The organism is Bacillus cereus group sp. BfR-BA-01408 (assembly GCF_022663305.1).
Taxonomy (GTDB): domain Bacteria; phylum Bacillota; class Bacilli; order Bacillales; family Bacillaceae_G; genus Bacillus_A; species Bacillus_A pacificus.
Window position 1 is genome coordinate 1 of sequence record NZ_JAKUFF010000043.1, and the last position, 40424, is coordinate 40424.

Consider the following 40424-nt stretch of genomic DNA (forward strand, 5'->3'; position numbering starts at 1 on the left):
CTGTCCTCGATTTTTTTCTCATCTTGCTTCATGTTTTCTAACTGTTCTTTTAGTTCTGCATCTAACTCTGCATATGAAAGCCAGCGACTAAATTCTTGTTTCCAGTTCATATAATTATCCTCCAATTTCAAACTAAAAAGGTATGCTTTAATACACATACCTTAAAAATAGTAACTTAATTTTTCATATTAAAATTTAGATTTATTATTTCTCATACCCATTAGGTTTCTTCTGATGCCAATTCCAAGCATGCTCAATGATTGTCTTCACATTTACATACTGTGGATCCCAACCTAACTTCTCTTTCGCTTTCTGAGAAGAAGCAACTAAACGTGCTGGATCTCCCGCACGACGCGGCGCTACTTCAGCAGGGATTTCATGATTTGTAACTTCACGAACTGCATCAACGATTTCTTTTACACTGAAACCATTACCATTTCCTAAGTTATAGAAATCACTTTCTCCGCCGTTTTGTAAATCTTTAAGCCCTAAGAAATGAGCTGCCACTAAATCTTCAACATGAATATAATCACGGATACAAGTACCATCTGGTGTATTATAGTCATCACCAAACATCATAATCTTCTCACGTTGACCTAACGCCACTTGCAGCACAAGAGGAATTAAATGCGTCTCTGGACGGTGATCTTCCCCAATAATACCATTTGGAGTTGCACCAGCCACGTTAAAGTATCTGAAAATCTTATAACGTAAATTAGAAGCTTGGCTATACCAATGAAGCATCTTCTCGATTGCTAACTTCGTCTCTCCATACGTATTCGTTGGATTTGTCATCGTTTCCTCAGTAATAAGGTCTACATCTACCTCACCATACGTTGCCGCAGTAGAAGAGAAAATAAACTTATCTACCTTAAACTCATCCATTACCTCTAATAAACAAAGTGCACCATACACATTGTTATTATAATATTGAAGAGGCTTCTCCATACTAACTCCAACTAAAGAATCAGCCGCGAAATGCATAACCGCCTCAATATTTTCTTGTGTAAACACATCTCTTAAAAACGCTTTATCACGAAGGTCGCCATTATAAAACTTCGCACCTTCCGTAATTGCATCCTCATGACCCGTTTGTAAGTTATCTACTACTACTACAGATAAACCTTCGTCTACTAATTTTTTCACAGCGTGAGAACCGATATAACCAGCTCCGCCGCAGATTAGAATCGAACTCATAGTTCTCCTCCTACATATATTAAGATTTCTTATTCACTCTCTTATTATAAAAGGTATACGATTGCTCGTATACCTTTTGTGTACCTTTATTACTTAGCAACGAAATAATCCGTTACATATTGTGTCCAAACTTCGTGGCCTTTAGCACTTGGGAAACCGAATTCTTCTGTTAAATATGGCAAGATAGCCTTCGTTGATGCATCAGGCCATGCTCCCCAATGATCCACATATGTATAACCATTTTGCGTCGCAAATTGCTTTAACGCCTCAATTGCCTTCGGATAATTCTTCGCACCATACACTGGGTTTGATGGTTGAATCATAATTGTAGCATCTTTTGCACTAGTAGAAAGTGCTTGTACAAATTTTTGCGTACTTGCTACAGAGTTTCCATTACCAGTTTTACCATTGTCAGTGATAAATGGTGGTTCGAATAAAATCACATCTGGCTTTTCTTTCGCAATCTCTTTATCACGTTTATTTGCAATTAACTCGTCTGTGCTTTCGCCCTTATATTCCTTTACCGTCACATTCCATAAACCTTTACCGTAAGCAGTTTCTAAATTAGCCGTTAACTTAGCTGCCCAAGCATCTTTTGCAGATGAAGAAGCTTCATCACCAACAATAACAAGGTTGACTGCCTTTTTATCCTCAGCAGCTTTCTTTAACTTCTCTTTCACTTCATCTGGTAAATTCTTCGCATATGCTTCATTAAAAGATGACTTTGCATCTTGTTTTTTCTCTGATTTCTTCGCTCCACTATCTTTTACGTCAGCTTTTGTTTTCGTTACTTCACTCGTCTGCCCTGTTGCATTCGCAATCTTCTTATTCCAATATAATTTACCGCTCACAACCGAAGCGACAAACAATACAAAAATAACTAGGACAAGTACTGCTTTCTTATTCATCGATTCACCTCATCTATTATTCTCACAACATATAATACTAATATAAATTCATGCAAAAATAAACCCAACTCCTACCAAAGGAGTTGGGTTATTACATATTACTTAGTCACTTCAAGATGCGCTCTTAACTTATTTGTAATATCTTGTTTCGCTGCATCCGGAACATAGTAATACCAAATACCATCAGCAGCTTTGTGTCCATCACCTGGAATTTGGATTTCTTCACTATTTTGCATACAATCTTTATAGTTCTTTTGAATATCAAACATTTGATCCTGAGTTAAACTTGTTTTAACGTTTTTCTCAATTGCTTTTAATACATCACCGTAACTTGCTAGAGAAGATACGCTTGCACCTTTTTTAATTACAGCTTGGATAACTTGACGTTGGCGCATTTGACGACCGAAGTCACCGCGTGGGTCTTCGTAACGCATACGGGAATATCTTAAGGCTTCTGTACCATTAAGATGTATATTTCCTTTAGCGAATTGTGATCCTTCATATTTAAATTCTAAATCATTATTAACATCTACTCCACCAACTGCATCAACAACATCTTTAAAGCCAGCCATGTTCACTTCAATATAATGATCAACTGGTATATCAAGGAAATTCTCTACTGTTTTTATAGACATATCAATCCCACCAAAAGCATACGCATGATTAATCTTATCCTTTTTACCTTTACCTACAATTTCTGTATAAGAATCACGTGGAATACTAGTGATTTTCATAGATTTTTTTTGTGGATTTAGTGTAAATAACATCATTGAATCTGAACGCCCTGTCTCTTCCGCTCTTTGATCCACACCCATTAATAAAATAGATATTGGCTTATTATCTGCAACATCTACTTTTTTATCGCGTTTTTCAGACTTATCACGATCCAGTGGTTTATGCACTGCATCTAATGTATTTGAAACATTAGAATACACATAGTATGCATATGCCCCTCCTGCAATTACCAGAAAACCTATTATACCTAAAATCCAAAATAAAATTTTCTTTTTCATATTTTCACCTTCTTTATCAATATTTATAAATAACACAATGATTTTGCACTACCTCATTATATTACCTTAAGAATGACTAAAAATAAAAGAGAATTTATCATTCTACAAATGAGATACAATAGCAGTAATATTTCCTTTTATAATAAAGTTTTCAATTGTTATTGGTAAAATAAAGTGATCACCCTTTTTAATAGAAAACTCTCCATCAATAGTAACCAGTATGCCTTCTCCTTCAATTATACTCACTAATTGAAAGATTTCCCTTTTCTGAAATGATGCTTCCTCTTCGATTTCCCATTTATATACCGAAAAATATTCCTCATGTACATAATTTGTAATTAATGCACCATTTCTCTCAATACTTTCTGGCCGAACTTGATAATCTTCATGTGGAATACTTGTAACCTGAACAGCTTTATCTAAGTGCAATTCCCGCTTTTTACCATTCATATCTATTCGATCATAGTCGTATACCCTATATGTAGTATCCGAGCTTTGCTGTGTTTCTAATACTACTGTCCCCTCGCACAAAGCATGAATAGTTCCACTTGGTACATAAAAGAAATCCCCTGGTTTAATAGAAACTTTACGAAGTAAATCCTCCCAATTTCCATCGTTAACCATCTCTTCAAATTCAGAATTTGTATAAGCATTATGGCCATATATTAATTGAGCATCTTCTTTACAATCAATAATGTACCAACATTCTGTTTTCCCAAGCTCTCCATTCTCATAAACTTTTGCAAACTCATCATTTGGATGTACTTGTACAGACAAATCTTTATTAGCATCTAATATTTTTGTTAATAATGGAAATTTATCTGATGGGCATACTCCAAATAAGTGCTTCTCATCCCTCCATAATTGTTCAAGAGTTTTCCCTTCATATGGTCCTTCTCTCACAACACTCATCCCATTCGGGTGAGCTGAAATCCCCCAGCATTCTCCAATTGATTCACAGGATAAATCATATCCAAATTTCTGTAGTGATTTACCTCCCCAAATTCTTTCTTGAAGAACAGGTTGTAAAAATAACGGTGATTTCATTCTTGTATAAAACCTTCTTTCCTACTAAAAATTACGATATAACAGATTCAAAAATGTGAGATACAACAGTATGAACCTCATTTTGATATGTAGAATTCTTGGTACCCATATACCTTCCAATATCTATACTCTGCAACTCTCCCCAAGTAATTAAGTTACATAGATTATTATCTTTTAAAAATCGGATTGTGTTTTGGTCCTCACTCATACCTTCTCTATCAATGATTAATAAAGGTTTATTTTGAAGAATTGCTTCACTAACAGTACCCCAACCTGCTTTTGAAATAACACAATCGGCAGTTGCTATATAATTTTGTGATTCCGTATAGTTCTTTGGAATTTTGTGCACATTAATATGAACAATGTTCATATTATGAGACACGATAAAAACATATCTTTCATCATCCCAAAGTGGAAATGTAGTTATATCTCCTATATCAATTTTCATTCCTAATGGTATAAATATAATTTGTTTTTCACCTGTCGGATTTAGTTTCTTCCTTAGTTGCTTTACTTCTAAGGGATTAATTATTCTACTATAAAAATGAAAAGAAGATGTATTTAACCTTGCCAAATTTTCTTCGTTGCTTCCTGCTAATGTATAAAAATAATCCATTTTTTTATACATATCCTTAAATACTTGAAGCGAATCATCCGAAATAATGTTTTTATAAGCTGTATACCACGTAAAATTAGAAATTCCTATAGATGGTACTCCTAATTCATCTGCTATTTCAAAAGCAATTGGTGAAATGTCGGAAATAATACAATCCACAGAAAAAGTACTTAAAAAATTAATTTCATTATTAATCTTCTGAGTTAACTTCACACAAAATTCTTCATACGACTGTTCCAATTTCTCTTTATCTAAATCTAACGAATGCTCCTTTAGAATAAAGCCAACATCAGTCTCCACATCGTGAAAGATGACCCTATCTCCATATCCATTTAATGATGTACGAATAAATTGCAACGCAAATGAGTTACAAACAATAATACGTACATCTTTTCTTACACTCAACATTCCCCTAATAAGTGCAATACATCTTGTCGCATGTCCAAATCCGTATTCTGAAACATAAAATACAAAAGTCTTCATAAATTTACCCTCAAAAAGTAACAGCTAGAATATACTAGCTGTTACATAATTACTTGCGCTTGTGATTGATGATAGTTTTTTAAAATATCGTTCCATTTTGTATACAAGCGAACGAAATCTGTGTCTACTACTTCTTTCCCCGTTTGTACTTCAATAAATTCTAATTCACTTAATGCACGAATAGCGTGCTTTTTACCGGCTGGGATATGTACAATATCACCAGCTTTTACACGACGAATATGATCTTCTAAAATAAGCTCTCCTTCACCACGAATAATTGTCCACACTTCATTCCGCAGGTTATGGTAATGATAAGTAGAATTTTGATTTTCTTCTATACAAATTCTTTTTGTTACCATTTCTTCATTTTCATATTTTGCGTAATCTAACACTTTCGACCATCCCCAAATGCGCTCTTCATACATAGGTGGCTGATCAAATGAACCAATTAAATCTTTAATTTTTGGACTAGAAGCCTTATCTGAGACTAAAATACCATCTGGACTCGCTGCAACAACAACATCAGAAAGTCCAACAACTGTTACTGGAACCTCTAATTCATTGACTAAGTGCGTATTTTGAGAATCTTCACTAATTACACCTTTACCAATTTGGGTTGTAGCCATTTCTTCCGTTAATGTATTCCATGTCCCTAAGTCTTTCCAATACCCACTGTAAGGTAAGGCAACAATATAATTTGCCTTTTCTACAACTTCATAATCAAAACTAATTTTTGGTAAATCACTATAATGTTTAGATAAATCATGGTATAAGATTGGAAGATCCTTTTCTTCCAAAATATTAATTAGATAACGTAGTTTGAAGGCAAATACACCGCAGTTCCATAAAGCTTTTTGTTTGATTAGTGTTACTGCCTTTTCTTCACTCGGTTTTTCTGTAAAACGCGCTACATTCAAATGTTCATATGCTGTCACTTCTTCAGTTGGTACAATATAACCATACTTAGAAGATGGATATGTCGGTTCAACTCCCATAAGCGCTAAATCAGCATCTGAATTTTGTAATGCTACCTCTAAGTCTTTTACTCTTTCAAAAAAGCTATCTTCAACATACGGGTCTACAGGTAATACAATAACCGTTTCATCTAAATTAGTATGTTGTTCAGAAAATAGAAATGCACTAGCGAGGGCAATTGCCGGGAATGTATCTCTACGCTCTGGTTCAACAATTAACGGGACATTCATCCCTAACTGATTATGAATCATCTCTGTTTGCGTTTTTGATGTAGCAATAACTGCCGATTCATTTAAACCAACCGATTTTAATTGTCCCCATACACGTTGCACCATTGACTGACGCATACCCTCTTCATTTTCTAAGACTTTTAGAAATTGCTTCGAACGAGTGTCATTGGATAGGGGCCATAAGCGTTTTCCAGAGCCACCTGATAAAAGAATTAATTTCATTAATAATGACCTCCCAAAATGTAAAAAGGACTATCTAACATAGTCCTTTTTATAGAGATTGTAAAACTTTATTGTATTTTTGAATTGAAGTTTCTTTTTTTAGATTCTGTTCTAAATAATCTCTTCCTCTTATACCCATTTCTTTTCTTTCTGGGTCTTTCATATTATAAAAATGCTTAATTGCTTCTGTAATTCCATTGTAATCTTGGGGTTCCACTACAACACCACAGTCACTGTTTGTTATTAATATTTCTGCTTCACTTTCCCTCTCTAGTACACCGAGAATTGGCTTTCCTGCAGCCATAACTCCATAAATTTTACTAGGAACTGAAACACCCTTAATGCCTTTTTGATTAACAACTAGATGTATATCTGCAACATTTAAAGAGTATTTTATAAACTCTTTAGGCTGATATGGAAGGAATAGAACATTCTCTATTCCATTTTCCATCACAAAGCTTTTCATATTTTCCTTCATAGCTCCTTCGCCAATAAATAAAAATACTAAATCCTTGTAATGGCTAAATTCCTTAGTTATTTTAATTATGTTTTCTAAATCATAAAATAACCCTATATTTCCTGAGTACATAACTATAAATTTATTATCTAACTTATTTTCTTTAATAAACTGAGCTACTATAGGATTATCTTTATTTACTGGAACGATTTCACCTTCGTTGGTCCAGTTATTAATAACAGAATGATTTGGAACTTTTTTGCTATCAAATCGTTTTTCTAAAGTTTTTGCCATATCATTCCCTACAACTATAACATGATCAGAATAACTACAATTTATATTATCTATTTTTCTAGCAATATTAAAAATAAATTTTTTATTAGTATAACTTACAGCCTCAGCTTGTTCAGGATTAAAGTCCTGGATATTATATACATGTTTTGATCTTTTAAAGAATTTCCCTATAGTACCAACTAACCCACCTAGGACCGGTGGTTGTGAAATGGTATAGATTATATCAACATTTCTTTGTTTTAATAATGCTGTAGTAGCTAATGTGAAGTAAGATAAAATATATTTCACCCTACTTATTTTTGATTTTTTATCCACTTTTGGGACGCGGACACGGACAATATTTATATTCTCTAATTTATCTTCTTCGAAGATTTTTTTAGTGTTTATATCCTCTCCAGCGTATCCTGGTTGAGCCGCAATTACTGTAATATCAAACTTATCTTGTAACTCTAAACAAAGTTCTGTCATTAATTGTCCTGTTGATGCAAAATCTGGATAAAAGTAGTTAATAACAAATACAATTTTCTTTTTCATACTCCAATTCCCTCTTAATTCCTATCAAGTATTTGTATAATCTTACCTATATATTGTTTCATTGTATATTCCCTTTGAAATCTTGATCTACTATTACTGGCGTATCTATCTAATAAATCCTTATCATTTATGAGTTTTAAAATGCTCTGTTTTATTGATTCTACATTTCCTTGCTCAATAATAATCCCATTATCTTCTACTAAATCAGGAATCGCTCCTCTGTTTGTTGAAATAATTGGTAATCCTGCTGCCATCCCTTCAATTATTGATATCGGTTGTCCCTCAATAGGATAATTAGATGGTAGTATCATTACATGTGATTTGAGTAACAATTCTTTTTTCTCTTGTCCTGTCACAATACCCTTATATGTAATAAGGGTATTCAAATTTTTTTCTTCTATACATCTCCAAATCTCATTAAATTCTTCTTGATTATGAATGCCACCAGCTAAGTCAAGCTTTAATTTATATCCCTCTTTAGTCAAATCCATAACAGCCTTAATTAACTCAATATACCCTTTTTCTTTCATAAGATTGCTCAAATATACAATTCTAAAATAATCATATTTTTGATAGGTACTCTTATCTTCCTCTCTTATGAAATTCTCATCTATTCCATTAGGAACTATTTCGACACTCTTTACTAATCCTCTATAATTAGTAATAAGTGATTTTTCTAAAACAATTCCCACATCAACATTTCCAAGCACCTTTTTAGCAAACCTAAATTCCCTATTAGATAAATTATCTAACACATGTCCTAAATTATTTCCGTGTAAGTGTGTAATTGTTTTTTGGCAAAAATGGTTCCCCAAAACTAACATGATTAAATCTCTTATTAACCCTAGTCTTGTTTGAGAAATTGACAAATACATAATATCAATTTTACTAAATAACAATATCTTAAATAACTTAACTATCAAAAATATATCATTTAAGATTTTTCCTACAGAAAATTTCCCTGCTTTTTTTACATTTTTTCTATTTGTATCTAAAATATTTATATTATACTTACGCTTTATATCATCCGACTGAATTATAGAATTAATTGCTACACTTTCGCCGTGAATAGGCGGGGGAACCGGACCAATAACCAATATTTTTTTCAAGACTATTCTCCTTATTTTTTAATATACCGTGTATTACATTTCTTTCCTACCAATTTCTTGTAATAATTCAGATTGAATATTTGAAATTTCTCGATGTACATTATCAATCGGATAATTTCCACCTTCAAGTATATTAATAATTGAATCATAAACCTCTCGTGACGAAAATTCTTGGACATCAAAAACATAGTCTCCTACACCCATTAATTCAAAAGTGCCCTTTGTCTTATATTGGTAAGCAAGAGCTAGTGTAGGCGTTCCGCTAGCTAAGGCAAATATTGTAGAATGCATTCTACTTCCAATAAACACATCCATTTTTCCATATAAATTTACTAATTGTTCTGGCACATCAATTATTTTATCTAAATCTATAATAGAGCATTTATCGCTACCAATTTTATTTAGTAATAGTTTTGAAACTTCTACATCAGTATCTCCTTCTCCAACTGTAACTTGTGGAAAAATATAAAAACTTACATTTTTATATTTTTCTATTAAACCTTTACAGCAATCAGCAACTTTATTAACATATGACTCTATATCATTAAAATCAGAATTTTTCCTAGCAAATCTCCAATCTAAAAGGGTTAAGCCGACCTTATATGTAGATGTATCTTTCTCAATTTCTGTACATTTAGCTTCCCTAGATGGCAAAATAAAGCCAATATCAGGAATTTGCCTTACATTTTCCAACCCTAAGTTTTCTAAAAGTTCTGTAGTAATTCTTTCCCGACTAATAAATGTATCCACATCTTGCAATACTGTTTTCACTAGCAGTTTATCAATTTTACTTGGTAATGGCCCTACACTTTGGGGGAAAGAGATAACTTTTTTACCCATCTTCTTAGCAAGCCAAACATGAAATAAAGAATTAAGTAAGCCTACTCCTAATGGCCCTTTTCTTGAGGAATAGATATATCCTCCCCCCACACTAAATACTATGTCTGCCTGCTCATAGTATTTTAAACTCTCTTCATTTCTACTGATTGAAAATTTCATATATTTCTTCAAACCACTAAAGTATCTTTGTAAGCTCGATTCATTTTTATTTAATGTCCAAATCGCTGGGACTGAATGAACATTATAACCTTTATAAAATTCTTCATTTTCTTTCCAATGAGATGACATTACATAAATTTCAGCATTTTTATCGTATTCCCTAATTAAATGAATCATGGATACAACTATCCCTGCATCCCCCCTGTTATTTACAGAATAAGCATTTACAAGTAAGTATTTCTTTTTTTTCATTTTACACCTTTACCTTTTTCATATATTTATACTATCTACAACGTAAGTAAAACTAACTACGAGCACTGACGACTTTATAAAAAGTAACAATAAAGTATCCAGTTAATATAAGAGTTGCTATTAAAATCCCTATAATTGCCCCGTTTATGCCATATAAGCTAGTCAAAGAAACACCTGCACCTAGCGTAATTAATGCACATAACAAATTTCCTACAAAAAATGGCTTAGTAGTATTCATTGCCCTTAAGCCAATTACCGATGGTCTATTCGCCCCTAATAAAAGTTGATATAGACCAAAGAAAATTGTTAAATAAGCAAATTCACCATAACTATTCCCAAATAGTAATGGATATATAAAGTAAGCTATCACTGTCGCAGCTACAATAACTATAAACAGGGGAAACATCCTATTTCTATAAAAATTATTAATATATTTTTTCAATTCCAAAGTACCTTGATTAAAAACTATCTTTGAAGCTTTTGGTGTAGCCTTATTTTCAAAAAGGACTAGTAAAATTGTTACTAAACCTAACAAATTCATGCTCGTACGTAATCCACCTAGCTCAACATCCGATATAATATTAGCTATTAAAACGAAATATCCTTGCGTACACGCCCAATAACATACGCTACCAATCACAGTCCATTTAGCGTACTCCCAATGTATAAATAAGACTCTCTTTTGAGGCTTAAAAGCAGAGCTTTCCCCTCTATTTTTTTCCTTTTCACACCTAACTAAAATAAATACTATTAAGATAGCAGCAAGATAGCTTATAAATAAAATAAACAAGCTGCTGCTAACATTTAATTTTGTTTGCATAATTATATTTCCCAATAAGAATGTTAAAACTAAAGTAATACTTCCAATTAGTATGTACATTAGTTTATCAATAGCATAAAATACTTTGCGTATTAATTCATATATGCTCCACACGATAATGATCAAAATCCCAAAAAGAATTTCATATATATCCATTGATTTGACAAATACATGCAAAATTAATAATGAAAGTACACCCAAAAAACAACTACTGATTATATTAAAAATCAATAAATTTTTGATATATAGCTCTTTCATGCTTTTGAATTTTGTTGGTAAAAAAACCAAAATGGGGGAAGCCCAAATACCTGTCACGATTAAAAAAACTAAACCTATACCTGAAAATATAATAATAAATTTTGCAAATTCAGTAGGATTCAACAAATTCCCGTAAACTATTATGATAATAAAATTCAATAGAGAAGTTAAAGATTGTTCGATTAACCCTTTATTAAGTAATATTTTTTTTAGCTTTAGCATTAACATCTGTATTCATCCTAACCATAGATTCTGTCTTTTTTTTCTTATTACCCATTCCTAGGAAAAGCAATACTAGGATTATAGGTGCTATATCCTGTATATAATAAACCCAGAAATTAAATATATCTCCACGGATTAAACTAATAACCCTTACTATAGTTATGGTATAAAGAAAGAAACAAATTACACTCTGATTCATGATAAATCTTTTATACATTACTCCTAAAACTAAAGCCAAAATGAACATTCCTATTATTATCCCCAATAGGCCAAAGTTTAAATACATCTCTCCAATATAAGAAACATTCACTTCAACATTGTTAGGATAATAAAAATGTGGGAAAAAGGTTTTTGTGAAATATGCCATAGCTCCATACCCTTTTTCCGGATATAAACTTCGAGGTATTGGTGATACTAATGCTGCTAACAAAGTCTCACCGTATAGAAAAGTATATTGTGCCTTATTTGCTAGTAAAGTCAGTAAAGCATCAAACTGTAAAACATCATATCCTCCAAAGAAGTACCTCGGGAAATCTTTAATTGCATTAATTAAAATCGTAAACGTTGATAAATCATCATTAGCTTTGAAATACTTGTCTCTCAAAACAACACGGTATACTATTACTACGAAGAAAAATAACGTGCCACCACCTATAATTGAGGTTGTAACACTTACTTGCTTCTTCAAATAGTGCACCATAATAAAAAGTGTCATTACTCCGTATAAAATTGAGGATCTTCCACCTGTTAACAATAATAAGACAATTGAAACAATTAAAAGTATAAGCCATATCAACAGGTTTTTTTTATTATATATTCTTTCACTTAATATCCTCGCAGTGTACACAAACAATAAAATTTTCGACATATTTGCAATCATTAACAAGTATCCTAAATCTTTCAGATACACATTCCTCAATGCCAAGGAATCTAAATAATTCGTTATGCCACCAGCTCTTTCAAATAAAAACAGGATTGTACTTAATGTAAAGAGTATTGAAACTACACCAAGTATATTTAAAATCCTACTTTTTAACACAGAATACAAATTCTCCTTAAACTTAGGTTTTATTTTTTCAAAATAGTCATGTCTTCTAGCTGATAGGAAGAAATGTAGTGTTATGTTATAAACAAATATTGATATTAGGCAATAGAGATTTGCCTCATTAAATGCCCTAATTTCAACATCCGTTATAGGATGTACGTCAAATTCCCCTACGCCTACCTCGCCAGTAAACAGAATATATACAGGTTTCAAAATGTATATAAAAATAAACAATACATTTGGAATAATAAAAGGAGAAAATATATCGAAAGTCTTTTGGACCCTCACATGATAGCCTATTGAAATTGCTATAATAAAACTAGACATTAATATACATATATATCCATAACCTAAAGAAAACCCATAATTAGAGTAATAAATATATATAGGCACTAGGATACCTATTATAAAAGAAAAAAATAAACACATTCTCATTTGCTTTTCTTTAATCATTTTTTCACCATTATATTAAAGTACAAAAGATAAGTTTAATAATAAACTTATCTTTTGTACAAACTTTCTATATATTCTCAAAAATAAACACCCGCTAAAACCTTTTTCAAAAACTATGTTTTAAATAAAAGACAGGATATTAATCAAACATCTTTCGTAGCTTTTCTTCTTTCGCAACCTTCTTCATGTCTGCCCCTACCATAATACGAACAAGCTCTTCAAATGAAGTCTTAGTTGGATTCCAACCCAATAATGTTTTTGCTTTTGTTGGATCTCCTAATAATTGCTCAACTTCAGCTGGACGGAAGAATTTAGGATCTACTGCTACAAGTACTTTACCTGTTGCTTTATCAATACCTTTTTCTTCTACACCTTCTCCTACCCATTCTAGTTCAATACCTACGTGTTTGAATGCTAATGTAGTGAATTCACGTACTGTATGCATTTCACCAGTTGCGATAACAAAGTCTTCCGGCTTATCATGCTGAAGGATTAACCACATACATTCTACATAGTCTTTCGCATAGCCCCAGTCACGAAGTGAGTCTAAATTTCCTAAATATAATGTTTCTTGTTTCTCTTGTGCAATGCGTGCTGCTGCAAGTGTAATTTTACGTGTTACGAATGTTTCGCCGCGGCGTTCTGATTCATGGTTAAATAAAATCCCGTTTACTGCGAACATGTTATAAGATTCACGGTAGTTCTTTGTAATCCAGAAACCATAAATTTTTGCTACACCATATGGAGAACGTGGGTAGAATGGCGTTGTTTCTTTTTGTGGTACTTCCTGTACTTTACCGTATAGCTCAGATGTTGATGCCTGATAAATACGAGTCGTTTCAGTTAGACCTAAAATACGTACTGCTTCTAAAATACGTAATGTTCCTACTCCATCTACATCTGCTGTATATTCAGGTACGTCAAATGATACTTTTACGTGTGATTGCGCACCTAAGTTATAAATTTCATCTGGACGGATTTCACTAATTAAACGAATTACATTAGATGTATCCGTAATATCACCATAATGAAGGTGGAAATTTTCTTGGTTATTTAAGCCTTCAATCTCTTCGTTCACTAGACTCTCAATACGATCTAGGTTATAAGAAGAACTACGACGAATAATACCATGTACTTCATATCCCTTTTCTAATAAAAACTCTGCTAAATAAGACCCATCTTGTCCTGTTACGCCTGTAATAAGTGCTTTTTTCATAATATCCTCCAGTTATCTCTATTAATCTTTTATTATTATTTTCTTACTAATTCTTTCTCTGTCTGTAGAAACCAGTCATATGCTTTCTTTAAACCTTCATCTAATGAAGTTGTGGCTTTCCATCCTAAAGCATTAATCTTAGTAACATCTACTAACTTACGGGGTGTACCATCTGGTTTAGAAGTATCAAAACGAAGTTCTCCAGTAAATCCTACTGTTGCTTTTACTTTTTCAGCAAGTTCTTTAATTGATAAATCTTCACCTACACCGATGTTTACAATCTCATTACCCTCGTAGTTATTCATTAAATATACACAGGCATCTGCTAAATCATCAGAGTATAAGAATTCACGTAATGGAGTACCTGTTCCCCAAACCTCTACAAACTCATCATTATTTTCTTTTGCTTCGTGGAATTTACGAATTAAAGCTGGTAATACGTGTGATGTATGTAAGTCAAAGTTATCATTTTCACCATATAAGTTTGTTGGCATTGCTGAAATATACTTTGTACCGTATTGACGATTATATGATTCGCACATTTTAATACCCGCAATTTTTGCAAGTGCATATGGCTCGTTCGTTGGCTCTAGTTCACCTGTTAATAAATACTCTTCTTTTAAAGGCTGCGGAGCTAATTTTGGATAAATACAAGTACTACCTAAAAACAGTAACTTCTCTACACCTGAACGATATGCTGAATCAATGACGTTCGTTTGAATCATTAAATTATCACGAATGAAATCTGCTGGATATTGATTGTTTGCAACGATTCCACCTACTTTAGCCGCCGCTAAAAATACATACTCAATTTTCTCTGCTTGGAAAAACTCTTCCACTTGCCTTGGATCACGTAAATCTAACTCTTTACTTGTTTTATATACTAAATTTGTATAGCCTTGTGTCTCTAATTTACGCAAAATAGCTGAACCAACTAATCCACGGTGACCTGCTATATAAATTTTTGAACTTTTATCCATTTGTTTTTCTTCCTCTCCATGTATAAATTAATAAGCGCCTTTTCTTAATATAACTAATAGACATGTTTGAAGTAATATTTTCAAATCTAATAAAAGGGATTGGTTATATACATAATATAACTCTATATCAACTCTCTCTGGATAACCTACATCACTTCTCCCACTAACTTGCCAATACCCTGTTAATCCTGGTTTAACAGATAAAAATTCGGATTTCCTTTGTCCATATTCTCCTAATTCCTCTTGCACCACAGGCCTCGGCCCAACAAGACTCATATCGCCTTTAAGAACATTAATAAATTGCGGCAATTCATCTAAACTTGTTTTCCTTAAAAATCTCCCAATACCAGTGATACGTGGATCCTCTTCTGGTTCAAGTTTATAATTATTTTCTATATATTTTTTATATAAAATTTCATTTTTCTTTAATTTACTCTCGGCATCCACTACCATTGAACGAAACTTATAAATGTAAAACTCTTTACCATCTTTTCCAATTCGTACTTGTTTGAAAAATACCGGCCCCTTTGCCTCTCCCCTCATATACATAATCGGTATTAATATAAATAATGGAGAAAAAATAATTAAGCCCATAATAGCCCCTAGAATATCCATGCATCGCTTCGAAAAAACATACAGTGCTCCTGCCTGTTTAATATCCTGAGAATTTTCTTGTCCTGCTTCATTTACTAATCCTTGATTTTTCAACTTTCCACCCACCTTATATGCTAAGCATACATATTTTTTCTTTTAATTAATTCATCCATATATTTCATTAATTCCACTTTCAATTCCTCATGCTGTAGCGCCATCTCAATCGTTGTCTTAATAAACCCGAACTTCTCTCCAACATCATAACGAGTTCCTTCAAAGTCATAAGCAAATACACGTTGAATTTCATTTAAACGCTGAATTGCATCTGTCAACTGAATCTCTCCACCAGCACCCGCTTTTTGATCCTCTAGAAACATAAAGATTTCTGGTGTTAACACGTAACGTCCCATAATTGCTAAATTTGATGGTGCTGTGCCTTCTGCTGGTTTCTCCACAAATTGACGTACTTGATAGCGACGGTCATTTTGTTCAACTGGATCGATAATACCGTAACGATGTGTTTCATTTTCAGGAACTGTTTGTACACCAATAACTGACGACTGTGTACCTTCATATTGATCCATTAATTGACGTAAACATGGCGTTTCTGCTTGTACAATATCATCACCAAGTAATACCGCAAATGGTTCATTTCCAATAAACTTACGTGCACACCATACTGCATGTCCTAAACCTTTTGGTTCCTTTTGTCGTATGTAATGAATATTAATTCTTGAAGAAGCTTGTACCTTTTCAAGCATTTCATACTTTCCTTTTTCTAAAAGGTTTTGTTCTAGTTCGAATGAATGATCAAAATGATCTTCAATCGCGCGTTTTCCTTTTCCAGTCACAATAATAATATCTTCAATTCCAGATTCTATCGCTTCTTCTATTATGTATTGAATTGTCGGTTTATCAACGATAGGCAACATTTCTTTCGGCATCGCTTTCGTTGCTGGTAAAAATCTCGTTCCAAGACCAGCAGCTGGAATAATTGCTTTTCTTACTTTTTTCAAATCTAGTACCCCCAAATATATTATTTTATCCATATGTAACAATAACAAAAACCCTACTTATAGGGTCGTCTTTACAACTCCATAAGTAGAGTTTCTAACACAAATAAATGATGGGCATCTAACCCAACCTCACGTCATACTCCCGACGACAAGCGTCTAAGGTAGGTTCGAAATAAAAATTTCTACCCACAGCACGACCGAGTGCCTCCGTTGATAACGGTTAGGAGACATCACCTGTTCTTTATTTAAAAGATGCCAAACAACTTTTTACGACGAATTTGTTCTGGATCTTCTTTATAAATTGCTTTCCCGCTAATGATTAAATACGGATTCTCTCTTAAATCATTCATAACAGTTGCACCGAATTCTTTCTCTATCAGTTCATAGCTTTCTGCTAGATGAAATCCTCTTGTTGTTGTGTTATGTGCATCTGATGCGATCATATGGGTTAAATTATGTTCCACAAGCTGCAGTGAAAACTTTTTGATTTTTTTACCAAACTTACCTAGTAAACTACCTGCTGTCACTTGTGTTAATGCACCTTTATTGACGAGGTTATATAACTTATCTGGCCGCTCGATTAACTCGGCATTACGTTCGGGATGAACGATAATTGGGATCATTCCTTTTACACGTAGTTCATACAATAGTTGTTCTGCATAACGAGGTACATGATTAGATGGAAATTCAATGAATATGTATTTGTTTGTTTCATTTAAAGTAACGATTTTACCAGCTTCATAGTCTTCTAATAAATCACCATATAACCTGACCTCCTGCCCTGGTAAAACTTTCAGCGGGATTTCATGTTGTTGCAATTCATCATTTAATTGCTTCACTTGATGAATAATAGAAGTGCGCTCATTTACATATTTTCCATTTTGATGATGCGGTGTTGCGACAATTGTATGTATTCCTTCTGCCACGGCTTGTTGTGCCATCACTAAACTATCTGTTACCGTTTGTGCACCGTCATCGATGCCAGATAAAATGTGACAATGCAAGTCAATCATTCTTCTCACCCTCCCTCTCGTATAAAAATCTTTTTTCCCTTGAATATGAGATAAATCTCATATTCAAGGGAAAAAAGGAGATATGAACTTACCATATCTCACCTTTAAATTATTTTGCACCGTAGTAATAATATAAGCCATGCTCTCGTTCACGATCGTTCAGAACAACACCTAACAATTTACCTTTTGCAGATTCTAATAGCCCTTTTGCTTTTAGCGCCGTTTCCTTTTCTGTCGCTTCACTACGTACGACAAGAATAGATGCATCGCATACATTTGCCATAATCTGTGCATCGGTTACAGCTAAAATTGGTGGTAAGTCAAAGATGACTAAGTCGTACATACTGTATGCTTGTGCAAGAAGTTCTTGCATCGATTTTGAGCCTAACAATTCTGCCGGATTTGGCGGGATTGGACCACAAGCTAAAAAGTGCAGATTATCAACTGATGTTGTTTGTACACATTTTTCTAAACGTTCACTATGTGTTAATACGTTTGTTAGCCCGAAAATATTATCTAATTGAAACATTTGATGCATCGCTGGTTTACGCATATCTGCATCAATTAATAATACTTTCTTTCCTTGTTGGGCGAACACGACTGCCATATTCGCTGTCGTCGTTGTTTTTCCTTCACTTGGGTTCGCAGATGTTACCATTAATGAGTGTAAATTCCTATCAACAGCTGCAAATTCAATATTTGTTCGAATATTACGATACTGTTCTGAAATTGGTGATTTCGGTTGTTGATGAGCAATTAATTGACGACGTTGACGATGATTCTTTTTCTTTTTAAATAAATTAAGAGCCAATTGTTTGTCCCCTCACTTTTCTTGATGATGGAGCGTGTGATTTCACGTTCGTTGTTTCTTCATCCATACGAGCTACAATACCTAACACTGGTAATCCAAGTAAATTTTCTACATCTTCTTCTTTTTTCACTGTGTTATCTAAGTATTCTAGTAAGAATGCAAGACCAACTGCAGCCATTAAGCCAACAACGAAGGCAATTGCTACATTTAACATTGGACGTGGTTTAATCGGAGATTGATTTTCTGCAACTTCTGCTTTAGATAATACTGTTACGTTATCCACGTTCATAATTTTTGCAACTTCACCTTTAAATACATCTGCAGTAGCATTTGCAATATCACGAGCTAGTTTTGGATCTTTATCCTCAGCTGTTACAGAAATGACTTGTGAATCTCTTTCATTCGCAACATTAATCTTCTTCGTTAAAACTTGCGCTGTCATATTTAAATTTAATTTTTCATTTACTTGTTCTAAGATTACTGGGCTTTTAATAATAACCTTATATGTATTCGTTAATTGAATATTCGTTTGAACTTCACCAGCTTGAATCATTGCTCCTTCTTGCTTCTTCTGGTTAACAAGGATTTGCGTCGAAGATTGATAGATTGGTGTCATAAAGAAAAAGCTAATGATAGCACTTACTATAGCGGCACCAAAGGCGATTACGAGGATCATTGCTAAACGTTTTTTTAAGATATGAAATAACTCTTTTAGGCTAATTGTTTCTTCCATAGGTTCCTCCAACTTTCTAAAATTTACACATAGGAAAAATTATAACATATAAATCTTACATTTTTTATTTTTAATAATTCAGTTCTATATTTGTTCATAAGAAACAAGTTTAATCTTACAAAATAATCTTAAATATGACAACACATTCCAATCATTTTCCAAAATTTTTATTTTATCATGCTTTTTAAACTGTGTAACTTGATAAAGAATTTTCAGAAAACAACAAAAAACCAACAAAAATTTTTGTTGGCCTTTTCATATTTTAGTAATAACCATACTGCTCCTTTTCTTCTCTTTTATCATTTAAAACGACACCAAGTATTTTGCCTGATGCTTTATCTAATACTTGTTTCGCTTTTACGATTTTATCTTTTTCTGTTTTTTCACTTCGTACAACGAGTACGATTCCATCACATTTATTCGCTAGTATTTGTGCATCCGTAACTGCAAGAACCGGCGGTGTGTCGATTAATATAATGTCAAACATGCTATATGCTTCTAACAACGCCTCGTCCATTGCCCGGCTGCCTAATAGTTCTGCTGGGTTTGGCGGGATTGGACCTGCTGCCATTAAGTATACGTTCTCTATATCTGTTTTTTGAATGCATTGCATGAGTTTCGCTTGTCCTGATAATAAGTTCGTTAAGCCATTGGAGCTATGAATAGCAAATAAGTTTTGTATTGTCGGCTTACGCAAGTCAGCTCCAATTAATAAAACTTTCTTTCCTTGTTGTCCGAAAACAACTGCTAAGTTTGCGATTGTTGTTGTTTTCCCATCACCTGGATCTGCTGAAGTAACAATAATAGAACGAACATGATTATCTACAGATGTAAACTCAATGTTTGTACGAATGTTACGGTATTGTTCTGTAATACGCGATTTAGGCTCTTTATGTGTAATTAATTGTCGTAATGGTTTTCTTTTCTTTCTCCCGAACATATTCATAATCTCCTTTTGTGAAATGCGACATTTCCCTTTTCTCTCTCTTATGCTCGATTTCATACGTCTAATTAATATTCTTGCTGATTTCCCCACATTTCATCATAATCAATAACATTCTACTTTGTCTTATTTAAGTACCTTAACAATATGACAATGCCCTTATTTATTTATTACCTTTATCACTTATCCTGTTTTCTAGATAAATAATAAAGTAAGTATATGGTAATTTACATCTATTTACAAGTTATTTTCTGATTAGTTTGTATATTATCGTTTCATCGTTATATAGCATAAATTTAAAAAATCCCCTTGTCTTTTCACAAGGAGATTTTTTTAGTACTATCTATTCTTTTTTATCACCAATCGCAAATGTAATTTCAGCTTCACATGCAACTTCACCATCTACTGTTGCGATTGCTTTTCCTTTTCCGATTGGACCACGTACACGTGTCATTTCTACTTCTAGACGAAGTTGATCACCTGGACGTACTTGTTTTTTGAAGCGACAATTGTCGATACCTGCGAAGAAAGCAAGTCTTCCGCGGTTTTCTTCTTTCTTTAATACCGCAACTGCTCCAACTTGTGCTAATGCTTCTACAATAAGTACACCGGGCATAACTGCGTAGTCAGGAAAGTGCCCGTTAAAGAATTCTTCGTTTGCGGATACATTTTTAATTCCAACCGCTCTTTTTCCTTCATCTACTTCTAATATTTTATCAACAAGTAAAAATGGATAGCGGTGAGGAATGATTTCTTTAATTTGTTCTATATTTAGCATATAACAATCGCCCCTTTTGTAATATTGGTCTTACCACTTGGACATATTGTCTATTATCCCATTTTGTTTATTGTTTGTCATTATAAAGTGAAACTTTACTTCCTATTTATAAAAAAATGCATACACTCTATTCTCTTAAAATAGTTGCATATCCTTGCAACTGACACGGAGGTAGAAAAGAGTGTATGCCCAGATTAGGGAAAGGCAATATATATTAACACATGATTTGCCTTAATGTCGTATTCGACTCATTATATTATAAACGTTTTCAAATACGGAAATATTAAATTTAACCATATATATGAATATTTTACCTATATTCTTCGTTTTTCTTTATTTTTCTTCTATTTTCTCAAAAAATCGAAATAAAAAAATAAAAATACAAAAAAAGAACTAAGGTTTACACCTTAGTTCCTCTCATTTTATCGTAAAGCACGCTTTGGTAATCTATCGATATTCTCTAACATAATACCTGTACCAACCGCAACGCAGTGCATTGGGTTTTCAGCAATTAATACTGGTACTTTTAGTTCTTCTGCTAGAAGCATGTCGATACCGTGTAGTAAAGCTCCACCGCCTGTTAGAATAACACCGCGATCGATGATGTCCGCTGATAGTTCTGGTGGTGTGCGCTCTAGTACGCCTTTTGCAGCTTGTACAATAACAGCCGCATTTTCTTTTAATGCTTCTGTAATTTCTTCAGAGCATACTGTAATTGTACGTGGTAAACCTGTTACCATGTCACGTCCGCGAATTTCAAGTTCTTCGCTACGTGCACCTGGGAATACTGTACCAACTTTAATTTTAATATCTTCTGAAGTACGTTCTCCAATTAATAGCTTATACTTACGTTTAATGTAGTTTAAGATCTCCATATCAAACTTATCGCCAGCCATTTTGATAGAGGAAGAGGTAACAATATCACCCATAGATAGTACAGCGATATCTGTTGTACCTCCACCAATATCAACAACCATGTTACCGCTTGGTTGGAAGATTTCCATACCAGCACCAACTGCGGCTACTTTTGGTTCTTCTTCTAAAAATACTGTTTTACCACCTGAACGTTCAGCAGCCTCACGAATTGCTTTTTGTTCTACTGATGTGATATTTGTTGGACAACAAATTAAAATGCGAGGTTTTGAAAAGAAGCTCTTTACGTCCAATTTGTTAATGAAATACTTTAACATTGCTTCTGTAATTTCGAAATCTGCGATTACACCATCTTTTAGTGGACGAATGGCTACAATATTACCAGGCGTACGTCCCACCATACTTCTTGCTTCTTCACCTACTGCTAATACTTTACCTGTGTTACGATCAATAGCAACAACAGATGGCTCATTTAATACAATACCCTTACCTTTAACATGGATTAATACGTTAGCCGTACCTAGGTCAATTCCGATATCTCGCGCAAACATTCCCGTTTTTTCCTCCTCGATATTCAAAATCAGGTTACACCCGAATTCTTTTACACCTAATTTCTGATTTTATCATAAATTTAACAGAAACGTAATATTCGCAAAAAGAATTCTTCTGAAAAATATTACCGAATTGAAACGGAATGTTTGCGATCGCATATTTATTGACGTACCGGCTTTTCTACATCTTCTTTTCTATACTTTTGTTTTGTTGCTTCTCCGCCTCTTAAATGACGAATAGACTTATGATAATCAAGAATTTCTTTCACTTCATTTGCGAGCTCTGGATTAATTTCTGGTAGACGTTCCGTTAAATCTTTATGGACTGTACTCTTTGATACCCCAAATTCCTTTGCAATGACACGCACTGTCTTTCTTGTCTCCACGATATACTTACCAATCTTGATAGTTCTCTCTTTGATGTAATCGTGCACACCACTCGCCTCCCTAAATTGGATGTGAGAAGGGTGAAATGAGCCTCGCTGCATACGACTAAGAAGTAAGTGTGAGTGCTGTTTGTAAGCGTTAAACATTCTTGGATTTATAATGAAATGATTCACGATTTCTCACCTCAAACACTCTCTTTGCTTTGGTTTATACCATTGTATTGCCCGCACTACTGATATATGCTACATGTTCACTATTTTTGCGGACTAAGTTAAGAAAAATTACATTTTTTTGTGAGAAATACGTTAACAGTGACTATTTTGGCGAAAAAAATGACACCTTGTATACAAGGCGTCATTCTTCTCGTTCTAACTCTTCTTCTAACAATTGATGGTGGGGAACCTCTTTCTTACCGGCAATGTAATAATATAAAGTAAATAAAACAAACAATAAAATAATAGCAGTCGACAGAACAAACAAAAATGACACAGTATCCCCTCCTTTTTGTAATATATATTCGTGAATCTCGTCATTTTTCCTTGTTATTGCAACTTTTTTCTCGAAATTGAGTATTTTTATATAGAAATAAAAAAATCAGCTCTCTATTGAGAACTGATTTTTTCACTTTCTTATTCTTGTGAAGAAGAACTGTTAGATGATTCTGTAGAACCATTTGTTGATTTTTCTTCTTTCTTCGGTTCTTCTTTTTTGTCACTAGTTGAACCGCTAGTTGATTTCTCTTCTTTTTGAGACTTGTCTTCTGTTTTACTTTCTGGTTTCGTGCTCGTTGACTTTTCTTCTTTTTGAGATTTGTCATCAGCTTTTTTACCAGAAGCGTTCGTTGCCTTTGCAGCACCTGCATCAGCTTTAATTTCTGCTACTGACTTATTTAAGTAGCGCTCAGGGTTCACAGCCACATTGTCTTTACGTACTTCAAAGTGAACGTGAGAACCTGCTTCTTTATTCATTGCACTTAGACCGGATTTTCCTAATACTTCACCTTGTACAACTCGTGCACCTTTTTCTACTTTCACACTGCCTAAGCTTTGATAAGAAGCTGCTACACCATTTCCGCTATCAACTGTTACAACATAACCAAGAAGTGAATCTTTTTCAGCTTTCGTTACTGTACCACTTAAAGCAGCTGTAACATTGAATTCTTTTCCATTCTTCGCAGCAATGTCAATTCCTTTGTTCGGGGAATATGTGTTGTTATAAAAGACAAGTGCTTTTTCTTGTTCCGCCTCAGTTGCTGCATCTTCATAGAACTTCTTCTGTACAACTACTTCCGCATTAGCAGGAGCTGGCATTTTCACTACTTCTGAAGACTTCGTTACTGGTACTGCTGGATCTTCCGTTTGTGTATACGGCGTTGCTTGATCTTGGTTCGGAGTCTTCTTCGGATTAGCTCCTTGGAACCATAGCGCAACCATTAAAATTACCGCTGCACAAGCAATGTATAGTGCCGGAAATACCCATCTTTTTTGAAATAAATGTACTACCTTTTGCGACTTTTTATTATTTCTTCCTCGCATTCCATCATCACCTCAGCAATCATTTTGAACAATATTCACGCATCCTATACAACCTATAACTAATTACTTTTCGACAAAATATGTAAAAATATGTATAAGAATTGTAAAATTTCCGAGGAAATGATAGAAAAAAGAAAAAACTGAGCTTTTTGGCTCAGTTTTTAGTCCATTTGTTTCTTTTTGTAAACTACAATACAAAGAATAATGGAAAGCACACACCAAATTATAATATTGATTAAATCACCACTAACAGTCGAAAATCCTTTTCCAGCCAGCAATTTCGGCATTGCGTCCGCAAGATGCTTCGTTGGAAGGAAATCGATTGCCTTTTTTACAAACTCACTTTTAATAAATCCGCCTAACATTGGAGCTAGAAAAAAAACAAATAGAATCGGCATACCTACTACTGATGTTGACGCCGTTGTTTTAGCTATTAATCCAATCCCCGTACCTAACATAAGGAAGAAAAATATACTAACAAGTAAAAATAGAGCAATTAAAACCATATTCCCCTTTATTACACCTAAAATCGCAAAGTTACTAATACAAATTACGAATGTAATAAGAGCTGTTAATGCGCTTTTTCCTAGCAATACTTCTAATGTTGATGCTGGAGATAACATCATTACACGTAGCGTTTGTTTTTCTTTTTCCTCCGCAATTAAAGCTGCTTGAACAAAGCTTCCTACCATTGTTAAAGCCATTAAAGTTACCATATTAGCGATTTGTTCTTTCGGTCCATCCATCTGTTGATAAACAAAAGAAAATACGAGTGGCAGTGCCGCCATTACGAGTACAGATGCATTTGCTTTAATATCCTGTACCTCTTTCCGAAAAATAGCTGAAAATCTTCTCATTGAAAATGTCATTATAATCCCCTCCCAGTAACTTCAATAAAGATATCGCCTAGCGTTGGTTCGTGTGAGTGAATGGATAGTAATTCACCTTTTTTCATCCATTCTGAAATACGTTTTGCACCTAATTCATCTTTTTGCACCACTTCTTTTTGCTTATCTTTTAATACGACTTGTATTTGATCTTTCGCGTATTGTAAGCGAAGGTTCTCTGGTGTATCAAGTGCTACAATTTCTCCGCCACATAGAAAGGCGATGCGGTTACAAAGCGTCTCTGCTTCTTCCATATTGTGAGTCGTTAAGAAAATCGTCGTTCCTTCTTTATTTAAATCTTTTAAGACTTTATGAATGTTTTGTACGTTAACTGGATCGAGTGCAGATGTTGGTTCGTCTAAGAAGAGGATATCTGGTTTATGAAGGATTGCTCTAGCTAATGTAACGCGCTGCTTCATTCCCTTTGATAGTTTCTTTACTAATGTTTTTTTATCATCTAATAAGTTTACTTGCGCTAGTACTTCATCGATTCGTTCTTTTTTGCAATCGTATAAGTCACAAAATAATAGTAGATTATCATAAATGCTAAGTCTCTCATATAAACCGCTGTTGTCTGTTAAAATACCAATTCGTTTATAATCGATGCTGCTTGGCCCTGTAATATCTTTCCCTAATACTTTTACCGTTCCAACGCTATGAAGTAATTGAGAAGTTAAAATTTTTACTGTTGTCGTTTTCCCAGAGCCACTCGGTCCGAGGAATCCGAAAATCTCTCCTTGCTTCACCTCAATATTTACATTTCGAAGTGCCGTTTTTTCATTGAAGCTTTTCATTACATCTTTCATTTCAATTGCCAATGTCATCTCGTCATCCCCTTTGTTTTTTCTTTTATAGATGAAAGTCGCTTTAGCGCTTTTCGTTTGTTTGTTTCGCTTTTCTTGACTCAATCATATGAAAATCAAAGGGTTTACGCAGTAAAATACCGGTAAAAGGAGTATTTTTACCGATGAATGGATCTTATTTTGAGCTTATTGGAGCACTTTTTATAGCCCAATTACACCTTTCAACTCATCCATTCGTCCTTTCGAAAGCGGGATTGAACTTTTTCTTTCGTCATCCAAAATTAAACTAAAGCTATTACGAGTCCACGTAATCACTTCTCGTACTCTTTGCAAATTTACAAGATACGAGCGATGACATCTAAAGAAACCAAAACCTGTTAATCTTGCTTCTAGTTCACTTAATGTTAATGCGCATACGAAATCCCCTTCACGAACGTGAATATGTGTTACTCCGTTTTGCGTTTCAATGAAATGGATTTCCATTGGGTCTAATAAGATGATTTTATCGTTTACTTTCGCTGGTATTCTTTCTAACTTCATTTGCGGAATCATTTGAACGACTTTTTCTTCATCGACCTCTTCTGCTTCCTCTTGTTCAATTTCTACTTTTTTCACACCATCATTGTTTAATATGTATACATCTTCTGTTAACGAAAGAGCGTCCGATAGGAAAGATGATGTAATAAAAATCGCCTTTCCTTGCTCTTTCATTTTCATAATTGCTTTTCGAATCACAATCGTACTCTCTGTATCTACATTTTGCTCTGGTTCTTCCAAAATAACTAAATCCGGATTATGAATCATAACTCGCCCAATATGAAGACGACGTTTCTCTGAAAATGATAGTTTTTCTATTTTAACGTTTAATTTATCTAAGAGGCCGACATATTGTACAACTTCTTCTATACTCATATTCGATTCATAGAGCCCTATTAAAAACTTAAAGTATTCCTTCACCTTCAAACGATCATATGCCTCATCTTTCAAAAAACAAAAGCCGATGCGAGAATAGTTTTTCTTTCCAATCGACTCTCCCTCAAATAGCACATTGCCAGTTGAAGCTTCTTCCGCACCAATAATAATACGGTGTAACACTTTAGCTGTATGGTTATTACATTGCAAAACAACACATTGCCCCTTCTCAACCTTCAGTTCAACTGCCGGTAACTGGTTCGTCTTACCTAATTGTTTCAACTCCAGTAGCGCCATTTTTTCTCCCCCAAATACTTTTTATCTTATTATACCAAACAATTAATGGAAAATTATGATATTTTAAACAAAAAGCAGGTGCCAGGAGACCCTGACACCTACTTCTTCACCATCAACTTACCTTCATAATCGTTCATCGTCTTTATTTCAACGCCTTTATAGTAATGAGCGACGATATCTGTATATTTCTTACCTTCCGCTGCCATGCCATTCGCGCCGTATTGGCTCATACCAACGCCGTGGCCGAAGCCTTTCGTCGTAACAATGATTTTATCTCCATCTTGTTTCCACGTGAAGTCAGAAGAGCGTAACTCTAATTTGTCACGTACATCTCTTCCGGTTAATGTTTTCCCTTGAAACGCTACTTCTTTTACACGTTTTCCTTCTGTACGCCCTTTAATATCACCAACTTTTCCGTCTGCTAGCACTTTCACACCGAGACGTTTTTGAAAATCAGCTACGGCAAAGGTTTGCTCGCTCGTAAATTTCGGAGAAGCTTGATCCCACGGGCTATCTACACTCTTTAAGTACGGATAATCATTTCCCCAATAATCAGCCGCATTTTCTGTCCGGCCATTACTCGTTGAGAAGAATGATGCTGAGATTGGCTTTCCGTCATACGTTAAAACTTGTCCTGCGGTTTTCGAAACAGCTTCTTCGATTTTCTTCAAATTATTTTCGTAGTTATTACCCCATTGTTTTTTCAATTCTTCTTTGCTTTTATACACTTGATCTTTCACCGTATCTGTCACGTCCGCATTGTTTTTCTTACCTCCGCTTAGCATACGCTGCACGACAAATGTTCTCGCTGCTAATGCCTGCGCCTTTAGCGCCTCTATTTCAAAACTGGCATTCATCTCAGAAGCTACTACACCGGTCACATACTCCTCCATAGGTAATGACTCTACCTTCTTTTGTTTCTCGCGATATACAGCAACTTGAACCGCTGTATCCACTTTTCCTGGAGCTGGTATACTTTCTATCGCTGGAGGAGTCTTAGAAGCTGCTTTTTCCTCTACTTTTGCTTTCGCAAACGGAATCACAAGAGCAGCAGGTACAATGATAACGAGCGCTATGAGAAGCGCTACTGTAATAAAAAGTGGCTTTGAAAATTTCATCTTATTTCCCCCAATATAAAGTGAAACTTTAATCAGTGGGGGTTTCCTTCATCCCCCACTGATTATTAGTTGAACCAATCGGGCTTTTATGGGCAGTTGATCCCCCACCTAACTTCTTTGCTTTTGCTGAATTTTGAGGTGGGGGTCTTACTGCCCATTAAAGCGGGATAAAAAAAGCTTTACTCCATTCATTCTTATGGAACAACTCTTTCTTTTAGAACATACTTAAGGGGGCCAATTTAAAACAAAAATTTTCTAAATATTTTCACTGGTACGTGCATAAGTATAGAATTTCTTGACTATAACAGTAATAAGCCCAAAAAAATAGCCCCTATGTCAAAAGACATAGAGACTATTTCAATTAAGCGTGAAGATCAGAAACTTCTTGTTCTTTCACTTCTTCTACTTTTTCGTTTACACGTTCAATAGTTGCACCTAATGCAGCTAATTTCTTATGGAAGTTTACATAGCCACGGTCAAGATGTTTTAACTCAGTTACACGAGTGTAACCTTCTGATACTAAACCAGCTAAGATTAATGCAGCTGCAGCACGTAAATCAGTTGCTGCTACTTCAGCACCTTGTAAGCTGTTTGGACCGTTCATAATAACAGAACGACCTTCGATTTTAATATCAGCATTCATACGACGGAATTCTTCAACGTGCATAAAGCGGTTTTCAAATACCGTTTCTGTAATCATACTTGTTCCATCAGCTTGTAGTAATAATGCCATCATTTGTGATTGCATGTCTGTTGGGAAACCTGGGTGAGGCATAGTTTTAATATCAACCGCTTTTAACTTATCTGGGCCGATAACACGTACACCTTCATTTTCCTCAATAATTTTAACACCCATTTCTTCCATCTTCGCTGTAATTGAGCGTAAATGTTCAGGCACAGCATTTTCAATTAAGATGTCTCCACCAGTAATTGCCGCTGCAACCATGAATGTTCCCGCTTCAATACGGTCAGGAATAATAGAGTGGTTTGCACCATATAATTTATCAACGCCTTCGATACGAATCGTTCCAGTTCCAGCTCCGCGTACTTTCGCTCCCATCGCATTTAAGAAGTTAGCTAAGTCAACGATTTCTGGTTCTTTCGCTGCGTTTTCAAGGATTGTTGTCCCTTTTGCTAATGTAGCTGCAGACATAATGTTTTCTGTCGCGCCCACGCTTGGGAAGTCTAAATAAATTTTAGCTCCTTTTAGTTCTCCCTCAACGTATGCCTCAACAAAACCGTTACCAACCTGTACTTTTGCTCCCATTGCTTCGAAGCCTTTTAAATGTTGGTCAATTGGACGTGAACCAATTGCACATCCACCAGGAAGTGCAATACGAGCACGACCGTTACGTGCTAATAAAGGTCCCATTACTTGAACAGATGCACGCATTTTACGTACATATTCAAATGGTGCTTCAATGTTTAGCTCTTTAGAAGCATCGATTGTTACTTGGTTATTTTCAAATACGACTTCAGCATTTAAATGACGTAATACCTCATTAATTGTGTATACATCAGACAAAACTGGTACTTCAGATAGTACATTCTTTCCATCACTCGCTAATAGGGCTGCAGCGATTATAGGTAATACAGCATTTTTTGCGCCCTCAACACGCACTGTGCCGTTTAACCGCTTTCCGCCACGGACGATGATCTTTTCCAAATTATTCCCCTCCGTGTCCTTTTTTCAGTATCTATTCACTCAATACTCAGAAGTTATGATCGGTGTGCCAACCACAATTGTATCTTTGTTGTCTGTAGAACGTATTGCTATTTGCACATTTATTTTCTCTCTATTTGTTGAAAGAGCGTCATCCCACTTTTTATTGTATGCGGAGACTGACACAAATGCTCTTTCTTCTATCTGTTCGATCGCTCTTGCTGAAAGATCTTTCAAAACCTGATTGGTTTTATTTTGCAAAACACCTTCAATCTTATCATTCAGTGCACCTTGAACACAAGTGTAAATTATAGGTTTTTCACTAAAAATTTTATTCGTTTTCTGAATGTACTTCGGGTCCCATTTTGCCCCGCTCACTTCAAAAATAATGAAAGTGTTTTCTTTAGTATTTTCCTTACTCCAAGTTACTACTACTCGTTCTTCATAAGAAGAAAACTTTTTATAGGATGTAGCTTTATATCCATCTGGAGATTGCTCTAATTCCCACTTTTGAATATTTGCCTTGTCCTTCACATCGTTTAACAACTTTTGAAACGTATGTATATTAGAAATCGTTTTTGTTTCTCGTGCTAGCCATGACCATTTCTCTACTTTAGCATCATTTTTCTCTACAGCTGCGATCATGCTCTCCATCTTCTGTTCATCGCTCATTGGTTTCATCTCTCTATACCCAACCAAAAATAAAACAACACTTAATGCAACAATAAGAATGGCTTTAAGCTTCAATTTCATCCCCTCCTATCCCCATTGTTAACGGAGATATGAGGTTCTATACACTTACTTTACTAAATACGTTAAACTCTTTGAATAGCCTAAATAATCAAGGAAAAAGTTACTTACAGATGTCCCAATTGCAATTGTAATTAAGATGAGTAATACTCTCGTCTGCATCACCTTTCCAGGCTTCATTAAACGCTCAATGTGAATACCTTGTAAGGCCCACCACGTAATGGTAATAAACAATAAATGCGAAACGATGGCAATCAGTGCTTGTTGCCCTAAAAGATGTGCCAAAAAACCGACTCCTTTTACCTAGCTACTACTTACGAAATCATATAAAAACGATACCATAATAAGTAGGAGCCACACTTTTTCAAATACAAATAAGCATCTTACATTTTACATCGTAATTTTCTTTTTAAAAGCGTATACTTATATGCATTTTCAATCGTAGTTCACACAAAATAAAAAGCGCAGAGTAACGACTCCACACCTTTTATTTTCACTATTGTACCACGTTCCCTAAGAAGAAGAAATCTTTCATTAATGGAAAATATTCATAAAAGAAATTGTACCCAATCATCGGCATAATCCCTAGTATTACAATTGAAATTGCGCAAAGGCTCATCACAACCTTTATATTGAGTGGCAAACGAATTTTCTCTTCTACTTCTCCCGTACGGAAGAACATTTGCTGTAAAATACGGAAATAATATACGAATGAAATGACTGTCGTCCCCATCATAATAGAAGCTAGTACGTAATGAGCTGGCTCTACATGAAGGGCCCCTAAAAAGATGTTAATTTTCCCGATGAAACCAACTGTTCCTGGTATCCCCGCTAGCGATAAAATAAAAATCGTCATCACGATTGCTGTAAATGGCGACCTTTTATATAATCCGGTGAAAATGGTGATGTTTTCTTTGTCGCTTTGTAAGATTAAGCCGTGGATAATTGCAAACGCGCCTATATTCATAAGCATGTACGCAAGCATGTAAAACCACATGCTATCCATCGTAAATGGTGATAATGCTACAAGCGGTACGAGTAAATATCCTGCATGCGCGATTCCTGAATAAGCAAATAGGCGTTTTACGTTATATTGCTTTAATGCGACTACATTTCCAATAATCATCGTAATACTAGCTAGCACAGCGATGTATATGCTCATACGTCCGTATAAAGATTGCGTGTCTCCTTGCACCGATACACTTGCAAAAACCATGAGGAACAAACGAATAATGAGTAAGAACCCCGCAATTTTAGAAATGGTTCCAAGAAAAGCAGTAACAGGTGTAGCCGCTCCCTCATATACATCAGGCGCCCACATATGAAACGGCACTGTCGCAATTTTGAATGAGAGCCCAACGAGTAATAATAGAAATGCAAGAGCTAGCAATAACTGAATGCCACCAGCCAGTTCCCCAGCAAATACCTTTTGCATATCCACAATATTAGTTGATCCTGTAATGCCGTATAAATAACTCATTCCAAAGAGCGTAATTGCCGTTCCAATTCCTCCATTAATGACATATTTCATTGCCGCCTCATTTGATGCACGGTTCTTTTTTCGTATTCCTACTAAAATGTAGGAAGAAAGTGAAAGCAATTCTAAACCGACGAAAAGTGTAATGAAATCAACGCTAGAAGCCATAAACATCGCCCCAAGAAGCGCCATTAAAAATAAATAATAATATTCTCCCTTATCTTCAATTGGATTTTTCTTATCATCGCTCATTGCGATGCATAAAATGAGGGCCGCCCCGCCTAACAACAACGTTTTAAATCCTTTTGAAAATCCATCTAACACAAACGATCCATTTAAAATATCTCCCGTTGGTTCGCTATATAGCGTAATTAGCGACACGATTGCTAACACGACCGCCGCGATTGCACCAAGTGCTACGTATCTATGGTTCAGCTTAAAAAACAAATCACATATGGAAAGAAGGATGGCAGCCCCGAGAATAATGAATTCTGGCACCATGAGATGCCACGATAAGCTAAGTAACGTATTCATATCCATCCTACTTCACCCCCAATGTTTTCAATGTATTTTGAAGCGGATCCCCTAGTATTTCTGGCATTACGCCAATTGCAATAATGCAAAAGATAAGTAGCAATATAGGAACATACTCCCAACCGTGTATATCAGCTTTCGCTTCCCACTCTTTCTTACCAAATGTTACTTGCAGCGTTGCTCTTAATACGTATACAGCGGTTAAAATGATGCCAAGTACTCCGGCCGCTGCAATAACTGGCTCTCCTTGGAATAAACCGAGAAAGGCAAGAAATTCGCTAACAAATCCGGACATCCCCGGCAATCCAAGCGATGCCATTCCTCCCGCTAAGAAGAATCCGCTAAGTACCGGTACACTTTTTGCAAGTCCGCCAAGCGCTGTAATATCCGACGTTCCAAAGCGTTGTTCTATAACACCAAGTAAGAAAAAGAGTAAGGCCGCAATTAAACCGTGCGAAACAACTTGGAATAGAGCACCTTGTGTACCTGGTGCATTTAACGCCCCAAGGCCCATTAATACAATACCCATATGTGAAATACTAGAGTAAGCAAGCACCTTCCGGAAGTCCGTTTGAATGAGCGCCAAGAAGGCTCCATACAATAAATTGATGACTCCTAAAATCGCAATGAGCGTTGCAAACTCGCGAAAGTATTCCGGGAATAATTCCTGTCCGAAGCGGATTATACCGTATGCTCCAATCTTCAGTAAAACACCTGCATGAAGCATAACTACAGCCGGATGTGCTTCAATATGTACATTGACCATCCAGCGATGTAACGGGAAAACGGGTAGTTTAATCGCAAAAGCGATCATTATGCTAAGAAACAAGCCGAACTGTAAGCTATTTGGGACAGCCATTCCTCCGCCAGCACCTACACTCGTTAATATTTCTTTAAGCTCTGTAATATTGGTTGTACCTGTTTTCGCAAATAAAACCGAGAAAACGATGAGCAAAATAGCGGAGCCAATACCGTTATATATTAAATAACTATAAGCAGCCTTTTCACTCGACAATTTCCCCCACTTCCCAATTAATAAAAACATCGGTGGCAATGTAATTTCAAAGAAGATAAAGAACAACATTAAATTTTGAGCAGCGAAGACACCGAGCATCCCTATTTCTAACATGAGTAACAGCATATAAAATGCTTTCAAGTTTCTTTTAATAGTAAATGCTGCAATTGCTGCAAGCATCGCTAGAAGGGCCGTCAGTACCATCATAACGAGCGATAAACCATCAATACCAAGCTCGTAATAAATGGAAAACCACCTTTTATCCACCGCTGCAAAATCCCCAAATGTAATCCATTTCACTTTTTCATCAAAGAGAGACAAACTCTTTCCAGAAGCATATGTACAAGCGAGGACGATAGCCATTCCGAATGGAAGCACCGTTCCAAATAAACCGAGCGCTCGCACTGTACGCGATTCTTTTTTCGGTGTGAATGCAAGTAAGAGAATTCCTAAAAGCGGGGAAAAAATGAAGAACGTTAATAACAAATCATTCATCGTAAATCCCCTCCCGTATAGAGCAAAATAATGAAGAGTACTGCCAGTGAAACAGCTGTTACAGTCCCGTACACTTGTACATTTCCGTTTTGGAGTCTAGAGCCAATTGTACTTATCCCTTTCACTAAACTCCCTATTAAAACGGCAATTCCTTCGACTACATACACTTCAAATAGGCGAAGCACATGAGCGATTCCTTTCGTAATAGGGAGCACCGTCATATTGTATAGTTCATCCACATAATATTTTTCTTTCAAAAGTTTATAAAGAGGCGAGTCCTCGCCACCAGCCCAATCTCTAGAAATAGATTTCTTGCCATATATGACATATGCAAGAGCAATCCCTGTCAAAGAAACGAGCGTCGCAACAATCATAATCCAAACTGGCCCGTGCCCCTCTCGCACTTTAAACGCTACATCTTTCGTAAGCCAATCTCCGAGAAACGTTCCAAACCACGGTGTATTTATATAGCCTGCCACGACTGCAAGAACGCCAAGGACAATCATCGGATACGTCATGATGCGGGGCGATTCATGCACATCTTCCTTCGTCTTCGCTTCCCCCGTAAAGACAAGAAAGTATAGGCGGAACATGTAGAACGCTGTTAGGAATGCTGCAAGTATCGCTAAGACGAATAAAACGTAATTGCCGTTCATCCAAGCTGCCGCTAAAATTTCATCTTTACTAAAGAAGCCGGAAAGGAGTGGCACACCACTAATTGCAAGAGTACCGATTAAAAATAAGGCACCCGTTACTTTCATCTTCTTCTGTAAACCGCCCATTTTATTAATGTTTTGCGTATGCACTGCATGAATGACACTTCCTGCTGCCAAAAATAGTAATGCTTTAAAAAAAGCGTGTGTCGTTAAATGGAACACACCAGCTACATAACCGGCAGATCCTAGTGCAAGCATCATATACCCGAGCTGGCTAACTGTAGAATAAGCAAGTACTCTCTTTATATCCGTTTGTACAAGACCGATGGAAGCTGCAAAGATTGCAGTGAAAGCTCCAACAATTGCTACCGTCTGCATCGCCACCACACTTGCTGAAAATAGCGGAAACATCGTTGCCACTAAATATACGCCAGCGGCGACCATTGTCGCCGCATGAATAAGTGCCGAAACAGGCGTCGGCCCTTCCATTGCATCTGGTAACCACGTATGAAGCGGGAACTGACCTGATTTCCCCATCGCCCCGATAAAAATTAATATCGCCGTTATTGTAATCATTGTCGGAGTAAGATCACCCGTATGAATCGCTCTAAAAATTGCGTCATATTCAAAACTACCTGCATGCCAGAAAATTAAGATCATCCCAATAAATAAACCGACATCGCCAATACGAGTCATAATAAAAGCTTTTTTCGCAGCAGCCTTCGCTTCTTCTTTAAAGAAATAAAAACCGATGAGTAAAAATGAACCAAGGCCGACTAACTCCCAAAATATATAAAGCTGTAATAAATTCGGTGATATAACAAGCCCGAGCATCGCAAATGTAAAGAGTCCTAAATAGGCATAAAAGATTGGTAATCTTTCCTCACCTTTCATATAACCTTTCGAATACACGTGTACAAGTAAACTCACAAGTGTAACGATAAACAGCATTAAAGCCCCTAATGCTGTCACTTCAAAGCCAAATGATATATCAATATCTCCAGCTCTAAGCCATACCCACTTATGCTTCACTGGTACTGTCGAAAACCGTTCTATTAATACAAGTACCGCAAATATAAAGGAGAGAAAGACGAAGAAAATACTAAGTACACTGCTTCCTTCTCTAATTTTCTTCCCGAATATAATTAATAACAAAAACGAAACAAGCGGGAAAAGCGGTATGAGCCATGCATAATCGATCATTGTTTCCTTCCCCCTTTTCGGTCACAATGTTATCCTTTAAGCGTATCCATTTCATCTACATGAACTGTCGTACGATTACGATATAAAGCAATTAAAATGGCGAGTCCTACCGCCGCCTCCGCTGCTGCTACGGCCATCGTAAACAGAGAGAAAATTTGCCCTGTTAAATTTGGGAACAAACCTAATTTACTAAACGCTACTAAATTTAAATTGGCTGCGTTCAGCATTAATTCAATACAAACTAATACAATCACTGTATTGCGCTTCGTTAAAGCTCCAAACAAACCGATGCAAAACAAAATAATCGCAAGCGTTAAATATGCAGAAGCAGGAACGCTACTCATTGGAATCCTCCTCTTTCTCATCCTTCTTCGCAAGAATAATTGCGCCAACAAGTGCTACAAGTAAAATAACTGAGGTTAGCTCAAATGGAATAATATATTTTGAATAGAGAAGTGTACCGATTTGAAGTGTGTTTTTTTCATGGAGAGGTAAACTTCCTTGTGTGCTTTCATTTGCAAAATCAATATTGTTAACAGCGAAATACATAACTGCCCCAAATGCTACAACCGCAAAGAAGATAATCCATTTTCGAAGAGTAAGACGTGATTCATTTTCTGCGTTATGTTTCGTTAACATAATGCCAAAAATCATAATAATTGTGATCGCACCCGAGTAAAGTAAAATTTGTGCAACCCCGATAAATTCAGCTGATAAAAGAAAGTACAAACCTGCAATGCTGAGAAATGTTAGAACGAGAGCTAGCATCATATGCATGACCTTCGTTAAATTCAACATAAGAACGCCGCCGATAATTGCAGACAAGGATAGTATAAAGAATGCTATAAACTCGCCATTCATGCTTTATTCTCCTTCCTGACGTTTTCGTCGTTTTCATCAAGCCACTGCAAATTTTTGAATAAGTCATCCCGTGAATATTCCGCGAGTTCAAAGTTATTTGTCATAACGATCGCCTCTGTCGGACAAACTTCTGTACATAAATCACAAAGAATACAAATTTCAAAATTAATATCGTACGTATCGATAATTTTTCCTTTTTTCGTAGGATCCGGATGTTTTTTCCCCGTTAACTGAATACAGTCTGTCGGACAAATATTGGAGCACTGGTTACAAACAATACACTTTTCTGGATAAAACTTTTGAATCCCTCGAAAACGATCTGGCAATGGCAACGGTTGATTCGGATAATCATACGTCACTTTCTTTTTACTCAAATTGCTTAATGTATATTTTAGTCCTTTAAATAGCCCTTTCATCTCTTACTGGCACCCCCCTCATAGATTAGAAGAATAACTCCTTAATCAATGCCGTTAAGAAAATATTTGCAAGTGCAATTGGCAATAATACTTTCCAGCCAAACTCCATTAACTGATCACCTCTTATACGCGGAAACGTAACGCGGAACCAAATTAACAGAAAAACTACACTGCTAAACTTTAAAGCAAACCATACGGCACCTGGGATGAATCCAAGGAACATAACTGGATTCCATCCGCCTAAAAAGAGCACAGTAATTAAAGATGCCATCCCGAAGAAATATACGTACTCTGAAAGCATGAAAAACGCCCAGCGAAACCCCGAGTATTCCGTATGATATCCAGAAACAAGCTCCGACTCAGCTTCTGGTAAATCAAACGGCGTCCTATTTAACTCTGCTACCGCTGCGATTAAAAATACGACGAAACCGATTGGTTGCACGAAAATGTACCAAACATTCTCCTGCGCTGCTACGATTTCATTTAAATTTAGGCTACCAGCTAACAAAACGATCCCGATTACACTCATTACGAGCGGAATTTCATAAGAAATCATTTGCGCCGCTGCACGCATCCCTCCTAAAAGGGAATATTTATTATTCGATGCCCATCCTCCGGTTACGACACCAATCGTCGTAATGCCAGAAACAGCAATGTAATACAGTAAGCCTACGCCAATATCTGCGAACTGAAATTTATCAGTAAACGGGATAACTGCAAGAACCATAAATGCTGGCGCAAATGCAATGACAGGCGCTAATATAAACAACGGTTTATCTGCCGCCTTCGGAATACTATCCTCTTTCAGTAATAGTTTTAAAACATCGGCTACCGTTTGCAGCAGACCAAACCGGCCTCCAACTTGGTTTGGCCCAATCCGCCCTTGCATAAACCCCATCACTTTCCGCTCTGCCAAAATACCATATGTAACGAAGCCAAGGACTGCAAATAGTAGCAGCACCGCTAATCCGAAAAAAATGAAGAAATTCGTCCAGCTAGAAGGTGATTGTAAGAGCGTTTCAATCATTAGCCATCAACCTCCCCAAGTACAATATCCACTCCACCTAAAATCGTAATTAAATTGGCGATGTTTTCACCTTTCAATAACTTCGGTAAAATTTGCAAATTGTAAAAAGACGGCCTGCGAAACTTCAAACGGTATGGCTCTTTCTTTCCGTCACTAGCAATATAGCAACCAATCTCTCCTCGCGGCGACTCTATACGGACGAATGCTTCCCCTTTAGGAGCCTTAATAATCTTCGGTACTTTCGCAAGTACTGCTCCTTCTTTCGGGAACTGCTGGACAGCTTGCTCGACAATTTTTAACGACTCCTCAATTTCCTTCATGCGGCAAACGTAGCGATCCCAAGCATCCCCCACGCTCCCAACAGGAATATCGAAATCAAAACGGTCGTAAATGGAGTACGGTTCATCCTTGCGAAGATCCCAGTTTACTCCGGTGCACCGCAAATTCGCTCCGCTTAAAGAATACGAAATTGCATCTTCTTCGCTATATATACCAACGCCTTTTACACGATTTAAGAAAATCTCATTGCCACTAACGAGATCATGGTAACCCGCCAATTGCTCTCTCATATACGGAACAAATTCTTCCACTTTTTCAATCCAACCATCCGGCGCATCCCACTTTACACCGCCGACTCTCATATAGTTAAAAGTAAGCCGGGCACCGCATAATTCGTTTAATAAATTAATAATCATCTCCCGCTCACGGAACGCGTATAAAAACGGGCTGACCGCTCCTATATCGAGAAGATTTGTCCCCCACCAAACGAGATGACTCGCAATCCTTCCAAGTTCCATTGCAAGTACTCGCAAGTATTCAGCTCGCTCTGGGATTTCAAGCCCCATCATCGTCTCTACAGCGTGGCAAATGACGTAATTATTCGTCATAGCCGATAAATAGTCCATCCGATCTGTATAAGGGATAATTTGCGTATACTGTAAGCTCTCTGCAATCTTTTCGGTCCCGCGATGCAAATATCCAATAACCGGTGTAGCTTCTTTAATAATTTCCCCGTCAATTTTAATAACAAGCCTGAACACACCGTGTGTACTCGGATGCTGAGGACCTACATTCAAAAGCATTTCTTCCGTACGGATCATTTAGCTACACCTCCACATCATACGGTTCATAATCTTTTCTAAGCGGATGTCCTATCCAATCATCGGGCATTAAAATACGCGATAAATTCGGATGTCCCTTAAATACAATGCCGAGCAAATCATACGCTTCCCGCTCTGGCCAGTCCGCCCCTTTCCAAAGCGGCGTCACCGATTCTACTTGCGGCGCTTCCCGATCCAGCTTCACCTTTACCGCTACTGACTGTTTCTTTCCATATGAAAATAAATGAACATACACTTCCATATGTGTCACAAAATCCGTCGCATGTAACTCTGACATATAATCAAATGCAAGTTCCTCATGGGATCGCAGTAACTCCATTACTTCATAATATTTTGAGGGCTCCACTACAAGAGTTGGTACATCTTTGGAAAGTTTATTAATGTAGCAATCTACTAAAGCATCCTCTCCTACTTTTCCCTTAATAACTTCAACATACTGATTTAAATACGGTTGATTCACGGATAGCTCTTCCTGCTTCGCTTCCTCTTCCTTCTTACCTTCAGCACCCTCCATCTTCGCCCTTGCAGCCGCTGCCGCTTTCGCCTTCGCTGCTGCAATTGCCTTCGCCTTTTCATCTCCCGAATCCCCATCACCTTGCGAAGCTTTCTGCTTTGCTAGCGCCGC

At 36.0% G+C, this 40424-nt stretch carries 41 protein-coding genes; all 41 read right to left on the reverse strand.

Annotation, left to right across the window (positions count from 1 at the left end):
• Positions 1-110, reverse strand: a 110-nt coding sequence (locus MR083_RS17125) for a phosphoglucomutase (RefSeq protein WP_242269396.1), incomplete at its 3' end; no start/stop codon positions are given.
• A 94-nt stretch (positions 111-204) separates the two neighbouring features.
• Positions 205-1197, reverse strand: coding sequence for a UDP-glucose 4-epimerase GalE (gene galE, locus MR083_RS17130; RefSeq protein ID WP_242269619.1), 993 nt, complete (start codon positions 1195-1197; stop codon positions 205-207).
• A gap of 89 nt (positions 1198-1286) precedes the next feature.
• Positions 1287-2105, reverse strand: a complete 819-nt coding sequence (locus MR083_RS17135) for an SGNH/GDSL hydrolase family protein (protein ID WP_242269620.1) — start codon at positions 2103-2105, stop codon at positions 1287-1289.
• A 98-nt stretch (positions 2106-2203) separates the two neighbouring features.
• Complete coding sequence (gene tagU, locus MR083_RS17140) at positions 2204-3118, reverse strand: polyisoprenyl-teichoic acid--peptidoglycan teichoic acid transferase TagU (RefSeq protein WP_242269643.1); 915 nt, start codon at positions 3116-3118, stop codon at positions 2204-2206.
• A gap of 102 nt (positions 3119-3220) precedes the next feature.
• Complete coding sequence (manA, locus tag MR083_RS17145; RefSeq protein ID WP_242269621.1) at positions 3221-4165, reverse strand: mannose-6-phosphate isomerase, class I; 945 nt, start codon at positions 4163-4165, stop codon at positions 3221-3223.
• A 31-nt stretch (positions 4166-4196) separates the two neighbouring features.
• Positions 4197-5264, reverse strand: a complete 1068-nt coding sequence (locus tag MR083_RS17150) for a glycosyltransferase (RefSeq protein WP_242269622.1) — start codon at positions 5262-5264, stop codon at positions 4197-4199.
• Between the two features lie 41 nt (positions 5265-5305).
• Complete coding sequence (locus MR083_RS17155; protein ID WP_242269623.1) at positions 5306-6691, reverse strand: sugar phosphate nucleotidyltransferase; 1386 nt, start codon at positions 6689-6691, stop codon at positions 5306-5308.
• Between the two features lie 49 nt (positions 6692-6740).
• The gene (locus tag MR083_RS17160; protein WP_242269624.1) at positions 6741-7976 is read right to left on the reverse strand and encodes a glycosyltransferase family 4 protein; all 1236 of its coding nucleotides are present in this window, start codon (positions 7974-7976) and stop codon (positions 6741-6743) included.
• A 14-nt stretch (positions 7977-7990) separates the two neighbouring features.
• Positions 7991-9085, reverse strand: coding sequence for a glycosyltransferase family 4 protein (locus MR083_RS17165; protein WP_242269625.1), 1095 nt, complete (start codon positions 9083-9085; stop codon positions 7991-7993).
• Between the two features lie 33 nt (positions 9086-9118).
• Complete coding sequence (locus MR083_RS17170; RefSeq protein WP_242269626.1) at positions 9119-10336, reverse strand: polysaccharide pyruvyl transferase family protein; 1218 nt, start codon at positions 10334-10336, stop codon at positions 9119-9121.
• Between the two features lie 52 nt (positions 10337-10388).
• A complete protein-coding gene (locus MR083_RS17175) occupies positions 10389-11642 on the reverse strand; it encodes a lipopolysaccharide biosynthesis protein (RefSeq protein WP_242269627.1) in 1254 nt (417 codons plus the stop codon).
• Complete coding sequence (locus MR083_RS17180) at positions 11608-13134, reverse strand: O-antigen polymerase (RefSeq protein WP_242269628.1); 1527 nt, start codon at positions 13132-13134, stop codon at positions 11608-11610. Before MR083_RS17180 ends, MR083_RS17175 begins: the two co-directional genes overlap by 35 nt.
• A 139-nt stretch (positions 13135-13273) precedes the next feature.
• The gene (gene gmd / locus MR083_RS17185; RefSeq protein ID WP_242269629.1) at positions 13274-14350 is read right to left on the reverse strand and encodes a GDP-mannose 4,6-dehydratase; all 1077 of its coding nucleotides are present in this window, start codon (positions 14348-14350) and stop codon (positions 13274-13276) included.
• A 35-nt stretch (positions 14351-14385) separates the two neighbouring features.
• A complete protein-coding gene (fcl, locus tag MR083_RS17190; RefSeq protein ID WP_242269630.1) occupies positions 14386-15330 on the reverse strand; it encodes a GDP-L-fucose synthase in 945 nt (314 codons plus the stop codon).
• 27 nt (positions 15331-15357) lie between these two features.
• Positions 15358-15987 (reverse strand): sugar transferase, encoded by a 630-nt coding sequence (locus MR083_RS17195; RefSeq protein ID WP_396022304.1) that lies wholly within the window; start codon positions 15985-15987, stop codon positions 15358-15360.
• Positions 15988-16058: 71 nt separating this feature from the next.
• Positions 16059-16940 carry a UTP--glucose-1-phosphate uridylyltransferase GalU gene (gene galU, locus MR083_RS17200; protein WP_242269632.1) on the reverse strand — a complete coding sequence of 294 codons (882 nt, stop codon included), beginning with the start codon at positions 16938-16940 and terminating at the stop codon, positions 16059-16061.
• Between the two features lie 245 nt (positions 16941-17185).
• Entirely contained in the window at positions 17186-17953 is a 768-nt protein-coding gene (locus MR083_RS17205) for a tyrosine-protein phosphatase (protein WP_242269633.1), read from the reverse strand.
• A gap of 109 nt (positions 17954-18062) precedes the next feature.
• Positions 18063-18764, reverse strand: a complete 702-nt coding sequence (locus MR083_RS17210) for a CpsD/CapB family tyrosine-protein kinase (protein ID WP_242269634.1) — start codon at positions 18762-18764, stop codon at positions 18063-18065.
• Entirely contained in the window at positions 18754-19497 is a 744-nt protein-coding gene (locus MR083_RS17215; RefSeq protein ID WP_242269635.1) for a YveK family protein, read from the reverse strand. The genes MR083_RS17210 and MR083_RS17215 overlap by 11 nt, the downstream gene beginning before the upstream one ends.
• A 262-nt stretch (positions 19498-19759) precedes the next feature.
• Complete coding sequence (locus tag MR083_RS17220) at positions 19760-20437, reverse strand: CpsD/CapB family tyrosine-protein kinase (RefSeq protein ID WP_242269636.1); 678 nt, start codon at positions 20435-20437, stop codon at positions 19760-19762.
• A gap of 346 nt (positions 20438-20783) precedes the next feature.
• On the reverse strand, positions 20784-21218 hold the full coding sequence (gene fabZ, locus MR083_RS17225) for a 3-hydroxyacyl-ACP dehydratase FabZ (RefSeq protein ID WP_000931959.1): 435 nt from the start codon (positions 21216-21218) through the stop codon (positions 20784-20786).
• Between the two features lie 422 nt (positions 21219-21640).
• Positions 21641-22642 (reverse strand): rod shape-determining protein, encoded by a 1002-nt coding sequence (mreB, locus tag MR083_RS17230; protein WP_000457987.1) that lies wholly within the window; start codon positions 22640-22642, stop codon positions 21641-21643.
• 161 nt (positions 22643-22803) lie between these two features.
• Positions 22804-23076, reverse strand: a complete 273-nt coding sequence (gene spoIIID, locus MR083_RS17235) for a sporulation transcriptional regulator SpoIIID (RefSeq protein WP_000544012.1) — start codon at positions 23074-23076, stop codon at positions 22804-22806.
• 307 nt (positions 23077-23383) lie between these two features.
• Positions 23384-23518: a hypothetical protein gene (locus MR083_RS17240; RefSeq protein WP_000008903.1), complete on the reverse strand. Its 135-nt coding sequence runs from the start codon at positions 23516-23518 to the stop codon at positions 23384-23386.
• Positions 23519-23658: 140 nt separating this feature from the next.
• A complete protein-coding gene (locus MR083_RS17245) occupies positions 23659-24564 on the reverse strand; it encodes a stage II sporulation protein SpoIIQ (RefSeq protein WP_001214941.1) in 906 nt (301 codons plus the stop codon).
• Between the two features lie 161 nt (positions 24565-24725).
• Positions 24726-25433 (reverse strand): ABC transporter permease, encoded by a 708-nt coding sequence (locus MR083_RS17250; RefSeq protein WP_000144429.1) that lies wholly within the window; start codon positions 25431-25433, stop codon positions 24726-24728.
• On the reverse strand, positions 25433-26275 hold the full coding sequence (locus MR083_RS17255; protein WP_000170842.1) for an ABC transporter ATP-binding protein: 843 nt from the start codon (positions 26273-26275) through the stop codon (positions 25433-25435). Before MR083_RS17255 ends, MR083_RS17250 begins: the two co-directional genes overlap by 1 nt.
• A 180-nt stretch (positions 26276-26455) precedes the next feature.
• Complete coding sequence (locus tag MR083_RS17260) at positions 26456-27463, reverse strand: LytTR family transcriptional regulator DNA-binding domain-containing protein (RefSeq protein WP_242269637.1); 1008 nt, start codon at positions 27461-27463, stop codon at positions 26456-26458.
• A gap of 98 nt (positions 27464-27561) precedes the next feature.
• On the reverse strand, positions 27562-28581 hold the full coding sequence (spoIID, locus tag MR083_RS17265) for a stage II sporulation protein D (RefSeq protein WP_242269638.1): 1020 nt from the start codon (positions 28579-28581) through the stop codon (positions 27562-27564).
• 361 nt (positions 28582-28942) lie between these two features.
• Positions 28943-30247: a UDP-N-acetylglucosamine 1-carboxyvinyltransferase gene (gene murA, locus MR083_RS17270; protein ID WP_000411263.1), complete on the reverse strand. Its 1305-nt coding sequence runs from the start codon at positions 30245-30247 to the stop codon at positions 28943-28945.
• A 39-nt stretch (positions 30248-30286) separates the two neighbouring features.
• Entirely contained in the window at positions 30287-30991 is a 705-nt protein-coding gene (locus MR083_RS17275; protein WP_373696331.1) for a YwmB family TATA-box binding protein, read from the reverse strand.
• A 51-nt stretch (positions 30992-31042) separates the two neighbouring features.
• A complete protein-coding gene (locus MR083_RS17280; RefSeq protein WP_000940742.1) occupies positions 31043-31279 on the reverse strand; it encodes a DUF1146 family protein in 237 nt (78 codons plus the stop codon).
• A 211-nt stretch (positions 31280-31490) separates the two neighbouring features.
• On the reverse strand, positions 31491-33005 hold the full coding sequence (nuoN, locus tag MR083_RS17285; RefSeq protein ID WP_396022305.1) for an NADH-quinone oxidoreductase subunit NuoN: 1515 nt from the start codon (positions 33003-33005) through the stop codon (positions 31491-31493).
• A gap of 7 nt (positions 33006-33012) precedes the next feature.
• The gene (locus tag MR083_RS17290; protein WP_242269640.1) at positions 33013-34515 is read right to left on the reverse strand and encodes an NADH-quinone oxidoreductase subunit M; all 1503 of its coding nucleotides are present in this window, start codon (positions 34513-34515) and stop codon (positions 33013-33015) included.
• On the reverse strand, positions 34512-36374 hold the full coding sequence (gene nuoL, locus MR083_RS17295) for an NADH-quinone oxidoreductase subunit L (protein ID WP_242269641.1): 1863 nt from the start codon (positions 36372-36374) through the stop codon (positions 34512-34514). Before nuoL ends, MR083_RS17290 begins: the two co-directional genes overlap by 4 nt.
• A gap of 29 nt (positions 36375-36403) precedes the next feature.
• Positions 36404-36718 carry an NADH-quinone oxidoreductase subunit NuoK gene (nuoK, locus tag MR083_RS17300; RefSeq protein WP_000100078.1) on the reverse strand — a complete coding sequence of 105 codons (315 nt, stop codon included), beginning with the start codon at positions 36716-36718 and terminating at the stop codon, positions 36404-36406.
• Positions 36711-37235 carry an NADH-quinone oxidoreductase subunit J gene (locus tag MR083_RS17305; RefSeq protein ID WP_001012803.1) on the reverse strand — a complete coding sequence of 175 codons (525 nt, stop codon included), beginning with the start codon at positions 37233-37235 and terminating at the stop codon, positions 36711-36713. Before MR083_RS17305 ends, nuoK begins: the two co-directional genes overlap by 8 nt.
• Positions 37232-37651, reverse strand: a complete 420-nt coding sequence (nuoI, locus tag MR083_RS17310) for an NADH-quinone oxidoreductase subunit NuoI (protein WP_000677191.1) — start codon at positions 37649-37651, stop codon at positions 37232-37234. The genes MR083_RS17305 and nuoI overlap by 4 nt, the downstream gene beginning before the upstream one ends.
• 25 nt (positions 37652-37676) lie before the next feature.
• Positions 37677-38678 (reverse strand): NADH-quinone oxidoreductase subunit NuoH, encoded by a 1002-nt coding sequence (nuoH, locus tag MR083_RS17315; protein ID WP_000573430.1) that lies wholly within the window; start codon positions 38676-38678, stop codon positions 37677-37679.
• A complete protein-coding gene (gene nuoD / locus MR083_RS17320) occupies positions 38678-39778 on the reverse strand; it encodes an NADH-quinone oxidoreductase subunit NuoD (protein WP_000621448.1) in 1101 nt (366 codons plus the stop codon). Before nuoD ends, nuoH begins: the two co-directional genes overlap by 1 nt.
• Before the next feature lie 4 nt (positions 39779-39782).
• The coding region (locus MR083_RS17325) for an NADH-quinone oxidoreductase subunit C (protein ID WP_242269642.1) at positions 39783-40424 on the reverse strand (642 nt) is incomplete at its 5' end.

Excerpts from the sequence above, each read along its gene's own strand:
- galE (WP_242269619.1), bottom strand. The coding sequence starts at position 1,197 with ATGAGTTCGATTCTAATCTGCGGCGGAGCTGGTTATATCGGTTCTCAC.
- MR083_RS17135 (WP_242269620.1), bottom strand. The coding sequence starts at position 2,105 with ATGAATAAGAAAGCAGTACTTGTCCTAGTTATTTTTGTATTGTTTGTC.
- tagU (WP_242269643.1), bottom strand. The coding sequence starts at position 3,118 with ATGAAAAAGAAAATTTTATTTTGGATTTTAGGTATAATAGGTTTTCTG.
- manA (WP_242269621.1), bottom strand. The coding sequence starts at position 4,165 with ATGAAATCACCGTTATTTTTACAACCTGTTCTTCAAGAAAGAATTTGG.
- MR083_RS17150 (WP_242269622.1), bottom strand. The coding sequence starts at position 5,264 with ATGAAGACTTTTGTATTTTATGTTTCAGAATACGGATTTGGACATGCG.
- MR083_RS17155 (WP_242269623.1), bottom strand. The coding sequence starts at position 6,691 with ATGAAATTAATTCTTTTATCAGGTGGCTCTGGAAAACGCTTATGGCCC.
- MR083_RS17160 (WP_242269624.1), bottom strand. The coding sequence starts at position 7,976 with ATGAAAAAGAAAATTGTATTTGTTATTAACTACTTTTATCCAGATTTT.
- MR083_RS17170 (WP_242269626.1), bottom strand. The coding sequence starts at position 10,336 with ATGAAAAAAAAGAAATACTTACTTGTAAATGCTTATTCTGTAAATAAC.
- MR083_RS17175 (WP_242269627.1), bottom strand. The coding sequence starts at position 11,642 with ATGTTAATGCTAAAGCTAAAAAAAATATTACTTAATAAAGGGTTAATC.
- MR083_RS17180 (WP_242269628.1), bottom strand. The coding sequence starts at position 13,134 with ATGATTAAAGAAAAGCAAATGAGAATGTGTTTATTTTTTTCTTTTATA.
- gmd (WP_242269629.1), bottom strand. The coding sequence starts at position 14,350 with ATGAAAAAAGCACTTATTACAGGCGTAACAGGACAAGATGGGTCTTAT.
- fcl (WP_242269630.1), bottom strand. The coding sequence starts at position 15,330 with ATGGATAAAAGTTCAAAAATTTATATAGCAGGTCACCGTGGATTAGTT.
- MR083_RS17205 (WP_242269633.1), bottom strand. The coding sequence starts at position 17,953 with ATGATTGACTTGCATTGTCACATTTTATCTGGCATCGATGACGGTGCA.
- MR083_RS17215 (WP_242269635.1), bottom strand. The coding sequence starts at position 19,497 with ATGGAAGAAACAATTAGCCTAAAAGAGTTATTTCATATCTTAAAAAAA.
- MR083_RS17220 (WP_242269636.1), bottom strand. The coding sequence starts at position 20,437 with ATGTTCGGGAGAAAGAAAAGAAAACCATTACGACAATTAATTACACAT.
- fabZ (WP_000931959.1), bottom strand. The coding sequence starts at position 21,218 with ATGCTAAATATAGAACAAATTAAAGAAATCATTCCTCACCGCTATCCA.
- mreB (WP_000457987.1), bottom strand. The coding sequence starts at position 22,642 with ATGTTTGCGCGAGATATCGGAATTGACCTAGGTACGGCTAACGTATTA.
- MR083_RS17245 (WP_001214941.1), bottom strand. The coding sequence starts at position 24,564 with ATGCGAGGAAGAAATAATAAAAAGTCGCAAAAGGTAGTACATTTATTT.
- MR083_RS17250 (WP_000144429.1), bottom strand. The coding sequence starts at position 25,433 with ATGACATTTTCAATGAGAAGATTTTCAGCTATTTTTCGGAAAGAGGTA.
- MR083_RS17255 (WP_000170842.1), bottom strand. The coding sequence starts at position 26,275 with ATGACATTGGCAATTGAAATGAAAGATGTAATGAAAAGCTTCAATGAA.
- MR083_RS17260 (WP_242269637.1), bottom strand. The coding sequence starts at position 27,463 with ATGGCGCTACTGGAGTTGAAACAATTAGGTAAGACGAACCAGTTACCG.
- spoIID (WP_242269638.1), bottom strand. The coding sequence starts at position 28,581 with ATGAAATTTTCAAAGCCACTTTTTATTACAGTAGCGCTTCTCATAGCG.
- nuoN (WP_396022305.1), bottom strand. The coding sequence starts at position 33,005 with ATGAATACGTTACTTAGCTTATCGTGGCATCTCATGGTGCCAGAATTC.
- MR083_RS17290 (WP_242269640.1), bottom strand. The coding sequence starts at position 34,515 with ATGAATGATTTGTTATTAACGTTCTTCATTTTTTCCCCGCTTTTAGGA.
- nuoL (WP_242269641.1), bottom strand. The coding sequence starts at position 36,374 with ATGATCGATTATGCATGGCTCATACCGCTTTTCCCGCTTGTTTCGTTT.
- nuoK (WP_000100078.1), bottom strand. The coding sequence starts at position 36,718 with ATGAGTAGCGTTCCTGCTTCTGCATATTTAACGCTTGCGATTATTTTG.
- MR083_RS17305 (WP_001012803.1), bottom strand. The coding sequence starts at position 37,235 with ATGAATGGCGAGTTTATAGCATTCTTTATACTATCCTTGTCTGCAATT.
- nuoI (WP_000677191.1), bottom strand. The coding sequence starts at position 37,651 with ATGAAAGGGCTATTTAAAGGACTAAAATATACATTAAGCAATTTGAGT.
- nuoH (WP_000573430.1), bottom strand. The coding sequence starts at position 38,678 with ATGATTGAAACGCTCTTACAATCACCTTCTAGCTGGACGAATTTCTTC.
- nuoD (WP_000621448.1), bottom strand. The coding sequence starts at position 39,778 with ATGATCCGTACGGAAGAAATGCTTTTGAATGTAGGTCCTCAGCATCCG.